Raw genomic sequence first — 40,802 nt, forward strand, 5'->3', positions numbered from 1 at the left:
GGGCCAACCGTCCTGCATACGGCCGTCGTCGGCCGGGTTGTCCGCGAACTCCCCCGGAATTGTCCTTGATCGGTAACGGACGCATCCTCGGGCCGCCTTCGCTCGTCCTGCCAGGTGGTCGCAAGGTGACCAGGGAGTCGGCGAGGAACTGCGTGAAGGCGGGACGGACATGGCACGGCACGGCGGACGGGGCTGGAACAGCAAGGTGCTCGGGGCGGCGCTCGGGGTGACGCTGCTGGCTGCCGGTGCCTCGGTATGGACCGCGCAGGCCGGAGCGTTGGGCGGCCCATCGCCGAAGACGACCACGTCGGCCACACGGGGAAGTGCCGTCAAGCCGGTCGCGGCGGACATCGCGCACGCCTCGGACCAGGGGGCGCGGGGCGTCAACATCACCATCGACGACGGGCCCGACCCCGTGTGGACCCCCCAAGTACTCGATGTGCTGCGCCAGTACGGGGTCAAGGCCACGTTCTGCATGGTGGGCACGCAGGCACAGGCCCATCCGGACCTGGTCAAGCAGGTGGTCGCGGCCGGGCACCGGCTGTGCGACCACTCGGTGTCCCACGACACCACCATGGACAAGAAGTCCCAGGCCTACCAGGCGCAGGAGATACTGGACGCCGAACGCATGATCACCCAGGCGTCCGGGGGCATCCGGCCGATGTACTACCGGGCCCCCGGCGGCGCCTTCACCCCCTACAGCCGCCACCTCGCCGCCTCCCGGGGCATGCGCCCGCTCGGCTGGAACGTGGACTCCAAGGACTTCGAACGGCCGGGCACGGCCGCCATCGTCGCCACCGTGGAGCAGGAACTGCCGGGTGGCCCGACGATCCTCTTCCACGACGCGGGCGGCGACCGCTCCCAGACCGTCGAGGCCCTGCGCCAGATCCTGCCGCGGCTCAAGGAACAGGGTTACTCCTACGGCTTTCCCGTGCGCTGAGCCCACCGGCCCCGGCACAGGCAACACGCGAAGGTCACCGGTGCCACTTTTCACGCGCTCGACCGGCGCCGAACTCACACACTGGGGCAGGTCCTTGGTCTCCACAGGGTTGCGCACGGAGGCCCAGCTGTAGCCCAACCGGTCGTGCCGGCCCACGTCGTGCACGGTGAAGCCCACCCGCTTGCCCTTCGCTCCCGGCAGGTCGCTGCTGGTGATGACACCGGTAGCGACCGCGACCTTCCCGCCGGTCACCAGACAGTCGATCCGCCCCTTGGCCCAGGCGCCCTCGCCGTCGAGGTAGTGGCTGAAGCGGAAGGTCCCGGTGGCCTTCGCCGGATCCATCCGGTGCCGGGCGGCGAGACGCCCGTCGAAGGTGAAGGTGATGTCGTCCCCGAGCGTCCGGGAGAGCTTGGCGGACCCGGTGAGGGCCGCGGCTTCCCGGGCCTCGCCGGGGGCGTCGGACCCCGGCGAACGGCCAGAGGCCGCGGCGGAGGCGGTGCAGGCGACGGCGGCGGCACCTGTGGTGACCCGGATACGGGCGGAAGCTGACGATGTGCGGCTCATTGCCGCACCTTCCTCGTGGCTGACGCCCGTGTCCTGCGGGCACCGTTCCAGAGTCCCCGGGCTGACGGGGCATCACATCTCCTGCCGAGCTGACGTATTACTCCCTCACGGGGCTTGCCGTCGGCAGGACACTCGTCCGGTCTGAGCCCGCGTAGAGAACACCGTCGGCGACAGACGCGGCGTGCAGGAGACCCATGGGAGGCCGTGGGCGCTGCCCGGGCGGAAACGGACTTCATGCCGATCACCGTAGGACAGAGCCCCGGCAGTGGGATCGGCCGAACGGCCGAGGGTCTTCCCGTGATCCCGACCGTTCGGCCGAGGCGCGCGCCCAGGCCCGCGGGCGAGGGTGGATCCGCATCCTCACCACGGACATCAGGAGTACGCGATGCAGCGCAGCAAGGTTCTTGTCGGCGTCGTCGGAGGCGTGACCGCGCTGGTTGCCCTGGGCGGCCTCAGTACGCATCTGCTGGCCGGCACCGAGTCGACCAGTCGCCTGGACGAGTACGGCACGGCGTCGGTGGACGGCCACAAGGCGCTCGCGGCGAACATCGTCGCCGGGCGAACCGAGAGCAGGTTCCACCCGCTGCCCTGGGTCGGCGACAAGGTCTCCGGTGTCAGCTGCCCGACCGGGCTCAAGGCCGTGGCCGGAGCCACCCTCACCTGCACCGGCGAGAAAAGCGGCGGCGGGAGCGTCTCGATACCCGTCCGGGTGACCAAGGCCGACGCCAAGAGCGTCACCTGGAAGTTCGAGCGCTGAGAAGGAGAGACGAGACACCGTGAGCACCGTCCTGGCCGGGTACGGCCTGGTCAAGAAGTACGGCTCCACGACCGCCCTGGCCGGGGTGGACGTGGAGGTCCACGAGCGCGACTCGCTGGCCATCATGGGCCCGTCCGGGTCCGGCAAGTCCACATTGCTGCACACTCTCGCCGGGATCGTCCGACCCGACGACGGTCAGGTGCTGCTGCGCGGCGAGCGAAGCGAGATGGGGGTCCCCCCGGCCGAAGGCTGGGGGCGTATCGACAACCTGGGCGAGAACAAGCTGAGCGCCCTGCGCCGCAAGCGGTTCGGGTTCGTGTTCCAGTCGGGTCAGCTGCTGCCGGAGCTGCCCGCCGAGGAGAACGTGGCGCTGCCACTGATGCTGGAGGGCATACCGCGTGGCGAGGCCGTCGCCCGTGCCCGCCGCTGGTTCACGCCGTTGGGCCTGGACGGGTTGGAGCTCCGTCGTCCCGGCCAGCTCTCCGGCGGCCAGGCACAGCGCGTCGCCATCGCCCGCGCCCTGGCCACCGAGCCTGACGTGGTCTTCGCAGACGAGCCCACCGGCGCCCTGGACCAGCGCACCAGCACGGAGGTCGTCCAACTGCTGACCTCCGCCACCCGGGAGACGGGCGCCGCCCTGGTCATGGTCACCCACGACGCCGAGGTGGCCGCGCACTGCGACCGGATCGTCCAGGTCCGCGACGGCCGCATCGGCGGCCACACCCAGTACACCGTCGCCTGATCTCCCCCGGAGGTAGCTGCCATGCGTTCCCCCGTCCTGCCCCTGACCTGGCACCTCGCCCGGTCCTCCGGCCGTCGCGGCCTCCAGTCCCAGCTGCTCGCGGCCGGTGCCGCCGCCGTCGGTTCCTTTCTCCTGCTGCTGATGACTGCCGCGGCCCTCGGCGCGGGCGCTCGCGCCGACCACACCACGTGGCGCACCCCCGACGCCGTATCGGCCAGAGAAGCGACGGCGGTCCAGGCCACGACCACGACATACGTACGCCAGGAACCCGTGACCGTCGTGAACCTGGCCCGACTGCCCGGCCGTGGACAGACCTCCGCGCCACCCGGCCTGAGCCACTTCCCGCAACAGGGTCAGGTGTACGTCTCTCCCGCCCTGGCCGAACTGCTGCACAAGCTCCCCGCCGCCCAACTCGCCGACCGCTTCCCGAAGGTGAGCTCCTACGACACGATCGGCGCCGCCGGTCTCGCCTCGCCCGACGAGCTGGTCGCGGTGATCGGACGGGCGCCCGGCGACGCGGCCGTCTCCAAGGCGGCCGGGGAGCAAAACTACTACGACGACGGGCTGACGAAGCGCGCACTGGTCTCCGGGTTCTCCGGCACCAAGGCCAGCGTGTTCACCGGCACCGACCAGGGGACCGTGCTGCTGGGCGTGGTGCTGCTCGTCATGCCGGTCGTCGTGCTGGCCTCGGCGGCCGGGCGGCTCGGCGCGGCCCGGCGTGAACAGCGGCTGGCCGCGCTGAGGCTGGCCGGGGCGACACCGCGGCAGATCCTCGCCATGACCGCCGTCGAGGCCGCGGGAGTCGGCGCAGCCGGGGCAGTGGCCGGCGCGGTCGCCTACACGGCACTGCTGCCTGCGCTCGCCGACATCCCGTACGGCGTCGGCGCCTGGTACACCGGCCGGCTGTGGGTGGGGCTGCCCTGGCTGGCGGCCGTGGTGCTGGCCGTCACCGCGCTGATCACCGTCAGCGCGGTGACCATGCTGCGCCAGGTGGCCACCTCGCCCCTGGGCGTCGCCCAGCAGGCCGACCCGCGCCGCACCCGCGTGATACGTCTGCTGCTGTTCGTCGCGGTCCTGGGCTACATCTGGGCGACCACGGGCGACAGCGGACAGCTCAAGCCCCGGCAATTGCTCGCCCTGCTGGCGCTCTTCTACGGCGCGTTCTGGCTGTTCGGCCCCTGGGTCGTGGACCGGTTGGGCCGGATCGTGGGCCGCCGCGCCAAGCGCCCGGCCACACTGCTGGCCGCACGGCGGCTCAGCGACGACCCGCGCGCGGTCTGGCGCACCGTCAGCGGCTTGGTCCTCGCCGGGTTCGTGGCCGGGTTCTTCTCCGTCAGTACGCTGAGCTTCGACGGTCCCCGCCACCACGACGAGGTCGGGGTGATCACCGCCAACGCCGCCGACGCCCGGCACACCGCCACCCAGGCCCGAACGCTCCTGCGGCAGGCCGGCGTCACCGCGGCCGTCACCGTCACGAGCGAGGACGACTACGACAGCCTGCTCGGCGGTGTCGACGGCGTCATCGCCCACGTCTCCGGCGGCCAGGACCGCATCGACACCGGCGTCACCGCGCTCACCCGCCTCGGATCGGGCCGCTACCCGTTCACACAGGAGTACGTGTCCGCGTCGGACGACATAGTCATCGCCCGCGTCGCCACCGTCAGCACCGCCACCCTGGTGCTCAGCTTCCTCGTCGCAGCCGCCTCCGCCGGCCTCACGGCCGCCGCGAACGTCCTCGACCGACGCCGGATGTACGGCCTGCTGCGGCTGGCCGGCACCCCGCTTCAAGTGCTGGACGGGGCCCGGATCCGCGAGACCGTCATCCCGCTTGCCGTCCTGGCAGGCGGCACCACCGCCATGGGAGCCTTCGGCGCCATGCAGCTCAACAAGGCGGCCGGCACCACGATCAACACCTCCGGTGTCGTGCAACTGGTGATCTGCCTTGCCGTCGGCACGCTTGCCATGCTCGCCGCGATCACCGGCAGCAGGCCACTGCTGCGGAAGGTCACGGAGGGTCCGGCACAGACGGCGGACTGACACCGTACCGACGGTCGGACTTCCCGCGACGCCGGGGCCTTGACCAGCTTCGGCGGGCCTCGGCATCCTGCCTGGCCGCTGTGCTTCTTTACCCGCGTTCCTGGGCGAAGGCCGCGCTGAGTTCACCTGTCACTTCGTCCATGGCGAAGGGCTCGCCGCACCCTTCGCACACGGTGCGGCTTGATGGTCGAGCACCGTGCCGGCAGGGCGAGCAGTACCGAGACGAACCCGTTGTGACGGCCGGCCTCGGCGAACGATGGCTTCGGCCCATCCGGTACGGCGCGGTGGCCCGGAGCCTCGTTCTGCAAGTGCAGACGGCAGCGCAGACAGGCGGCTGTCACCGGTGTCGACCGCGATGGTCAGCGGCTCGCCCTTGGCCGCGGTGGGCGTTCAGCTGCCGTCCTGCCCTGTCCGGGCGGGACAAGGCTGTTCTGACTATCGGCCCGTTGCAGGCCGGCGCTCCGGCGCCGAGCCTGGACAGCAGCACAGCCACCGAGTATCTCCCTCTTCGTATGGTGCATGCCCTTGGCTGCTGCGCGGTGTGTGCCTTCAGCTGTTGGTGTCTTCGGGCTGTTCCTCGGCCGGCGGCGTGGTCTCCGTTTCCGGTGCGGTGTAGAAGACGGAGGAACCCTGCTTGGTGCGCTGGGCCTGACTCCTGGCCACAAGTCCCTCGAGGGTGACGCGTACGACCTTGGTCTTGATGTCGCGCTCGGGATGGGCCTGGCCGAGCGCGGTGGAGATTTCCGCGGCGGAGCGCGGTTCGTCCTGCTCACGGAGGTGGCTGCGGATGAGCCCCACCAAAGTGGGCTGGGCCGCGTTTGTCTCGGACTTGGCGGTGGACTTCTTGGCCGTCGTGCGTTGCTGCGGAGCGGTGGTCTTCCGTGCGGTTTGCTTGCTGCGCGGTGCGGACTTGGCCTTCTTCCGGGGAGATGGCACCGTGGCGGTCTCGGTCGAGGGCGTGGGCTCCTTGGTCGAGTGTGTGACGCCGAGCGCCTGCTGGATGTTCACCAGCACGCTGTGATCATGCTGCAGGGCGGCCAACTGCTGCTGCAGAGCAGCGATGTCCCCACTGATGCGTTCCTGCTCCTTGAGGTTGGTCTCGAGATCGGCGGCTACTTGGGTGCTGTACTGGTGTGTCAGTCCCGTGGTGTCGGTCGTGCTCTCGGACATGATGCTGGCCTTTCCTCGGTGTGCGGCCGTGACGCAGAGGCGGAGCGCGACGCTGAACCGGGGCAGCGTGGGCTGCACTAGCAGCGTGGATGCCGTAACTGCCGCAGAATGCCTTGGCATAGAGATACTACGGACAAGCGGAGCCAACTGTTCCCTGCGAACAGCCACTGCTGTCCGGTGCCGAGGTCATGGCTGCCATGTCCGTCGACGTGAACGTGAAGCGGGCCATGGGCCGCTCGCCGAGGAGGCCGACCACCTCGACGAGCCCGTGACGGAAGCGGCGCTCGCGGCTGGACGCCCGTGGCCCGGGAGGCCTGCGTCCCCGTTCGCGAGGACGCCGCCCGGATTCAGGCTGTGTTGAGGTCCGGGCGAGCCATGGGCAACGCGAGCACCAGAAGCGCCAAAAAGCCGGCAAAGGGGTCTGGGGCCATGGCCGAGTGCCATGCCATCGTGCCTGCCATGACGACTGATCACCTCACTCACAACCGGCCCGCGGGCCACCTGCGTCACGCGGCGAGCAAGGTGCCGGAGGTGACCGTCTACTTCTGGATCATCAAGGTGCTGACCACCGGGATGGGTGAGACGGCGTCCGACTTCCTGGCCCACCGGCTCGGCCCGATCCCCGCCGTCGGCGTCGGCGGCATCGCCCTGGTGGCCGCCCTGGCGGTGCAGTTCACGGTTCGCCGGTACGTGGCCTGGATCTACTGGACGGCGATCGTCATGGTCAGCGTGTTCGGCACCATGGCCGCGGACACCCTGCATGTCGGCCTGGGCGTGCCGTACATGATCTCGACCCCCTTGTTCATGGTCGCTCTGGCCGCCGTCTTCGCCCTCTGGTACCGCAGCGAACGCACCCTGTCCATCCACAGCGTCCACACCCGCCGCCGCGAGACCTTCTACTGGGCCGCCGTGCTGGCCACGTTTGCGCTGGGCACCGCCGCGGGCGACCTCACGGCGACGATCGGACTCGGCTACCTGGGCTCCGCCGTCCTGTACGCCGCCGCGATCGCCGTCCCGGCCGTCGCTCACCGCTGGGGCGGCTTGAACGCGGTGACGGCCTTCTGGTCGGCTTACGTCATCACCCGTCCCCTCGGCGCCTCGATCGCCGACTGGATGGCCGTCGGCCACAGCCGGGGCGGACTTGATCTCGGCCTCGGACCGGTCACCCTGTCCTGGACCGTGGCCATCCTCGGGTTCGTCGGCTACCTGTCCGCCACCCGGACGGACGCTCACACCACACCCAATCCCTGATGCCGCAGTGACGCTGAGGAATGCTGCCGAGCCTGTCAAAGTCCAAGCGTGTCCCCTTGGGGACGGCCCTGTATCCAGTCGGGCCACGCAACCCGCCGCACGCTGCCCCGCTGCGTGGGCCGTTCCGGGCGGTGCTTCGCACAGCAGTTCCGCGCTCGGGTCGGCATGCGCGCACTGCTGACCGGGATCGCCGTCGCCGTCGCCGAAGGCGTGGCTTCGTCGACCGGAATGATCCCGCCTGGTGCGTCTGAGCCATAGTGCCAGGCCGATTCCGTACGGCCGTGAAACCGCGCACTCCGCCGGTTAGGATCCCGGCATGGCCCTGACCTACAGCGACGTGGATCGGTTCGAGGCGGCCAGGCCGCGTCTCGAGGCCATCGCCTACCGCATGCTCGGCTCGGCGAGCGAGGCGGAGGACGCCGTACAGGAGACGTATCTGCGGTGGCAGGCCGCCGATCTCGGGCGTATCGAGGTGCCAGAGGCGTGGCTGACCAAGGTGCTCACCAATCTCTGCCTCAATCAGCTCACGTCGGCCCGTGCGCGTCGCGAGACCTATGTCGGTCAGTGGCTGCCCGAACCGTTGCTCGAAGGGGACCCGATGCTGGGCCCGGCGGAGACGGTCGAACAGCGCGAGTCGGTGTCGTACGCCGTGATGGTTCTTCTGGAGCGGCTCTCGCCCAACGAGCGGGCGGTGTACGTGCTGCGCGAGGCATTCGCGTACTCCCACCGGGAGATTGCCGAGATCCTGGACCTGAGTGAGGCGGCCAGCCAGCAGATCTTCCATCGCGCGAAGAAGCATGTGGCGCAGGGCGGGGCGCGGGCCGAGACCGACGAGGCGGCCGTGCGCCGGATCGTCGAGGAGTTCCTCGCTGCGGCGACCAGTGGTGAGACCCAGCCGTTGATCAAGCTGCTCACCTCGGACGCCATCGCGGTGGGCGACGGCGGCGGCAAGGTGCCGGCCCGGGCCAGTGCCTTCGAGGGCGCACGCGCGGTGGCGAAGTTCATGCGCGGGCTGTTCAAGCCGGCCCCGGCCAAGAGGAACCTGGTCGGCGGTTCCCCCGACCTCTACGCCGCCACGGTCAACGGCGGCCCTGCGGTCGTCGCGGTGGTCGACGGGCGTGTCATCGGCATCATGTGCCTGGAGCGGACACAGGAAGGCATCGTTGCGGTGCGCAGCCAGGTCAACCCGGACAAGCTGGAGCGGGCGACGCAGCGTTGGGCGGCGGGCGATTTCGGTCCTCCGGTCCTGACCGAAGCCCTCTGACTCCTTGTGTGACGCAGGTCACTCTTGTCTCCTGTCAGGAATCGGCGGGCTGTCCGGTTCAAGGGGCGTGACCGGGCCAGAAGGCACCGGACCCGCGCAGACAGGAGCAGGAAAATGCAGCACCGGATCATCGTCCTCGGCGCCGGCTACTCCGGAGCGATCGCGGCAGGCCGACTCGCCAAGCGGCTGCGTCGTGAGGACGTCGCCATCACCCTCGTCAACGCAGAGCCCGACTTCGTCGAGCGGGTCCGGATGCACCAGCTGGCCGTGGGCCAGGAGCTGAAGCCGCGCCCGTTGCGCGAGATGTTCGCGGGCACGGGAGTCGAGGTGAAGCTCGCGAAGGTCACGTCGATCGACGTGGACCGCAAGACGGTCGCGGTGCAGAGCGCCGAGGGGGCGGCGGAACTGCCGTACGACACCCTCGTCTACGCCCTCGGCAGCGGCGGCAACGACAACGGCGTTCCCGGCGTCGCCGAGCACGCCCACCAGATCGCGAGCCGCCCGGGCGCGCTCCGGCTGCGCGAGCGTCTGAGCCGGCTCGCCGAGGGCGAGACGGTCCTCGTCGTGGGCGGCGGCCTGACCGGCCTGGAGTTCTCGACGGAGGTGGCCGAGGCCCGCCCGGACCTCGACATCACGCTCGTCACGCGCGCCGGACTGGGCGACTGGCTCTCCTCGAAGGGCCGCGCGCACCTGCGCAACGTCATCGACAGGCTCGGCATCACGGTGTACGAGAACGCCGCGGTGACCGCGGTCGAGGCGGACCAGGTCACGACCGCGGACGGCCGGACCCTCCCGGCCGCCGTCACCGTCTGGACCACGGGCTTCACGGTGCACCCGCTGGCCGCGGCCACCAGCCTCGAACTCGCGGACACCGGCCGCATCGTGGTCGACGCGACGATGCGCTCGGTCTCGCACCCGGATGTGTACGCGATCGGCGACGCCGGCCACGCCCTGGGCGCCGGCGGCAAGCCGCTGCGCATGTCCTGCGCCTCCGGCACCCCCATGGCCTGGCAGGCCGCCGACTCCATCGCCGCTCGCCTGACCGGCGGCAAGCTGCCGAACGCCCCGCTGCGCTACTTCAACCAGTGCATTTCTCTCGGCCGCAAGGAGGGCCTGATCCAGTTCGTCACCGCGGACGACCGCTCCGTGGACCACGCCCTGACCGGCCGCTTCGCGGCCCGCTACAAGGAGTTGGTCTGCAAGGGCGCGGCCTGGAGCGTCGCCAACCCGACGATGGGCATTCCGGTACGGCGGCGACGGGTGACGGTCGGCCAGGCGGCGCCCGAAGGGGTGGCACGGGTGTCGGCGTGAGGCACGCCCTTGTGTGTGACACGGAGGCCGCGGGTGCCGGTCTTCCGCGGCGATGGTGACGGACCTTGCAGCGGTCTTCCACGTGGCTGACAGTCCCAGCCCGCCGTCGTCACACCGCACTCCCCGTGATGTGGCCGGGCTGCGGAGCGTTGACGCATGCCGATACAGGCATATGATGACGTCATGGCACGAGCGGCGACGACCTCGGACGCGTTCAACGCGATCGCCGAACCGCAGCGGCGAGAGATCCTGCTGCTGCTGCGGAGCGGCGAGCGCCCGGTGACCGACCTGGCGCGGGATCTGGGGATGACCCAGCCGCAGGCGTCCAAGCACCTGCGGGTCCTCCGGGAGGTCGGGCTCGTGCGGGTCCGCGGCGCGGGCAAGCAGCGGCTGTACGGCCTGGACGCCCGCGGGCTGCGGCCGGTGCACGAGTGGGTGGGCGGCTTCGAGCGGTTCTGGAGCGAGAGCTTCGACCGGCTGGACGAGTACGTCCGAGGTCTCAAACAGGCACGGCAGGAGGAACCGACGGATGACGACGACCAGTAGCGGCGCTGGGCCCGACCACACGACCGCGGACCGCGAGATCGTGATCTCCCGGGCCATCAGTGCCCCACGGGAGCTGGTGTTCGAGGCGTTCACGCAGGTCCGACACCTGACGAGATGGTGGGGACCGGACGGGTTCACCACCACGACGAGGTCCTTCGAGTTCCGCGTCGGCGGGGCCTGGGACTTCGTGATGCACGGCCCGGACGGGACCGACTACCAGGAGTGGATCACCTGGCGGGAGATCGTCCCGCCGGAGCGGATCGCGCTGCTGCACGGCGAGTCCCGCGACGATCCCAACGCCTTCGAGTCGGTCCTGGCCTTCGAACCGGCCGGCGACGACACCCGGATCGTGATGCGCACGGTGTTCCCCACCAAGGAACTCCGCGACGAGGCGGTGGAGAAGTACCACGCGGTCGAGGGCGGCGAGCAGACGCTGAGCAACCTGGCGGCCTATGTCGCCGAACTCACCCGGAACGACACCGGCCGCAACGAGACCGTCCCGAAGGGAACGGATACCTGATGGCCGGGAAGGTGTTCTTCAGCGTGACGATGTCGCTCGACGGCTTCATGGCACCCGAGGCCGTGCCCGTCGAGGACGTCTTCTCGCCCGGGAAGCAGGACGACCCGAGCGTCAGGCGCTGGATGTCGAAGTGGGCGGAACTGCAGGCGTGGGCGTTCCCGCAGCGGTGGTTCCGGGAGAACCTCAAGCTCGGCGAGGGTGGCGAGGAAGGGCTCGACAACGACATCGCACGGGCGACGTACGAACGCACCGGCGCGAGCGTCATGGGGAAGCACATGTTCGACGCCGGCGAACTGGCATGGCCGGAGGAGGCGCCGTTCCACACCCCGGTGTTCGTCGTCACCCACACCAGGCGCGACCCGTGGGAGCGGCCGGGCGGCACCACCTTCCACTTCGTCAACGACGGCATCGAGAGCGCCCTCGAACAGGCCCGCGAGGCAGCCGGCGACCGCGACGTGCGCATCGCCGGCGGCGCCGAGACGATTCAGGAGTACCTGGCCAGCGGACTGATCGACGAGTTCTCGGTCACGCTCGCGCCCGTGCTGTTCGGCACCGGCATCCGCCTGTTCGACCGTGTGGACCCCGACCGCCTGGCCCTCGACCAGACTCGGACCGACGCATCGCCCCGGGTGACCCACCTGACCTACGCCGTCGGCAAACGCTAGCGTCGTCGGTCGGGTCCGGCGCGGAGCGCCAGCCGCGGATAGGAGGTGAAGACTGATCGGTCCGCGGCGACTTCTGGATGCCGACAACGGGGCAAGGCTGGCGCAATGCCAAGTTCGTACGCCAGTAGGCCGTGACCAGCAGGGCTCGGTTGCCCAGCGGCAGGCTCCACGGTCGGCCCGGTCGGCCCGGTCGGCTCCGTCGGAGCCCTCGCGACGCGAGCGCACCGCGCCTGCACGCTGTCCGGAGCTTCAACAGCGGTCCACGGTGGGAAGAGCAGTCTCGTGACGAACCCGGCAGACCTGGAACTTGCCCACCGCCTTGCCGACCAGGCGGATGCCATTGCGCGAAGCTACTTCTCGACTGCCACCATCGGAGCCCGGACAAAGAGCGACGGGAGCCCGGTAACTGACGCTGACCGGGAGATCGAAATCGTCCTTCGCTCCTTGATCCGCCATGAGTACCCCGACGACGCGTTCCTCGGCGAGGAGTTCGGCGCCCAAGGTCACGGCGGACGGCGCTGGATCATCGACGCCATCGACGGCACCGCGAGCTTCCTCGCCGGCGAACCGGAGTGGAGCACACTGATCGCTGTCGAGGAGGACGGCCGCGTCACCCTGGGCATGGTCTCCGCCCCTGCTCTGGGCCGCCGGTGGTGGGCCAGGCCGGACTCGGGCTCCTGGACAGGGCCATGCCCCACCGAGCCGGCCCAATCGGCGCACCGGCTGGTCCTCACCGAAGGCGGAAGTGCCCAGAACGCAGCCGTCGGTATCTGGCCGCCCCCGTCCAGACTGAACCAGCAGGAACGCATCGTGGCCGCGAAACTGGCAAGAGGTGTCTTGCGGGTCCGACCGCGGCTCGACTGGACTGCAGCGGATCCCACCGCGCCGGCACCCCGCAAACCGTCCGCCGGATCCGGCACCTGTCACGGCGCCCTCCTGGTCGCAGCCGGTCAGCTGGATGCCTTCCTCCTCCTGGGCGCCGGTCCCTGGGACATCGCCCCTTTGATCCCCATCGTCCAAGAGGCCGGCGGTACTTTCAGCGACCTCACCGGCCAGTACCGGACCGACACCGGGGCCGCACTGTTCGCCCGCTCCGGACTCCACCAGCAGCTCTTGGACATCGCAGGCGCCGCCGACTGAGCGGCCTCTGCCCTCCAATGCGTTGCCTCGCGCGCCGTCGCCGCCTTCGGCTCGTCAGTCGCTGCCCGTCACTGCGACCCCGCGGCCACCAGCGTCGCGGTGATGGGTTCGAGCTCGGCGACCAGCTCGTCGAGTTCGGCGGGAGACAGAGCGTCGTACGGCGGGGCGGCGAGCTCGTCGGTAAGGGCTTCGATGCGCTGCTTGGTCTCGCGGCCGGCGTCGGTGAACCGGCCCTCGATGTCCACGAGCCCGCGCTCGCGCAGGCCGTCCATGACTGCGGCCAGCTGCTCCTTCGGCAGGTGATGGATGCGCCCGAACGACTCCGGCGGGTCGATGCCCTTCGCCAGCGCGTCGAGCACGTGGGCCTCCGTGCCGCCGATGCGTGCGCCGACGAGAGCGGCGATGTGCCCGTCACCGCGGTGCTCACGCAACATGGTCGCGGAATGCCACAGTCGGGCGACCGGGTCGCTCGGTAAGGGAAGGGTGCGCATCCCGGCGTACATCACCCGACCTTCAGTGGGCGCGTTCGTCGCGGCTTTGGTGGTGAGGTCGGCGGCGCGCACCAGGCCGGGGGAGTCGGCCAGTTCTTCGCCGAGGATCCGCCGTAGAGAGGCCGCGCTGCCCCGCTCCCGTGCGGCGACGGACGCCTCGAGCGGGATTGTCTCCCACGCGCTCGGGATGTGCCGCGCGGCTTCCCCGTCGGCGAAGTTGTAGAAGGCCGCGTGCACGACCTGCCCCGGCACTCGTCCCAGCGGCGCGGCGCGGCTGGCGAAGTAGCCGTCCCAGTAGGTGCGGTGGCCGAGCGCGGCCAGCTCGACGGCATCTTGATCGAACGTTTCGAACGCCAGACCCGCAGTGGGTTGCACGATGACGCCACCGTCCTCTCGGTCGTATGGCGCGCGCCGGCCACCCGCACAAAGGGTGTGCGGCGTCTATCGGTGCGCGCGAAGCCCGTCGAGGATGAGCGCGAGCATGCGGGGAGCGCGGTCCTCGGGGCCGGCCGCGGCCCGCCAGAGTGCGCCGGTGAGCTGGAGGAAGTCACCGGGGTCGGCGTCCTCGCGGATGCTTCCGTCCTTCTTGCCGGCGTCGAGGAGCTCGGTGATCGCGGCGATGACCGGACCGTAGCTCTGCTCGCTGATCGCCTGGTGCGCGCCCGGGCCAAGGGCGTCGCCGAGGCCGTGCTTTCTGCGCATGGCCTCGACCAGGTCGGTCGTCCAGTGGCGGAGCGCTTCCAGCGGCGGCATCCGCTCCAGCAGGTCGGGCACGGTGCCGGTGATGCGGGCCACCTCGTCCTGGTAGACGGCCAGGACCAGCGCCTCGCGGGTGGGGAAGTTGCGGTACAGGGTGCCCGCGCCCACTCCGGCCCGCTGGGCGATCTGGTTCATCGACGTGCTGCCGTCCGCTGCGAGCGCTTCGCGGGCGGCAGCGAGGATGCGCGCTCTGTTCTCACGGGCGTCTGAGCGGACCACGGGACCTCACCAAATGACCAGTACGGCGCCGGCCACCCCGGTCCAGGATGGCGCGGGCACGCCGCACCCCCCACCGCTCCAGGGCGGCCAGCAGTCCCCAGCCGGAAAGCGATGCGAGCAGTGCGACGACGCCCACGGGCACGCCGCCGATGTCGAGCGTCTGCTCGCCGTCGGCGTTCCGCAGCCGGTGCCCCAGCAGTGGGTCCGCGACCAGCCACACCAGAACGGGGGCCAGGACGGCCAGTGTCACAACCCCCAGGCGCCTTCTCCGCACGCTCACTTGGCGCCCGACGAGAGCGCCCCGTGCAGGAAGACGTCCACGAGCTCCTGCGGGGTCAGGTCGGGCTCGTCATCCGTACGCGGCTGGGTGAAGAGCAGCCCGAAGAAGAGGGCCGCGACCTGCTCCGGCGGCCGACGCAGGGCCGGCCTGTCGGGCTCCAGCAGCTCCGCGAGGGCCGCGCGAATACGGGTCGTCGACTCGGTGCGGCCCGCGCCGCGCACCGTACCGGGGTGCTTGCCGCCCCCGTGCCCCAGCGAGCCGGCGACAGCGCCCATCCTGGCCAGGTGCGCCGCCAGTGCCTCGGCCGCCTCCGTGAGCCGGTCGGACAGCGGCTGGGACACGTCGATCGCGTCGAGTTCGCGGACCGCGTGCTCGGGGGAGAGCGCCTCGGCCATGCAGGCGTGCAGGAGCTCGTCCTTGTCGGCGAAGACCCGGAAGATCGTTCCCTCGCCGATGCCTGCAGCGCGGGCGATCTTCGCGGTCGTCACCGCGGCGCCGTACTCGGCGATCAACGGGATCGCGGTCTGGATGATCATTGCGCGCCGCTGCTCCGGCGACATGGCGGGGGCCCGGCGGCGGCTGGTCTGGTTCTCCTTGGCTGCTGTCATGACGATGAGACTACGGAGTGAGTCCTCACTCCGTCAATGAGTGAGGACTCACTCCGCTCGACTTCCCCTTGCCTGGCCCGGACCTCGTCTCGTGTGCGCCCACCCTTGACATTAGGCAGGGAAATGCCTGCATAATGTTGAGTGTGAGCCTCGAAGCAATAGCGATGGACTCGGTGTTCAAGGCGCTGGCCGATCCCACTCGGCGGCTCCTGCTCGACCGGCTGCGCGAGCACAACGGGCAGACCCTGCGGGAACTCTGCGAGCGCCTTGGCATGGCGCGCCAGTCGGCGACGCAGCACCTGGACATCCTCGTGCGGGCCAACCTTGTCACCGTCGTGCGGCGCGGCCGGGAACGGCTGCACTACCTCAACCCCGCCCCGATCCACGAGATCGAGGAGCGCTGGATCTCCGGCTTCGACAAACCCCGCCTGCAAGCGATCAGCGCCATCAAGCACCAGGCAGAGGAGTACGCCATGACCAACGCACCCACACCGGTGCCGGACTACGTATACGTCACCTACATCCGCGCCAGTGCGGAGCAGGTGTGGCACGCCCTGACCGACGCCGACCTGACGGCGCGCTACTGGGGACACGCCAACGTCTCCGACTGGCAGCCGGGCTCGGCCTGGGAACACCGGCGAGCCGACGGGTCAGGCAAGATCGACGTGGTGGGCCGCGTCCTGGAGACCGAGCCGCCGACCCGGCTGGTCATCACCTTTGACGACGCCCCCGATGCCGAATCGCCGGGAGAGCCGTCGGTCGTCACCTTTCTCGTCGAACCGCATCAGGACATCGTCCGCCTCACCGTGACCCACGAGAACCTCCCCAACCAGGAGATGCTGGGCGGCATCTCGGCCGGCTGGCCGGCCGTTCTGGCGAACCTCAAGTCGATGCTGGAGACCGGCGAGGTCCTGCCGCAGGCGCCCTGGGAGATGTCCCGCGCCCACACCTGAGCCGCGACTCTCCGCCTCCTCTCCATGACGCATACGCCCGCACAGAGAGGTGCAAGACATGCTGGACACTGCCTCACTCCAGGACGCTTACCGCGCACTGCTCGAAGCAGCCGCTACCGTGGCCGACGCCGACGACCCCAACCCCGCCCCGCCAGAGGGTGAGTGGAACGTCGAGCAGATCCTTGCGCACGTCTCTCTCATCAGCGCCACCACCATCGCCACCGTCGCAGGTATCGCAGCGGGGGCCAACACGACGTACGACAACAGGATCGCCCTCGACGCCTGGACCATCGAGCAAACCATCGCGCACGCCGGCGGCAGCGCGGGGCTCCGGGACCGCATCAGCGGCCAGGCAGCCGCCCTGTGCGCACTCGCCGGTGGTGCGGCACTCAGCGACGCCGAGCTCAGTCACTCCGTGCCCGCACGGCTCCTGTCCCACGACACCCTCCTGGTCGATCAGCCCATGCCGCTGCGCGACATCGTCACCGGCCTGGCGGAGGCAGAACTTCCCGGCCACACGAAACAGCTCCTCGCCCTGCTCCCCGAACGGGCCGACGCCGAGGCCACGCGGTGACCAGGTCATAGCGAGCCTGCCGCACGTGCGCGCCCAGAAGCGCGGGGCGCATCATCAACCCGTCGGTGCAGGGGTTCATCCCCGCGCCCTACACGGCCGTCTACGGCGCGTCCAAGCACGCGATCGAGGGCTACTCCGAGTCCCTGGACCAGGAGGTCCGGGAGTACGGCGTCCGGTCGCTTCTCGTCGAACCCGCCTACACCAACACCCGGTCAACGCCAACGGCGCGAAGCCGAACAAGCCCCTGCAGACCTACGCCGATCAGCGGCACGTCTTCGCCCGCCTGATGGCGGAGGCGATCAAGGCCGGCGACGACCCCGCCGTGGTCGCCAAGGCGATCGTCGCCCAACGACGTGCGCTTCGACCTGGGGCGCGGCGTCGAGGGCATGGCCTTCATCACCGACTTGGGCGGCGCCAACGGCATCATCGTGGTCGACCTCGCCACCGGCCGCTCCTGGCGGCGACTGACCGGGGACCCCTCGGCGCTCCCGGACGAGCGGTTCCTTCCCCGGTCATCGAGGGCGAGCCCTTCATTGTCCGCCCCGCGGGCGGTGAGCCCACGTACTACGAGACCGGCTCCGACGGCATCGCTCTCGGTGCCGACGGTCGAGGACCTGGGTTCAAGCCGATGGCCGACGGCTTGGAGGGCTACGGCAAGGGGCGGCTGTTCCTGGTCCGTCTGCCGATCGACGCCGGGCCGGTCAGGCTCGTGCGAACGACCGTCAGCAGACGTCCGCGCCTGTGGGCAGCGCCTCGGTTTGAATTTCGGAAACCGATCGGTTTACCATGACCCGAAACCGAGCGGCTTCATCAGTCGCAGTCCCGGAGGGCGCTGAATCCGCACCTCCGGTTCCGCGGCGCGGCCGTGGGTGCCGAGATCGAACGTTCCGAGGGTCGCCGCTCCGCAATGAAGCTGTCCGGCCGTCTCCGGATGCGAGTGTGTTGACCGAGACCGGAGTGACAAATCATGAGTGGGATTCCTCCCTTCCGCGTACTGCGCGCCAAACCCCTGTGGATCGCCAACGGCGTGATCACGGGCGTCCTCGCGCTGCTGTTCACCGTGTTCTACGTCGGCGCCAACATCGATCCCGTCGACCACATGAAGAATCTGCCCGTCGGCCTGGTCAACGCCGACAAGGGGGCCGCTGTTGGTGGCAAGCAGGTCAACCTGGGGGCTCAGATCTCCAAGTCGATCGAGAAGTCCGACGCGAGCGCAGGCAAGATCGACTGGAAGGTGATGGGCGAGAAGGAGATGAAGGAGGAACTCGGCCAGGGCAAGCTGTACGGCGCGCTCGTCATCCCCGCCGACTTCACCTCCTCCACCGTCGCGCTGACCGGCGCCGCGACCGCCGGGACCCCGGCCCGCCCGACGCTGACGGTGCTGACCAACCAGTCCGCCGGCAGCGTGGGCTCCGGCCTGGCCCGTACGGCAACAACACAGGCGGCCGAGAACGCCTCGCTCCAGGTGGGCAAGGAACTCCACGCGCAGGGCGGGGCCCGACAGACGAAGTTGCCCGCCGCGGCACGCGTCCTGCTCGCCGACCCGGCCGCCGTCACGGTCAAGGACGGCCATCCGCTGGACTCGCACAGCGGCCTGGGCCTGACGGCGTTCTACTACGCGCTCGTCCTGGTGGTCTGCGGCATGCTCTCCGCCAACGTCATCAGCGGCCAGGTGGACCACGCCCTGGGATACACCCACAACGACATGGGCCCGCTGCGCCTGCACCGCCCCCTGATCCGGGCGACGCGGGTGCAGACCCTCGCCGTCGCCGCAACTCTCATGGCCGGTCTGTCCCTGCTGATGGGCACGCTGGTCATGGCGGGCGCGGTCGGCCTCATGGGCATGGACGCCTCCCATCTGCCGCTGCTGTGGCTGTACTCGGTGTGCGCCATCGCCGTCACCGGGATCGGTGCCCTCACTCTGCTCGCCGTGTTCGGCACGCCGGGCATGCTGGTGGTCACCCTGGTCTTCATCGGGATGGCGGTGCCGACGGCCAACGCCACCACGCCGCTTCAGGCGCTGCCCGGCTTCTACCGTTTCCTGGCGGAGTTCGAGCCGCTGCGGCAGATCACCGGCGGCATCCGCTCGATCCTCTACTACGACGCCCAGGCCGACGCCGGCCTGACCCGGGGCTGGCTGATGATGGCCGTCGGCCTCGTGGCGGCCGCCCTGTTCGGCTTCGGCGTGCTGGGCTGGTACGACCGCAAGGGGCTGCACCGCATCCCCGCCGAAGCGGAGCCCGAGGAGATGGCGGCCCCGGCGTAGCGGAACCGACGCAGCTCACCCTGGACGGGGCCATTTGCCTCAGCGCGCCACGGCTCGGCACGGCCTCTTCCCCGGGACCGTGCCGAGCCTCCGAGGGGTCTTCAGGTGTCCGCACGGCGCCTGACGCCTCCCTGCCACCCCTGGGAAACCGATCGGTTTCTATTTCGTCCGATTCGAGTTAACCTCGCGGTATGACCACCAAAGTGAAGCCAAGTCCCAGAGAGCGGCTGCTGGAGGCAGCGGCCACGCTCACCTACCGAGACGGCATCGGCATCGGCGTCGAGGCGCTGTGCAAGGCGGCTGGGGTATCCAAGCGCTCCATGTACCAGCTGTTCGAGAGCAAGGACGAACTGCTGGCCGCGAGCCTGGAGGAACGCGCCGCTGACTTCGTGGCCGCGCTCCTGCCGCCGGCGGACGACGGCCGTTCACCCCGCGAGCGGATCATGCACGTGTTCAAGCGGGTGGAGTCGCAGGCGAGTCTCCCCGAGTTCCGGGGCTGCCGGTATCTGGCGGTGCAGATCGAGCTCAAGAATCAGACTCACCCCGCGAGCCGGGTGGCCCATCGGATCAAGGCGAATCTGACCGGGTTTTTCCGTTCCGAGGCCGAGCAGGGCGGTGCGAGTGATCCCGACCTGCTGGCCCGCCAGCTCATCCTGGTCTTCGACGGCGCCAGCGCCCGCGCGGGAATCCAGGCCGACAACCTGACCGGGCTGATCGCACCCACGGTGACGACCCTGCTCGACACGGCGGGCGTGCGCTGACGCGCCCGGTCCTCGAGCAGGACCGGCCCGTCTGGTCATCGCCTTCTGCCGACTGGGTGCGAACACCCCGCCGACGGTGAGGCGGACGCCGGTCCCGCGCGGGGCGGCCACCGCCACGGCCGGACTCCACGTAAAGGTGCGCCGGCAGGGCACGAAACGTCCGCTGCCACCCGAGACGGACCAATCGCCATTCCGGATCATCCAGGAGTCATTGACCAGCGTGGTCCGCCACGCAAACACCCGCCACTGCCAGGTGAACGTCGACTACCGCACCGCCAAGGTGTGGCCATCGAGGTCGTCGACGACGGCACCGGCGCGCCGCCCGATGCTACGACCGACAGCACCGGCTACGGAATCACTGGCGGCGAGTTCAGCGCCGGGTCGCGCCCCGAGGGCGGCTTCCGGGTGACAGCCAGGCTGTCGGGATGACCGTCCGCATCGTCCTCGCCGACGACCAGCCCCTGTCCGGAACCGGCACGGAGGCAGTGCGGACAGTCCCGGAACTTCGGCCCGACGTTGTCGGGCTGGACATCCGGATGCCCGGCATGGACGGCAGGGAGGCCACCCGGGTGATCACCGCCAACGCGCCGGCGCCGGGCGTACTCATGCTCACCACCTTCGACGACGACAGCAACGTCCACGCCGCGCTCCGGGCGGGGGCTAGCGGATTCCTGGTCAAGGACATGGCGCTGGACGACGTCCTCAGCGCGACCCGCATCGTGGCCGGCGACGCCCTCATCGCGCCGAGCGTCACCCGCCGCCTGATCGATGGCCGAGCCGGCCCAGGACCTCATCGCAATCGTGTCCGGCCGGGCGGGCGGCTGGTCTTCCACGTCTTCGCCGCCCTCGCGGAGTTCACCCGCCTCGGACGACCGCCGGCCATGACGCCCGAGCAGGTAAGACATGCCGCGACCTGCTCACCCACCCGGAGAACACCGTGACCGCGATCGCGAAGCTGCTCGGGCGTCGCTCGTTCGCGCTGGGACGGCCATGTGGGTCGGTGATGGTCCTGTCGGCCAGCAGTCCCGTCGGATCAGCCCAGGAACCGTGCCGTTTGCCGGTCCGGCAAGTTTGTGTGCGCATCGGCGCGGGGCCGAGCACCATCGACAACGCGCCCTGCACGCCGGTGGGGGATGGGTGATCAGCGGGGCTACGCGGCACAGCATCACGAGCAACAGGAGGCATCCGGTGTCAGGTCACCACGAGCACGGCCGAAGCGGCGAGCCCGACGAGCAGGCGGCCGCCGCGATGTTCGAGCCGGCGGGTTGGGACGAGCGGTACGCGGGGCAGGAGCGGTTCTGGAGCGGCGAGCCCAATCCACAGCTCGTCGCCACTGCCGGCGACCTCACCCCTGGCACGGCGCTGGACGCCGGATGCGGTGAAGGAGGGGACGTCGTCTGGCTGGCCGGTCAGGGCTGGCGCGTGACCGGCGCCGACTTCTCGGCCGAGGGCCTGGCCCGCGCCTCCCGCCACGCCGTGCAGGCCGGCGTGGCCGACCGTGTCGACTGGTGGCAGGTGGACGCCCGGACCTTCGATGCCGGCGACCGCTCGTACGACCTGGTCACCAGCCACTATCTGCACGCCCCCGACGGCGGCATGGTCGAGGTGACCCGCCGGCTCGCCGCGGCCGTCGCCCCGGGCGGGTTGCTCCTGGTGGTCGGGCACGCGCCGTCCCACGAGTTCACGCAACTCTCCGAGAGCCACCGCAAGGCGATGTTCCTGGCCGCGGAACTCCTCCCCGGGCTGCCGGACGACTTCGAGCCCGTCGTCGTGGAGCAGCGCACCCGGACGCTCAAGCGGGACAGTGGGCCGGTCGAGGCCGAGGACTCGGTCCTGCTGGCCCGCCGAGGTATGTGGCAGGGCTGAGCTGTTCGCCGGTGCCGGAGTCCCGGGAAGGTCGCCGAGGACCCCGGCAGTTCGGCTCAGCGGACCCGGATGAAGACCACGTCGTAACCGCTGTTCGTGGAGCGGGACTTGACGTAGACGCCGTCGTTGCCCCCGTTGGGGTTGCTCGTGTTGCCCTCGACGGTGGTGAAGGACGACCCTGTGGGCGCCGTCCGCACGATGCCTATGTGCTCGTGGCCACCGGTGAAGTCGCTTCCGCCGTCCCAGTCGAAGGCCACGATGTCACCCGGCTGCGGGTTGGTGGTCACCGACAGGTGGTAGTTGCCGGCCCGGGCCTGCTTGACCCAGCCCGAGACGTAGGTGTTGCGGTAGGAGCTGGCTCCGGTCTGCTTGGCCACCCAGCTCACGAAGGTCGCGCACCAGGCGTAGTTGTTGGTGGACAGCGAAAGCCCCACAGCCGAGCCGTAGCTGTTCGCGCGGGCGCTGCCCTCGACCGTGCCCGCCTCGGCCGCCGCCACGTCGAGGATCTTGGCGTACCCGCCGCCGGGCGGGGGCGACGACGGCGGGGTGACCGCACCGTACAGGGCGGCCTTCGTGTTCGGCCCCACCTGGCCGTCGACCGAGAGACCCTTCTCGGCCTGGAAGTCCCTGACGGCACTGTCGGTGAGCGGACCGAAGTCGCCGTCGACGGCGAGATCGGCACCGTGGTGGTTGAGCAGGCTCTGCAACTCGGTGACACAGCCGCTGCGCTGGCCCTGCACGACCTCGTTCGGGCAGGAGGCGGAGTTCAGGTTGATCGGCGCGGGCGCGCCGTTGCCGCCGCCACCGCCGATGTTCGAGTACAGGGCGGCCTTGGTGTTCGGGCCGACCTGGCCGTCGACACCGAGGCCGCTCGCGGACTGGAACGCCTTCACGGCCGCCAGGGTCTGCGGGCCGAAGCTGCCGTCGACGGCGAGGCTCTGCCCCTTGCCGTTCAGCAGGGACTGGAGCGTGGCGACGCAACCGCCGCTCTGCCCCTCCACGATGTTCGCCGGGCAGGACGCCGACCTCAGGTCCAGGCCCGTCGAGGGTGACTCGTCGGTGTCGTACAGCGCTCGCTTGGTGTTCGTGCCGACTTGGCCGTCGACCGTGAGACCGTGGGCGGACTGGAAGCTGCGGACGGCGCTCGCGGTCCCGGCGCCGAAGTCGCCGTCCACGTCGAGCGTGTAGCCGTGATGGATGAGCAGCCGCTGGAGCTCGGTGACGCATCCGCCCTTGGCGCCCTGCACGATGTTCGCGGGGCAGGAGGAAGAGTTGAGGTTGACGGGGGCGGGCGCCGAGCCGCCGGTCGCGTACAGCTTGCTCTTGGTCGCGGGGCCCACCCGTCCGTCCACGGCGATGGCGGTGGCGGCCTGGTACTCACGGACCGCGTAGAGCGTGGCCGACCCGAACTGGCCGTCCACCACCAGACCGGCGCCGTGCGCGTTGAGCAGGTTCTGCAGCTCGGTGACACAGCCGCTGGCCTGGCCCTGCACGATCTCGTTGGGGCAGGACGTGGACGTCAGCCTGACGGGGGCCGGCGCCGCGGACGCCGGTCCGGCCCCGAGCACGATGCCGGCCGAGACCATCGCCGCGGTGGCGGCGAGTGTCCCTACGCGGATCCGCCAGCCTGGCCGGGTGCGGTGCGCGGCCCGATGCGGTGGGTTTTGGTCTTCGGCGCGAACGACGAATGCGGGTCTTCCCATGGCGGCGAGGTTCTCCTTCTCGAGACGAGCGTGGGGTGGGGGTGGGGGAGCGGGGACACACACCCGCGGCCCGTCCTTGCGGGGCAAGGACGGGCCGCGGCCGGTCACTCGGCGATCAGCCCGGACGGGCAGGTCGTTGCCGTCGGGCGGGTCGTACCGGTCAGGCGGCGAAGCGCTTGAACGCCGCCCGCGTGCCCGAACCGGCGATGCCGTCGATGGCGCCCGTGTAGCCGTAGGAGTCCTTCAGCAGACGCTGCAGCGCCTTGATGGTGTTGGGGCCCGGGTCCCCGTCGATGTCACCCGTGTAGCCCCAGTACGTGGCGAGGCAGCGCTGGAAGGCCTTCCAGCTGTTGGTGCCCAGCTGACCGTCGATGGCGCCGGTGTAGCCCCAGTAGTCGGCGAGGAAGTCCTGGACGTTCTTGGCCTCGGCCGTGGTCAGACCGAAGTTCTGCGTCGCGGCCACGGCGGCGGGCTGGGCGACCGCTGCCGTCCCCGCGGTGCTCGTGGTCCCCGCGAAGCTGGTGCCCGCGGTCGCCACGCTGCCGGCGGCGAGGCCGACAACGGCGATGACGCCGGCGATGGTCCTGGCCAGAGCGTTCGGTCGCATGTGTTCCTCTTTCGTTTGTGGGGTCGGCACCTGTCACGCCGAGCGGTCCAGGTGGCGAGACCAAGGTGCATGGAGCCCGGGCACGGGGGCCACGGTTGCGGCCCAGGTGGCGGTCTTATGGGACGACCACCCTGCTGACCTGCGACGACAGCAGCCCGTGGGACGTTGATGTGGGACACCTGTGACAGATGTGGCGTGCTCATGCAGAATGCGCAGGAGCGGAGGGGACCGCTTTCACGCACACGACCATGCTGATGACCGCTTTAGGGGAAACATGCCGCGCTCCAGGACGCTGCCCGCGGAACTCGACCCCAGCGCCCGGCAGTTGGCGATGCGCTTACGCCGGCTGAAGGAGCACAGCGAACTGACGATGCGACAGCTCGCGGTCAAGACCGGCTACAGCGCCAAGTCGTGGGAGCGCTACCTGGGAGGCACGTCGCTGCCACCGCGGGAGGCGGTGGAGGCACTGGCCCGGATCACCGGCACCGACCCCGTCCCCCTGCTCGCGCTGCACGAGATCGCCGTCGACTGCCGGGACGACCGCCGGGCAAGGCCCGCCGCAGGGCAGCAGGACGAGCAGCGCGAGCGGAAACAGGAGCAGCCGGCCGGTCCGACGACCCCGCATCCCGGGCCACCAGCCGCAGCGACCGCACACACGCCACCCCGTGCCACCGAACCGGCCCCCGGCCGCTTCCCGCACCTCGCTCTCACAGCAGGCATCGCCGCCCTGGCCGTAGCCCTCTCGGCGGCGCTGCTGCTCATGCTGCGCCTTGACGACGAAGTCGGCCGGGCGGCCGTCACCGCTTCGCCGCGCACCACCGAGGCCTCCCCACCGCCCTCCTACACATGCCGCGTCGCACGGGTCGACGGCCTCTGGTCGGCGGGCATCAACCAGGGACGCAACACCGAGATCGACTACGGCGCCACCGGTCCCGACGTCGCCGAGGCGCAGTGTCTGCTGCGCCGGGCAGGAATCTCGCCCGGCGGCATCGACGGCATGTTCGGCCCGCTGACGCTGCGGGCGGTCAAGACGTTCCAGGGTCGCGCGGGCCTGACCGTCGACGGCATGCTGGGGCCGCACTCATGGAAGGCGTTGCGCGGATGACTGCCGACGCACCCTCACCGCCCGGCGCCCGCCTGGCCGCCGTGCTCCAGCAGGTGCGGCAGCGCACCGGACTGAGCCTCGCGCAGCTCGCGCACGCGACCACCTACAGCAAGTCGTCCTGGGAGCGCTACCTCAACGGCAAGAGCCTGCCACCGCGCAGCGCGGTCAAGGAGCTGTGCCGTCTCGCCGACGAACCCGCCGACCATCCGCTGGCACTCCTGGACATCGCCCGCACGGACCGGGCGGGAGACGCCGGGCCGGCACGGGGGACAGCGGTTCGACAGCGCACGGCCATCGGAACGGACACACCGATGCCGGGTTTCGCCACTGTTCCACCACCCGACACCGCCACCGGAGAGACAGCTCCGAGCGGCACCGACCACCTGCGCACCGGCCCGACCGGCCACCGGCGCGCGAACATCGTCACCGCGCTGGTGTCGACCTGTGCCGTCGTTCTCGGGGCGCTCGTTCTCACCCACCTTCCCCCCACGCACCGCGAGGAGGCGGCACCGTCGCCCACGCCTGCCGCGGCCACCGGGGCGCTCTGCAGGCACACGGCCTGTGAGAACAAGGACCCGATCGCGACGCGATGCGCTGCTGAGCCGCTGACCCTGGCCGAGCACGAGACCGCCACCGGTGCCTTTGTCCAGATCCGCTACAGCCAGGAGTGCGGGACGATTTGGGCCCGGATGTGGGGCGCCGTCGTGAAGGACCGCGTCGAGATGCGGGTGGGAGGCCGGCACGGTTTCCTTCACAGCGCCCGGGTCACCACCCGCAAGGAGGCGGACGCCTACGTCCACACCCTCATGAGCGTGGTCGGCCCCGCAACGCCCGTGCAGGCCTGCTTCAGCCCTGCGGCCGGCGGCGAGCAGGAATGCTTCAAGGTCCTGGGCCGGGGAGGGCCACCGTCTGCGGACGTCCCGGGCCGAGCCGCGCGCGGGGCACGACGAACTCCCTTCGGTGGGTGAGGAGTTCAGCAACCGCTGGAGGTGGCCGGGGCGCCGATGCCGATCTGAAGGGTGGCGGGGGCCGCGCAGCAGCCGCCGGATTCGGCGTCCTGCGCGGCCTCGGGGTCGTCGAAGAGGCCCGCCCCGCCGCAGACTCCGGTCTCCGGGAGGGTCAGCTCGACGCGTTCGGCGGCCGCGTGGTCTCCGGCGATGGCGGCGGCGATGGAGCGGACCTGCTCGTAGCCGGTCATCGCGAGGAACGTGGGGGCGCGGCCGTAGGACTTCATGCCCACCAGGTAGACGTCCTTCTCCGGGTGGGAGAGCTCGTTCACGCCGTGCGGGTAGACCGTGCCGCACGAATGCTGGTTGGGGTCGATGAGCGGGGCCAGCGCGGTCGGGGCCTGGAGGCGCTCATCGAGGCCGAGGCGCACCTCGGAGAGGAAGGAGAGGTCAGGGCGGAAGCCGGTGAGGACGATGACCTCGTCGACCGGATCCAGGCGGCGACCGTCCTCGCCGACGAGCACCGGGCGGCCCTCGGCGTCGCGCTCGATGGCGTCGGTGCGGAAGCCGGTGACCGCGTCGGCGTGGCCGTCGTCGACGGCGGCTTTGGCGGCGAGGCCGAGGGTGCCGCGGGCGGGCAGCTGGTCGGCGGTGCCGCCGCCGAAGGTGGAGCCGGAGATGCCACGGCGCAGGATCCACACGGACTTGGTGTCGATGCCGTCGTCGGACGTGGCGAGGTCGGCGAGGTACGCGAGGGCGGTGAAGGCGGAGGCGCCGGAGCCGATGACCGCGGTGCGCTTGCCCGCGTACCGAGCGCGGACAGCCGGGTCCCTGAGGTCCGGCACGCGGTAGCTGATCCGGTCGGACGCGGCCTTCTCACCGAGGGCCGGAAGACCGCTGGCGCCCGCCGGGCCGGGGGTGGTCCAGGTGCCGGAGGCGTCGACCACCGCGCGGGCGAACAGCCGCTCCTCACGGCCGTCCGCGTGGGCGACGTGAACGACGAACGGCTGGGCATCGCGGTCGGCGTCCACGATCCGGTCCCGGCCCGCGCGGGAGACGCCGGTGACGGTGACGCCGAAGCGCACCTGCTCGCCGAGGGCGTCGGCGAGCGGCTGCAGGTACTTCTCGGCCCAGTCCCCGCCCGAGGGGTAGGTGGCAGCATCCGGCTTTACCCAGCCGGTGGGCGCCAGCAGCTTTTCGGCAGCCGGGTCGGTGACCTCGCCCCAGGTGGAGAACAGCCGCACGTGCGCCCACTCGCGCACCGCCGCTGCGGCGACCGGGCCGGCCTCCAGGACCAGCGGGGTGAGGCCGCGGTCGACCAGGTGGGCGGCGGCAGCGAGCCCGGTGGGACCGGCGCCGATCACGACGACGGGCAGCTCGGTGGTGGCAGGCGCGTTCACGGTCGGCTCCTCGGTGTTTCGACATCTGTCGATGGCTTGCGCGGCCAGCATCGCACCTGATTCGATAAGCGTCAACATAGACATTCATCGAATCTGTGAGCCACTGTTCTCGCCCCCGACACAGCTCGCCGCCCGGGAGATCACTCCCCGGCACCTTGCTCACCGGCGAGGCCGGCGATGCTGGGCCCAGCCCGGTTGGTTCGATGTGTGTCAACATAGACGTATGTCGAATGCCAAGGTGCTGCCGCTGACAGAGCCCGCCGACAGCCAGGCCGTGGCGCCGTGCTGCCCGCCGCTGACTGAACGACCGTTCAGCGCGGAGGAGGCCGAGGTGGCCGCGCGGATGTTCAAGGCGCTCGGCGACCCTGTGCGGCTGCGGCTGTTCTCCGCGGTCGCCTCCCACGCGGGCGGCGAGGCGTGCGTCTGCGACATCTCCGATGTCGGCGTCTCCCAGCCGACCGTCTCCCACCACCTGAAGAAGCTCAGGGAGGCCGGGCTGCTCACCTCCGAGCGGCGCGGGACCTGGGTCTACTACCGCGTCGAGCCGTCCGTGCTGGCCGCGATGGGACAGCTGCTGAGCAACGCGTCGGCTGTGGCCTGACTGAAGTACTGTGCCCCGTCGGTGTCGGGGCCAAGGTGCCAGTCGGTCGCGAGCCCCGACTCGCCGCCGCCGATCACCACCACCTGCGTCCGGTTGGTCACTCGACCGGTCGTCCGCGCATGAAGATGAGGGCCACCAGCGCCAGCCCGACCACACCACCCACTACTTGCATGCCGATGAAGCCCAGGAGCGAACCCGGCGCGATGCCCGCGAAGGTGTCGGTGAACGCGCGGCCGATGGACACCGCCGGGTTGGCGAACGACGTCGACGAGGTGAACCAGTAGGCCGCGCCGATGTACGAGGCGACGGCCACGGGTGCGAAGCGCAGCTGGTCGGTGCGGGCCAGGCCGAAGATCAGCAGGATCAGGCCGGCCGTGGCGACGACCTCGCCCAGTAGCAGGTGCCCCGCCGAGCGGTCGTGCGTGGACCACTCCACCAGCGGCCTGCCGAACATCGCGTCCGCCAGGATGGCGCCCGCGATCGCGCCGACGATCTGCGCGGGCACGTACACCGCGGCCTCCCGCAGGGTCACCCCGGCGCCTCCGCGTCGCGCCGTCCACCACTCGGCCAGGGTGACGACCGGGTTGAAGTGCGCGCCGGAGACCGGGCCGAGCAGAAGGATCAGGATGCCGAGGCCGAAGACGGTGGCCGTGGAGTTGGCCAGCAGTTGCAGGCCGACGTCCTTGGTCAGTTCGGTGGCCTGGATGCCGGAGCCGACCACGACCGCCACCAGCAGCGCCGTGCCGACGAGTTCGGCGGCGGCGCGGGCGACCAGTGGGTTACGCGGCGGGGTGGCGCCCGGCGCGGGCCGCGGCTCGGCGCCGGGAGCTGTGGCGGACTCCCCGGCTCTGTCGTGCTCGGCGACCTCGGTGGCGGTCAACAGGACTCCTCGGTGCAGTTCGCCGCAGGGGCGGGGATCAGGGGCAGGACCGCTTGATGTTGTTCTCGGCCGTGGCGCGCGCGGTCTCCGCGAGGTCGGCGAACCGACCGGCGAGCGCGGCGATGACGTCGGGCCTGAGCCGGTAGTAGGTGAACCGGCCGCAGGGCTCCGTCTCCACGACCCCGGCCTCGCGCAGCACCTTCAGATGGTTGGAGAGGTTGGTCTGTCTGGCCCCCGTCTCCTCGATCAGGTGCGTGCTGCAGAGCGTCTCCTTGGCGAGCAGGGTGACGATCCGGAGGCGGAGCGGGTCCGCCAGGACCCGCATCAGATCAGTGTCGACTGACGTCAGCATGCGCTGATACTGTCACATCAGTGGTGACTGACACCATCGGGTGCTGATGTGTGCGTGCCCTCCGCTGCCGCCTGACGGATGTCGCCTGACAGGCGCGAGATCAAGAGAGACCTCCTGATGTCCGACAAGCCGTCCGTGCTGTTCGTCTGTGTCCACAACGCCGGCCGTTCCCAGATGGCCGCCGCGTGGCTGACCCACCTGGCCGGGGACCGTGTCGAGGTCCGTTCCGCGGGCTCCAACCCGGGCGCAGGCGTCAACCCGGCCGCCGTCGAGGCCATGGCCGAGGTCGGCATCGACATCTCCGCCGAGGTCCCGAAGATGCTCACCGTGGACGCGGTGAAGAAGTCGGACGTCTGCATCACGATGGGCTGCGGTGACACCTGCCCGGTCTTTCCCGGCAAGCGGTACCTGGACTGGCAGCTGGAGGATCCGGCCGGCCAGGGCGTCGAGGCCGTCCGCCCGATCCGGGACGAGATCAAGGTGCTGGTCGAGGGCCTGATCAAGGAGATCGCGCCGCAGCCCCGGGCGTGAGCACCGCCACGGACACGTGAGCACCGCCACGGACACACGCAACGTCATCGTCATCGGCTCCGACCCCGCGGGCTGCACCGCCGCCCGCCCTGCACACGGCCCGCGCCTCGCTGAAGCCGCAGGTCTTCGAGGGCGCGGTGACGGCCGGTGGCGCGCAGGTGCAGACGACCAGGTGGAGAACTTCCCCGGCTTTCGCGGCGGCATCATGGGCCCGGGCCTGAGCGACAACATGCGGGCCCGGGCCGAGCGCTTGGGCGGCCGAGCTCGTCCCCGACGACATGTCGAGGCCGACCTCGTGGCGACCGGCTCACAGCACTGCAAGCTGGGCCTGCCCGGCGAGGACGTGCTCTCAAAGTCGAGACGTCATCGACCTGAGCGCCGCGCATGTCTGGGATACAGCACCTCAATCGTGCTGTGCGTGCAGCCAACGCTCCAGATAAGCCCGGAGCCCTTCGAGGTCTGCACCGTGCGCGACGTAGCCGAGATAGCCGTCAGGCCGTACGAGCCCCTGGACCGCGTCCGGCCACGGGCTCTCACCACCAAGCCGGTGCACGGTGATCAGATCCGCCCGTCCGCGCAGGACCGAGGCCAGGCGTTCGGCGGGCCACAGTGCGGGCGGTCCGGACAGCAGCAGGTGCCAGCCCGGCCCCGCGCTCCGCGTCTGTAGCCCGCGCGGCAGGTCGGGCAGCCGGTCGCCCGCTCGCGGCCCCTTCCTCGGTGGCCGGGAGCCCGCGGTGGAGGCGGGGCTTCGTCGGTAGTGGATGCCCAGTTCGGAGACCGTACGGAAGACCCGCCCGCGCGGTCCTGTCGCGCGCAGCGCCAACGGGGCCAGACGCGGGGCCAGTCGGGCGCGGGCGAAGCGGATGAGCGGGTGGCGGCTGGTGCCGATCGTGAAGGCGCGGTCGGTGAAGCGCAGCACACTGCGGCCGACCGGGGCGCGCTCGGTCTCGTATGTGTCCAGAAGCTCCGCCGGCGCCCTGCCCTGGCAGACGAGGGCGAGTTTCCAGCCCAGGTTGAGGGCGTCCTGGATGCCGGTGTTCATGCCCTGGGCGCCGGCCGGACTGTGGATGTGGGCCGCGTCGCCGGCGAGGAAGAAGGGGCCCGAACGGATGGGGGTGCCCCCGGTCGAGCGAAGTCGAGACTGGGGGAGGTCGGCCCCGCGGTTGTGGAGCCGGAAGTCGGTCATCCAGACCGGGTCCCGCAGGACCAGCCCGTCGGGGGCGTACACATCGGTGATCCTCTGCAGGAATCCGAGCTTCACCTCGGTGTCCGGGGCACCCGGCGGACGCATCGCGAGCATCCGCCAGGTCGCCGGCGAGCCGAGCGGGAAGAAGAACAGCATCCCGGGTCCGGTCATGTACGTGTGCACGGCCCCCGGGTCCAGGCCGTCGACCTCCAGGTCGGCGAGCAGGAACGTCTGCGGATAGGCGTGCCCCTCGAAGCCGATGCCCGCCTGGGTGCGGACGGTGCTGTGCGCCCCGTCGCAGCCCACGACGTACCGTGCGTCCACGGTCTCCTCACCGCCGTCGCCGCGCCCAAGCCGGCAGGTGACGGCCGGCCCCTCGCGCTTCAGCCGGCCAGCTCCGTGCCCCGCTCGACGTCCACGCCCTCCCTGGCGAGATGCTCAGCGAGGATGCTCTCCGTCTCCGCCTGTGAGAGGAACAGCAGGAAGGGATACGCCGTGTCGGTCAGCCCGATGTCGAACAACGGCAGCCGCACCACTCGTCGCGGCAGATGCATGCTCAGGTGCATCGCGGGGTTGCCGCGTGTGACCAGCTCATCCGTCACCCCGAACTCGGCGAGCGCTTCCAGGGTGCGCGGCTGGACACCCAGTGCGCGCGACTCGTGGACCCGGTCGAGAGACCGGTCGACGATCCGGAACGACGCGCCGTACGTACGCAGCTGTGCGGCGAGCGCGAGCCCGGTGGGCCCCGCACCGACCATCAGCACGTCCAGGGGCGCCGTCATGGATCCACGGTAGTGCTCGAACGGCTCGAAAAAACGGGCGGGCCTGCGGGCTCGTCCTCGCCGAGCGCCGCCGCCCGAGCCTCGTCTTCCGCCGTGGAGCGCGCAGATCACACGTCAGGGTCGACGGCCGGGCGGCATTCGGCCCGGACAGGAGGCGCCGTGCCCTGCGCGGTGGTCAGGGTTTGCGGGCGAGAGCGGCGGCGATGAGGTGTTCCCAGACCGTGAGTTGCCGCTCCCCGCTGTTGTTCCAGGGGGTTTCGGTCTGGTCGGGGCGCCACAGGGGTGCGGGGACGATTCCGGGGTCGAGGATTTCCAGGCCGTCGAGGAGGGCGGCGATCTCCGCGTCGGTGCGCCACCGGCCGCGGCCGAACGTCTGCTGGAGCACCTTCTCGGCTTCCCGTGTCTCCGAGTTGTTGCCGGAGCGGAAGTGGCTGATGAAGAAGTGGCTTCCGGAGGGCACATGGTCGCGCCAGTAGCGGACGATGGCGGCCGGGTCCTCGTCGTCGTTGACGTGGTGGAGGATCGCGCTGAAGATGACGGCGACGGGGCGAGTGAAGTCGATCAGGTCGAGGGTGTCGGGGTGGGTGCGGATGCCTTCGGGATTGCGGACGTCGACCGCGACGACCCGGGTCCGCTCGTCCTTCTCCAGCAGCGCCCGGCCGTGGACGAGGACTTGAGGGTCGATGTCGACGTAGACGACGCGGGCCTCGGGTGCGTGGCGTTGTGCGACCTGGTGGACGTTGTCGGCGGTCGGCAGGCCGCTGCCGAGATCGATGAACTGCCGGATCCCGGTGGTTTTCACGATCTCCCCGACCGCGCGCGTCAGGGCTGTGCGGTTGGCGAAGGCGATGGCCACCGAGCCGGGCAGGTCACGTTTGAACACGTCGCCGATTTCCCGGTCCACGGCGTAGTTGTCCTTGCCGCCCAGCAGGTAGTCGTACACGCGGGCGATGCTGGGCTTGGACGGGTCGATGGGGGAGCCTTCGTACGTCATGACGGCCATTTTCCCCGCAACGCCGCCCGGTGACCATGGTTTTGGGACGCCCGGCCCGTTCAGGACGCGAACCGCTGATGGAATGCGGGTGGGAGGATCCCTTCGGCTCGGTCAGGAGTTCCAGTTCACCTTGAAGACCCAGACGTGCTGTCCCGCTTTGCGGGCCGCCGCAGGGACGTCGATCACCAGCGCTCCCTTGCTGAGTGTCCAGGTCAGTGGGCGGTCGTGGCCCAGCATCGTCACCGTGTCACCAGGGCGGATCGGGACCGGCGCCTCGATGGTGAGCCGTGAGCCCGGCTGTGCCAGGGAGTGGATGTAGAAGGCCCGGTTCGGGCGGACGGTGAAGCGGATGTCGTCACCCAGTTCCGCCATCTTCGACCAGTACGTCGTGTCGTAGACGGCCTCGCCGTTCGTCCGCAGCCACCGACCCGTCTCACGCAGTCGCGTCTGCATGATCTCGGGGATGGTGCCGTCGGCGCGTGGGCCGATGTCGAGCAGGAAGTTGCCGTTCTTGGAGACGATGTCCACCAGGCTCTGCACGACCTGTTCCGTCGTCATGTAGGAAGCGTCGGGGGTGGCCTGGTTGTAGCCGTAGCTGAAGGGGTCCAGGCCGCGGCTGGACTCCCACTTGGCGATCACGGTGTTGTCGTACGTCGTGTACTCGGGCGTCGTGAAGTCGTGGAAGGAGATGCCCGAGCGGTTGTTGACGGTGACGTCGATGGGACGGGCCCTGTTCTTGGCGTGGTTGAAGTACTCGGCGAGCACGTGCACGCTGTCGTTGGCGCCGCCGATGTCGCACCAGATGAGCTCGGGGTCGTAACCGTGGATCAGCTCCAGCATCTGCGGGGCCTGATAGCCCTTCACGAAGTCCTTGCCCGCGGTGTATCCGGTGTAGGGGACGGGGTCGAGGGTGTACGGGTTGCGCGGGGCGTGGCCCATCCAGGGGTTGTCCGGGTTGAACCACTCGGGCATCGAGAAGTAGAGGCCGCGGTGGAGCTCGGGCGTGTAGCGCCGGGACGCCTCGAACAGCTCCTTGACCAGGTCCCGCTTCGGGCCCATCTTCACGGCGTTGCGGTCGGAGACCTTGGTGTCCCAGAGGGCGAATCCCTCGTGGTGCTTGGAGGTCAGCACGTGGTACTGGGCACCGGCGTCCCGGAACAGTTCGACCCAGGAGCGCGGGTCGAACCTCTCCGCCGTGAAGCGCGGGATGAAGTCGTCGTAGGCGAAGTCCTCGCCGTAGGTGTCCCGGTGGTGGGCGTACGTGGGGTTGTTCGGGTCCTGCATCTGGTCCCAGTACCACTCGGCGTACTGCGTGCCGACCGGCGCCCAGGCGGGCACCGAGTAGACGCCCCAGTGGATGAAGATGCCGAACTTGGCGCTGTGGAACCAGTACGGGGCCTGGTGACCGGAGAGTGAGGTCTCGGTCGGCTGGTAGTCGGCGACGCCGAGGGACAGTCGGCTGCGCTGGGTGGCGGCCGTGGCGCCGCGGCCGGTGACCGTCACCACGCCGTCCTGGGTGGTGCCGGGAGCCGTCCCCGTGCGGTTGCGGATACCGACGCGGACGCGAGCCTGCTCGCCGGGGTCGAGGCGGCGGACGGTGGCGGGCTCCACGGTCCGGGCGCCCGGCACCGTGACGTTCACCGACACGTCGTCGGCGGCCAGGACGGCGGCGGTGCCCGCGTTGACGACGGTGGCCTCGACACTCTGGGCGCCGGTGGATGTCAGGAGTGAGTTCGTGGAGTGGGCGTCGCGCAGGATCAGTGCGCGTCCCTGGGCGACCGGCTGGAGGGACAGCGCGAACACGTGCAGCGAGGTCTGGTTCGGCTCGGGTGCGTGGGTGACCGGCAGGGTGATGGCGATCGCCTCGCGCTGCGGATCGACCCACACCTCCGATGTGCCGATGCCGACGCTGTGTTCGTCCTTCGCGCCGTCCGGACCGTAGCGGTACGGCGCCGACAGTGAACCGCCCGCCGCGTACCAGTCCGCTCCGGTGAGACCGGCCGTCGTGGCCGAACCGTCCGCGTAGTGCACCGTTGCCTTGCCCGAGGCGTTGCCGTAACTCCCCGAGGTGAGGAAGTAGGCCGCCATGTAGCGGCCCTTGGGCAGGTCGATGCGCTGACCGAGCGCGACGACGTTGTTCTTGGCGCCTGAGGCAGAGGACGGGAAGACGAAGGGAACGCCGTCCACCTCCACCTGGCCGGCCGGGAGTTCCTCGCCCGGGAACGTGTAGCCGGATCCGTCGAAGTCGCCGCCTCGCGCTGAGGCGGTGTCGATGGCGTCGTTGTTGTAGAGGCTGTCGAGGGGGACAGGAACCGGAGCGGGCACGGGCGCCCATGTCCGGCTCTGCTCTGCGACCGCCTGAGCAGCGTGGGCGTCGGTCGTGGAGGCGAGGGAAAGCGCCGCTGAGGCAGCGACACCCGCCGTGACGCCGAGGACATGACGTCTTGGATACGTACTCATGGCGGCTCCCAATCATCGGATGTCTTGATGATTGGGGAGCCGTAAGGGAGTGTCAATGGGGAGTGCGCGGAAGAAAGTTGAAGTAGAGGTCGGATGGGTAGGTGGTTATGGAAGAGTCAGACAGTGGGAGACTCGAGGCGGCGGAGTTCATCGATCGACGCGTCCTGGTTCAGCGCGGTGGCGGGCCGCCACCCCAGCTCCGGCGCGATCAAGTGCCGTACGTCGTGCAGGATCTGCTCGTAGTCGCCCCGGTGGAATTCGTACGGCAGCTCAAGGCGCAGCTCCGACACGGCGGCGACCACGGGATCCGCGGCCAGTTGCTCCAGGATCTGTTCCGCGGTCCCGATCACGTCCGGGGCGAACAGGATCCGCTTCGGGCCCTGCGGCGCGAGGGTGCGCGCGTGCCGACTGGCCGCGTAGTCCCGGTAGCGTGCGCGCGTGGTCGGGTCCGCGCTGTCGAAGGGCACGATCACCCGGCCGAGCGCCACCCGTTTCGGGCGGTCCTCGGCGAGGGCGCGTCGGTACTCGGAGAGCAGGGCGAGTTGGGCGGTGGTGAAGTCGTCGGTGCTCTCGCCGCTGACGATGTTGCCGCTGAGCAGGTTCAGGCCGTGCTCGGCAGCCCACCGGATCGAGCGCAGACTGCCGCCGCCGTACCAGACCCGGTCCACCAGGCCGGGGTTGTGCGGCTGCAGGCGGGGCCGCTGGGTGTTGCCGGGCGACTGGATCACCGTGTCCGGGCCACCGAGGTAGTCGCCGCGCATGTTGTCGAGGACGCGGGCGATCCTGCCGTACGACAGATCGAAGCCACGCCAGTCCCCGTCGTACACCAGGTCGCCGAGGAGTTCGGCGTGCGGCATGCCGGTGCTGAAGCCGACCTGCAGCCGGCCGCGGGACAGCACGTCGGCCAGCGCAAGGTCCTCGGCGAGCCGGAACGGGCTCTCGTACCCGATCGGGATGACCGCGGCCCCCAGCTCGACCCGCTCGGTGCGCTGGCCCGCCGCCGCGAGGAAGACCGCTGCCGAGCCGACACCGTGCTCGAGATGACGTTGCCGGATCCAGGCGCCGTCGAAGCCCAGCCGTTCGCCGTACTCGAACAGCTGAAGCGTCTCCTCCAGGCCGGTGTACGGGTCGTCGTCGGCGAAGTTGCCCGGGGTGAGAAAGGCCAGCGAGTTGATCGCGGGGGTGCTCATGCGGTGTCCGCCCCTCTTGGTCGTGGTCGTCTCGGTGGCGCCAGGTGCTCAGGACCCGCCCCGCTCGCGGGGGATCCTCTCCCCGGCCTCGATCGCCACGGGCAGCCGGTTCTCGGCCGGCGGCAGCGGGCAGGTGGCCAGATCGGTGTAGGCGCACGGCAGGTTCGCCGCCCTGTTGAAGTCCAGGACGACCGTGCCGTCGGCGGCGGGCGGGTCGAGGGCGAGGGCCCGGTTGGCCGCGTAGGTGGTGACCCCGGAGGTCGCGTCGGTGAACAGCACCAGCAGACTGCCCGGAGCGTGTCCGGAGAACGCGGTCAGGGCCAACTCCCGTCCGTCCAGCTCGAATTCGATCCGCCCCGGCGCGTCGTACACGTGCTCAAGGCCCTCGACCGCGGCGCCCACGGTAGTGGGCCGCGGCTCGTCGAAGGCCGTGTACCGGCCGGTCACGGACCAGCGCGGGTGCGGGGCGTAGGCGGGGGTGCCGGTGAAGGCGGCGCGCAGGGGTGCCTCCGGGTGCCGGGGACGGACGATGTCGTGTCCGCCGCGCTTGGCCACCTCGATCACCGCGTCGCCCCAGGCCACGTTCACTCCGCCGCGCTCCGGCAGCACCCCGAAGCGGTGCTCGCCGCGCACGGGGGTGCCGTCGACGACCAGTTCCTCGCCGTCGTCGAGGACCACGACGACCCCGTCGGCGCCGGTCGACCAGGAGCCCGGAGCGTCGGGGAAGCGCTGCGGCTCGTCGACGAGCCAGTGCAGGCCGGTGATCGCGAGGAATCCGTGCGGGTCGGCCAGGCGTGCCTCCTGCCTGGTGTGCCACTCCTGCCAGTCGTGGGCGAAGGCGGACAGGTCTGCGGGGGTGTCCTGAACGGTCATGCGTGCTCCTTCTACGGATGCGGGCATGGAGATGAGGGGATGGTGTCGCTCACGAAAGGAGCGGCACGGTGTGAGAGCGCCGAGAGGGAACAGGCTCAGGAGTTGCCGCGGGTGTCAAAACCGGCGGTGAGCGGCTTCAGACGTACCAGCGGTGAGCGGCTTCAGGCGCACCAGCGGTGAACGTCTTCAGACGGTCGACGGGACCCAGTCAGCCATGACACAGGCAGCTGGTGATGCGCTGCAGGTCGATGTGACGTCGACGGGAGAAGCGGGGGAGAGTCGCCGTAGCCGGAATGGAGGAACTCGAGACGCTGCTGTACCGCACGCTCACTCCTCCTTGTCCGGCCCCTGCGACGGAGCCACGCGCTTGCCGGGTCGGCGACCCGGCCGGGCTTTCACCTGGAGCACCCCACCGCGTCGGAGGGTTGCCGGTCAGCAAGCCAGGGCTTGATGCTGACACTCAATGCCATGTGAAACGTTATCTACCTCCGTCGTAATCAGTCAACGGGGCCCGGGTGTCCTGGTCCGGGTAGCTGAGGACGGGTTGACGGGCCGTGAGGCGGGGGCGCAGCAGTGACAGGACGGCGGCCGCGGTGAGCAGAGCGGCACAGAGGAGAGTCGCGTGGGCGAATGCCGTACGGGGGCCGCCGGTTGATCCCGACGTGCCGTGCAGATAGCTCCCGGAGATGGCGCTCAGGGCGACGGCCGCGGCGATCCGCTGGGCCATCTGGAGAATGCCACCGGCGACTCCCGCGGCCTCGGCCGGGGCATGCTGAAGAACCAGGGCCTGGTTGGGGGAGACGGTCAGCCCGGCGGCGGCACCGGACAGGAGCTGAACGGCGGCGAGCAGCAGAGGGAGCGCGGTGCGCGGCGCGGCGAGGGCGACGGCCGCGCCGCCGGGTTCCGGACGACGACTTGTCCTGGACCGGGGACGGGGACCGGCTTCTGCGTGACCGCGAAGTCCTCGGGCCGTGGCAGCCCGTCGGGGATGTCGGCCAGCAGAATCTCACGGGTCGTGGAGGGCAGGACATCGGCCATGTCGGGGCTCCTGGACGGGTTGGAGGGTGAGCGCGGTCTGTGCAGCCGGACCGGTCCGGCTGGAGGCGCGCAGACGCTAACCCCTGACGTGCGCGTCAAAGGCAAGGCGGTTGCGGTCACCGGCACGAGAGCAACTTGTCTACGTGCAGGGCAAGTCGCCCGCCCCATACGGTGCTGACGCGAATGAGCGGCTGCCGCCCGTCGCGCGCCACGGGAGCAGACGGATCGGGGAGGTGCGACTCCTGCTGTCTGGCGCACAAGATGGCGCAGTGCCCTCGTGCCGACTGTGTCCGGCCACCGCCGGCCGGTGGATCAGCGGGGCTCGCGGACCACGGCGACGCCTCCCGGTGGGACGGTGACGGTTCCGGTGACCGGTGTGCCGGTGAGGAGTTCGACGCCTTCGGAAGGTGCTTCGGCGCCCTTTCCGGTGTGGTCGATGAGGAACAGGTAGTCGGCCTCCGCGCCGCGGCGCCGGACGACCTCGATCCCGGCGGGTGCGTCGTGCTCCGGTGTGACGCCGGCCTCCTGACGGATGCGGTCGAGCAGGGCGGCGAGCGTGTCCTGGTCGGGGTGGGTGCCCAGATACCAGGCGGTGCCGCTGCCGTGCCGGTGGCGGGTGATGGCGGGATGGCCGGCCAGTGGGCCGTCGGCATGGGAGGCGACGGCCTGTGCGCCGGTAAGTCGGATGCGTTCCGACCACAGGTCGGCCGTGGCGCCCGACACCACGTCGCCGGTCAGGCCGGTCTTCTCTCCGGGCAACAGGGGGAAGAGCTCGTCGGTGACCACGCCGAGGACGTCGCGGAACGCGCCGGGGTAACCACCGAGGTACACATGGGCGTTCTCGTCGACCATGCCGCTGTGGAAGCCGACGGCCAGCGTGCCCCCGCGCTCGGTGAATCCGGCGAGATTCGCCGCGGCTGCCTCCGCGACCAGGTACAGCGAGGGTGCCAGGACGAGTTTGTAGCGGTCGAGTTCGCGGTCGTCGGGGCGTACGAAGTCGACGGCGACCCCTGCCCGCCACAGGGGGGTGTACCAGTCCCGTACCAGGTCCTGGTAGCGCAGTTCGCTGCTGGGCTGGGAGGGCAGTTCCACTGCCCAGCGGGCGTCCCAGTCCCACACGATCGCCACCTGTGCCGTGCTGGTGGAGTCCCGTACCTCGGCCAACGCCCCCAGGTCTGCGCCCAGTTGGACGACGTCGCGCCAGATCTGGCTGTCGGTTCCGGCGTGCGGCAGCATCGCCGAGTGCCACTGCTCGGCGCCCGCCTTCGCCGCCCGCCACTGGAAGAACGCGATGCCGTCGGCACCGTGGGCCACGTGCGCGAGCGCGTTGCGGCGCATCTCTCCGGGCCGCTTGGCGCGGTTGACGGGCTGCCAGTTGACGGCGCCGGTCGAGTGCTCCATGAGGAACCACGGCCCGCCCGCGAGCGAACGCATCAGGTCGCCGTGAAGCGCGATGTCGACCTCGGCCTCCGGGTCGTCGGACAACAGGTAGTGGTCGTTGGAGAGGATGTCCAGCTCCGGTGCCCAGCGCCAGTAGTCGAGGGCGTCGATGGTGCGCAGGACCAGGAAGTTGGTGGTCGCGGGGATATCCGGAGCGGCCCGGCGCAGTACGTCGCGCTCGGCGGTGCACAGGGAGAGCAGTTCATCCGAGCAGAAGCGGCGCCAGTCGAGCTGCTGGGTGGGGTTCGGGGGAGCCGCAGTGGTGCGGGGCGGCAGGATCTGATCCCACGAGGAGTACCACTGGCTCCAGAACGTGGTGCCCCAGGCGTGGTTGAGGGCGTCCAGGTCGTCGCCGTAGCGGGCACGCAGCCAGCTGCGGAAGGCGGCGGCGCTGGTCTCGCAGTAGCAGGCGTCGTTATGGCAGCCGTACTCGTTGTGCACGTGCCACATGGCGACGGCCGGGTGGTCGGCGTAGCGCTCGGCAAGCGCCCCGGCGATACGCAGCGCCGCCCGACGGTAGGCGGGACTGCTCGGGCAGAACGTCTGGCGACTGCCGTACGACAGCGTGCGGCCATCCCGGTCGACCGGCAGCGCTTCCGGGTGCTGGCGGAAGAACCAGGCCGGCGGGGCCGCCGTCGGTGTCGCCAGGTCGGCGGCGATGCCGTTCTCCTGGAGCAGGTCGAGGATCTTGTCCATGCGGGCGAAGTCGTAGACGCCCTCGGCCGGTTCGAGCAGCGCCCAGGAGAAGATGCCGACGCTGACCATGGTCACCCCGGCCTCGCGCATCAGGCGCATGTCCTCGGCCCAGACCTCCTCGGGCCACTGCTCGGGGTTGTAGTCACCGCCGTAGGCGATACCAGGGATGCGAAGACGGCGTGCGGTACTCACTGGTGGTGCTCCGGGAGTGGTGTAGGGAACGGGCAAGTGGAGGTGTGTCAGCCCTTGTTGGCGCCGAGGGTCAGTCCGCTGACGAACTGGCGCTGGAGCACGAAGTACACGATCAGGGTGGGGATCGCGGTGAGCAGGGCG

Annotated in this window: 44 protein-coding genes, 4 pseudogenes and 1 riboswitch; of the genes and pseudogenes, 24 read left to right on the top strand and 24 right to left on the bottom strand. The window is 70.3% G+C overall.

All coding sequences use genetic code 11. The features are described 5' to 3' along the window. Window positions 1–169: 169 nt before the first annotated feature. Window positions 170–940, top strand: coding sequence for a polysaccharide deacetylase family protein (locus ACIBJB_RS41025; protein WP_398938924.1), 771 nt, complete (start codon window positions 170–172; stop codon window positions 938–940). A gap of 18 nt (window positions 941–958) precedes the next feature. Here ACIBJB_RS41025 and ACIBJB_RS41030 read toward each other — a convergent pair. Continuing rightward, window positions 959–1,504, bottom strand: a pseudogene (locus ACIBJB_RS41030) (hypothetical protein); the annotation flags it as partial. A 385-nt stretch (window positions 1,505–1,889) separates the two neighbouring features. On the opposite strand from ACIBJB_RS41030, the gene ACIBJB_RS41035 reads away from it, so the two are divergent. The 3 genes from ACIBJB_RS41035 to ACIBJB_RS41045 are packed head-to-tail and all read left to right on the top strand — an operon-like array spanning window position 1,890 to window position 5,040. After that, window positions 1,890–2,261 (top strand): DUF4333 domain-containing protein, encoded by a 372-nt coding sequence (locus tag ACIBJB_RS41035; RefSeq protein ID WP_398938926.1) that lies wholly within the window; start codon window positions 1,890–1,892, stop codon window positions 2,259–2,261. A 19-nt stretch (window positions 2,262–2,280) separates the two neighbouring features. Further along, entirely contained in the window at window positions 2,281–3,003 is a 723-nt protein-coding gene (locus ACIBJB_RS41040) for an ABC transporter ATP-binding protein (protein ID WP_398938928.1), read from the top strand. 21 nt (window positions 3,004–3,024) lie between these two features. Beyond that, window positions 3,025–5,040 carry an FtsX-like permease family protein gene (locus ACIBJB_RS41045; RefSeq protein WP_398938930.1) on the top strand — a complete coding sequence of 672 codons (2,016 nt, stop codon included), beginning with the start codon at window positions 3,025–3,027 and terminating at the stop codon, window positions 5,038–5,040. Window positions 5,041–5,589: 549 nt separating this feature from the next. On the opposite strand, the gene ACIBJB_RS41050 is transcribed toward ACIBJB_RS41045, so the two are convergent. Continuing rightward, window positions 5,590–6,210 carry a hypothetical protein gene (locus ACIBJB_RS41050; protein WP_398938932.1) on the bottom strand — a complete coding sequence of 207 codons (621 nt, stop codon included), beginning with the start codon at window positions 6,208–6,210 and terminating at the stop codon, window positions 5,590–5,592. Between the two features lie 459 nt (window positions 6,211–6,669). On the opposite strand from ACIBJB_RS41050, the gene ACIBJB_RS41055 reads away from it, so the two are divergent. The 6 genes from ACIBJB_RS41055 to ACIBJB_RS41080 all read left to right on the top strand — a co-directional run bounded on the left by ACIBJB_RS41055 (window position 6,670) and on the right by ACIBJB_RS41080 (window position 11,767). Beyond that, on the top strand, window positions 6,670–7,461 hold the full coding sequence (locus ACIBJB_RS41055; protein ID WP_398938934.1) for a hypothetical protein: 792 nt from the start codon (window positions 6,670–6,672) through the stop codon (window positions 7,459–7,461). A gap of 316 nt (window positions 7,462–7,777) precedes the next feature. Next, window positions 7,778–8,725: an RNA polymerase sigma-70 factor gene (locus tag ACIBJB_RS41060; protein WP_398938936.1), complete on the top strand. Its 948-nt coding sequence runs from the start codon at window positions 7,778–7,780 to the stop codon at window positions 8,723–8,725. 114 nt (window positions 8,726–8,839) lie between these two features. Further along, complete coding sequence (locus tag ACIBJB_RS41065; protein WP_398938938.1) at window positions 8,840–10,036, top strand: NAD(P)/FAD-dependent oxidoreductase; 1,197 nt, start codon at window positions 8,840–8,842, stop codon at window positions 10,034–10,036. A gap of 183 nt (window positions 10,037–10,219) precedes the next feature. Further along, window positions 10,220–10,582, top strand: a complete 363-nt coding sequence (locus ACIBJB_RS41070; RefSeq protein WP_398938940.1) for an ArsR/SmtB family transcription factor — start codon at window positions 10,220–10,222, stop codon at window positions 10,580–10,582. After that, entirely contained in the window at window positions 10,566–11,102 is a 537-nt protein-coding gene (locus tag ACIBJB_RS41075) for an SRPBCC family protein (protein ID WP_398938942.1), read from the top strand. The genes ACIBJB_RS41070 and ACIBJB_RS41075 overlap by 17 nt, the downstream gene beginning before the upstream one ends. Further along, entirely contained in the window at window positions 11,102–11,767 is a 666-nt protein-coding gene (locus ACIBJB_RS41080) for a dihydrofolate reductase family protein (RefSeq protein ID WP_398938944.1), read from the top strand. Before ACIBJB_RS41075 ends, ACIBJB_RS41080 begins: the two co-directional genes overlap by 1 nt. 67 nt (window positions 11,768–11,834) lie before the next feature. Here the strand turns inward: ACIBJB_RS41080 and ACIBJB_RS41085 are convergent. Continuing rightward, window positions 11,835–11,951: pseudogene (locus ACIBJB_RS41085) on the bottom strand (IS5/IS1182 family transposase); the annotation flags it as partial. 98 nt (window positions 11,952–12,049) lie between these two features. On the opposite strand from ACIBJB_RS41085, the gene ACIBJB_RS41090 reads away from it, so the two are divergent. Then, window positions 12,050–12,907 (top strand): inositol monophosphatase family protein, encoded by an 858-nt coding sequence (locus ACIBJB_RS41090; protein WP_398938946.1) that lies wholly within the window; start codon window positions 12,050–12,052, stop codon window positions 12,905–12,907. A gap of 68 nt (window positions 12,908–12,975) precedes the next feature. Here the strand turns inward: ACIBJB_RS41090 and ACIBJB_RS41095 are convergent, their stop codons facing one another. The 4 genes from ACIBJB_RS41095 to ACIBJB_RS41110 form a co-directional block, all read right to left on the bottom strand. Next, on the bottom strand, window positions 12,976–13,773 hold the full coding sequence (locus ACIBJB_RS41095; protein ID WP_398938948.1) for a MarR family transcriptional regulator: 798 nt from the start codon (window positions 13,771–13,773) through the stop codon (window positions 12,976–12,978). 66 nt (window positions 13,774–13,839) lie between these two features. Beyond that, the gene (locus ACIBJB_RS41100; protein ID WP_398938950.1) at window positions 13,840–14,376 is read right to left on the bottom strand and encodes a TetR/AcrR family transcriptional regulator; all 537 of its coding nucleotides are present in this window, start codon (window positions 14,374–14,376) and stop codon (window positions 13,840–13,842) included. After that, complete coding sequence (locus ACIBJB_RS41105) at window positions 14,354–14,626, bottom strand: DUF6069 family protein (protein WP_398938952.1); 273 nt, start codon at window positions 14,624–14,626, stop codon at window positions 14,354–14,356. The genes ACIBJB_RS41100 and ACIBJB_RS41105 overlap by 23 nt, the downstream gene beginning before the upstream one ends. A gap of 26 nt (window positions 14,627–14,652) precedes the next feature. Further along, a complete protein-coding gene (locus tag ACIBJB_RS41110) occupies window positions 14,653–15,264 on the bottom strand; it encodes a TetR/AcrR family transcriptional regulator (protein ID WP_398938954.1) in 612 nt (203 codons plus the stop codon). A gap of 164 nt (window positions 15,265–15,428) precedes the next feature. Here ACIBJB_RS41110 and ACIBJB_RS41115 point away from each other — a divergent pair, with 164 nt between their 5' ends. The 3 genes from ACIBJB_RS41115 to ACIBJB_RS41125 all read left to right on the top strand — a co-directional run bounded on the left by ACIBJB_RS41115 (window position 15,429) and on the right by ACIBJB_RS41125 (window position 17,078). Further along, the gene (locus ACIBJB_RS41115; RefSeq protein WP_398939010.1) at window positions 15,429–16,217 is read left to right on the top strand and encodes an ArsR/SmtB family transcription factor; all 789 of its coding nucleotides are present in this window, start codon (window positions 15,429–15,431) and stop codon (window positions 16,215–16,217) included. 58 nt (window positions 16,218–16,275) lie between these two features. Then, window positions 16,276–16,791: a hypothetical protein gene (locus tag ACIBJB_RS41120; RefSeq protein ID WP_398938956.1), complete on the top strand. Its 516-nt coding sequence runs from the start codon at window positions 16,276–16,278 to the stop codon at window positions 16,789–16,791. A gap of 65 nt (window positions 16,792–16,856) precedes the next feature. Next, the gene (locus tag ACIBJB_RS41125) at window positions 16,857–17,078 is read left to right on the top strand and encodes an SDR family NAD(P)-dependent oxidoreductase (protein WP_398938958.1); all 222 of its coding nucleotides are present in this window, start codon (window positions 16,857–16,859) and stop codon (window positions 17,076–17,078) included. Here the strand turns inward: ACIBJB_RS41125 and ACIBJB_RS41130 are convergent. Next, entirely contained in the window at window positions 16,988–17,236 is a 249-nt protein-coding gene (locus tag ACIBJB_RS41130) for a hypothetical protein (protein WP_398939011.1), read from the bottom strand. The two genes, ACIBJB_RS41125 and ACIBJB_RS41130, sit on opposite strands and share 91 nt — an antisense overlap. 522 nt (window positions 17,237–17,758) lie before the next feature. Between ACIBJB_RS41130 and ACIBJB_RS41135 the strand changes: the two genes are divergently transcribed. The 5 genes from ACIBJB_RS41135 to ACIBJB_RS41155 all read left to right on the top strand — a co-directional run bounded on the left by ACIBJB_RS41135 (window position 17,759) and on the right by ACIBJB_RS41155 (window position 21,684). Continuing rightward, window positions 17,759–19,057, top strand: coding sequence for an SNG1 family protein (locus tag ACIBJB_RS41135; RefSeq protein WP_398938960.1), 1,299 nt, complete (start codon window positions 17,759–17,761; stop codon window positions 19,055–19,057). A 191-nt stretch (window positions 19,058–19,248) separates the two neighbouring features. Further along, on the top strand, window positions 19,249–19,818 hold the full coding sequence (locus ACIBJB_RS41140) for a TetR/AcrR family transcriptional regulator (protein ID WP_398938963.1): 570 nt from the start codon (window positions 19,249–19,251) through the stop codon (window positions 19,816–19,818). Window positions 19,819–20,100: 282 nt separating this feature from the next. Then, complete coding sequence (locus ACIBJB_RS41145; protein WP_398938965.1) at window positions 20,101–20,247, top strand: hypothetical protein; 147 nt, start codon at window positions 20,101–20,103, stop codon at window positions 20,245–20,247. Further along, window positions 20,244–20,759 carry a response regulator transcription factor gene (locus ACIBJB_RS41150; RefSeq protein ID WP_398938967.1) on the top strand — a complete coding sequence of 172 codons (516 nt, stop codon included), beginning with the start codon at window positions 20,244–20,246 and terminating at the stop codon, window positions 20,757–20,759. The genes ACIBJB_RS41145 and ACIBJB_RS41150 overlap by 4 nt, the downstream gene beginning before the upstream one ends. 247 nt (window positions 20,760–21,006) lie before the next feature. After that, window positions 21,007–21,684, top strand: coding sequence for a class I SAM-dependent methyltransferase (locus tag ACIBJB_RS41155; protein WP_398938969.1), 678 nt, complete (start codon window positions 21,007–21,009; stop codon window positions 21,682–21,684). A 56-nt stretch (window positions 21,685–21,740) separates the two neighbouring features. Here ACIBJB_RS41155 and ACIBJB_RS41160 read toward each other — a convergent pair whose 3' ends face one another. Next, window positions 21,741–23,387, bottom strand: a complete 1,647-nt coding sequence (locus ACIBJB_RS41160; protein WP_398938971.1) for a peptidoglycan-binding protein — start codon at window positions 23,385–23,387, stop codon at window positions 21,741–21,743. Between the two features lie 160 nt (window positions 23,388–23,547). After that, window positions 23,548–23,994 carry a peptidoglycan-binding protein gene (locus tag ACIBJB_RS41165; protein ID WP_398938973.1) on the bottom strand — a complete coding sequence of 149 codons (447 nt, stop codon included), beginning with the start codon at window positions 23,992–23,994 and terminating at the stop codon, window positions 23,548–23,550. Window positions 23,995–24,268: 274 nt separating this feature from the next. Here ACIBJB_RS41165 and ACIBJB_RS41170 point away from each other — a divergent pair, with 274 nt between their 5' ends. Both ACIBJB_RS41170 and ACIBJB_RS41175 read left to right on the top strand, forming a co-directional pair. Next, complete coding sequence (locus ACIBJB_RS41170; RefSeq protein WP_398938975.1) at window positions 24,269–25,099, top strand: peptidoglycan-binding protein; 831 nt, start codon at window positions 24,269–24,271, stop codon at window positions 25,097–25,099. Beyond that, window positions 25,096–26,067, top strand: a complete 972-nt coding sequence (locus tag ACIBJB_RS41175) for a helix-turn-helix domain-containing protein (RefSeq protein WP_398938977.1) — start codon at window positions 25,096–25,098, stop codon at window positions 26,065–26,067. The genes ACIBJB_RS41170 and ACIBJB_RS41175 overlap by 4 nt, the downstream gene beginning before the upstream one ends. 5 nt (window positions 26,068–26,072) lie before the next feature. Here ACIBJB_RS41175 and ACIBJB_RS41180 read toward each other — a convergent pair whose 3' ends face one another. Further along, complete coding sequence (locus ACIBJB_RS41180; RefSeq protein WP_398938979.1) at window positions 26,073–27,446, bottom strand: NAD(P)-binding domain-containing protein; 1,374 nt, start codon at window positions 27,444–27,446, stop codon at window positions 26,073–26,075. A 223-nt stretch (window positions 27,447–27,669) separates the two neighbouring features. Here ACIBJB_RS41180 and ACIBJB_RS41185 point away from each other — a divergent pair, with 223 nt between their 5' ends. Then, complete coding sequence (locus ACIBJB_RS41185; protein WP_398938981.1) at window positions 27,670–28,047, top strand: ArsR/SmtB family transcription factor; 378 nt, start codon at window positions 27,670–27,672, stop codon at window positions 28,045–28,047. 97 nt (window positions 28,048–28,144) lie between these two features. On the opposite strand, the gene ACIBJB_RS41190 is transcribed toward ACIBJB_RS41185, so the two are convergent. Continuing rightward, window positions 28,145–28,927, bottom strand: a complete 783-nt coding sequence (locus ACIBJB_RS41190; RefSeq protein ID WP_398938983.1) for an aquaporin — start codon at window positions 28,925–28,927, stop codon at window positions 28,145–28,147. 37 nt (window positions 28,928–28,964) lie between these two features. After that, window positions 28,965–29,279 carry an ArsR/SmtB family transcription factor gene (locus tag ACIBJB_RS41195; RefSeq protein WP_398938985.1) on the bottom strand — a complete coding sequence of 105 codons (315 nt, stop codon included), beginning with the start codon at window positions 29,277–29,279 and terminating at the stop codon, window positions 28,965–28,967. Window positions 29,280–29,396: 117 nt separating this feature from the next. Between ACIBJB_RS41195 and ACIBJB_RS41200 the strand changes: the two genes are divergently transcribed. Beyond that, window positions 29,397–29,810 (top strand): arsenate reductase ArsC, encoded by a 414-nt coding sequence (locus ACIBJB_RS41200; protein ID WP_398938987.1) that lies wholly within the window; start codon window positions 29,397–29,399, stop codon window positions 29,808–29,810. A gap of 16 nt (window positions 29,811–29,826) precedes the next feature. Further along, a pseudogene (locus ACIBJB_RS41205) lies at window positions 29,827–30,162 on the top strand (thioredoxin-disulfide reductase); the annotation flags it as partial. Between the two features lie 51 nt (window positions 30,163–30,213). Here the strand turns inward: ACIBJB_RS41205 and ACIBJB_RS41210 are convergent. From ACIBJB_RS41210 to ACIBJB_RS41260, 11 genes and pseudogenes are all read right to left on the bottom strand, one after another. Next, window positions 30,214–31,320: an FAD-dependent monooxygenase gene (locus tag ACIBJB_RS41210; RefSeq protein ID WP_398938989.1), complete on the bottom strand. Its 1,107-nt coding sequence runs from the start codon at window positions 31,318–31,320 to the stop codon at window positions 30,214–30,216. A 59-nt stretch (window positions 31,321–31,379) separates the two neighbouring features. Then, window positions 31,380–31,778, bottom strand: coding sequence for an FAD-dependent monooxygenase (locus tag ACIBJB_RS41215; RefSeq protein WP_398938991.1), 399 nt, complete (start codon window positions 31,776–31,778; stop codon window positions 31,380–31,382). Between the two features lie 175 nt (window positions 31,779–31,953). Then, the gene (locus ACIBJB_RS41220) at window positions 31,954–32,772 is read right to left on the bottom strand and encodes an SAM-dependent methyltransferase (protein WP_398938993.1); all 819 of its coding nucleotides are present in this window, start codon (window positions 32,770–32,772) and stop codon (window positions 31,954–31,956) included. A gap of 111 nt (window positions 32,773–32,883) precedes the next feature. Beyond that, window positions 32,884–35,232, bottom strand: a complete 2,349-nt coding sequence (locus ACIBJB_RS41225) for an alpha-L-fucosidase (protein ID WP_398938996.1) — start codon at window positions 35,230–35,232, stop codon at window positions 32,884–32,886. Window positions 35,233–35,348: 116 nt separating this feature from the next. Further along, a complete protein-coding gene (locus ACIBJB_RS41230; RefSeq protein WP_398938998.1) occupies window positions 35,349–36,422 on the bottom strand; it encodes an LLM class flavin-dependent oxidoreductase in 1,074 nt (357 codons plus the stop codon). 48 nt (window positions 36,423–36,470) lie between these two features. Further along, window positions 36,471–37,295 carry a DUF1684 domain-containing protein gene (locus ACIBJB_RS41235; RefSeq protein ID WP_398939000.1) on the bottom strand — a complete coding sequence of 275 codons (825 nt, stop codon included), beginning with the start codon at window positions 37,293–37,295 and terminating at the stop codon, window positions 36,471–36,473. 208 nt (window positions 37,296–37,503) lie between these two features. Then, window positions 37,504–37,626 (bottom strand): putative leader peptide, encoded by a 123-nt coding sequence (locus ACIBJB_RS41240; protein WP_398939001.1) that lies wholly within the window; start codon window positions 37,624–37,626, stop codon window positions 37,504–37,506. A 27-nt stretch (window positions 37,627–37,653) separates the two neighbouring features. Further along, window positions 37,654–37,763: riboswitch (SAM riboswitch) on the bottom strand. Window positions 37,764–37,773: 10 nt separating this feature from the next. Then, the gene (locus ACIBJB_RS41245; protein ID WP_398939002.1) at window positions 37,774–38,022 is read right to left on the bottom strand and encodes a hypothetical protein; all 249 of its coding nucleotides are present in this window, start codon (window positions 38,020–38,022) and stop codon (window positions 37,774–37,776) included. A gap of 77 nt (window positions 38,023–38,099) precedes the next feature. Continuing rightward, window positions 38,100–38,333, bottom strand: a complete 234-nt coding sequence (locus tag ACIBJB_RS41250; RefSeq protein WP_398939003.1) for a hypothetical protein — start codon at window positions 38,331–38,333, stop codon at window positions 38,100–38,102. A gap of 312 nt (window positions 38,334–38,645) precedes the next feature. Then, complete coding sequence (locus ACIBJB_RS41255) at window positions 38,646–40,661, bottom strand: beta-galactosidase (protein ID WP_398939004.1); 2,016 nt, start codon at window positions 40,659–40,661, stop codon at window positions 38,646–38,648. Between the two features lie 47 nt (window positions 40,662–40,708). Then, window positions 40,709–40,802 (bottom strand): annotated as a pseudogene (locus ACIBJB_RS41260) (carbohydrate ABC transporter permease); the annotation flags it as partial.

Source organism: Streptomyces sp. NPDC050759 (assembly GCF_044456945.1).
In the GTDB taxonomy this organism is placed as follows: Bacteria; Actinomycetota; Actinomycetes; order Streptomycetales; family Streptomycetaceae; genus Streptomyces.

Coding starts and splice junctions, on each gene's coding strand:
- ACIBJB_RS41025 (WP_398938924.1), top strand. CDS start 170: ATGGCACGGCACGGCGGACGGGGCTGGAACAGCAAGGTGCTCGGGGCG.
- ACIBJB_RS41035 (WP_398938926.1), top strand. CDS start 1,890: ATGCAGCGCAGCAAGGTTCTTGTCGGCGTCGTCGGAGGCGTGACCGCG.
- ACIBJB_RS41045 (WP_398938930.1), top strand. CDS start 3,025: ATGCGTTCCCCCGTCCTGCCCCTGACCTGGCACCTCGCCCGGTCCTCC.
- ACIBJB_RS41050 (WP_398938932.1), bottom strand. CDS start 6,210: ATGTCCGAGAGCACGACCGACACCACGGGACTGACACACCAGTACAGC.
- ACIBJB_RS41055 (WP_398938934.1), top strand. CDS start 6,670: ATGACGACTGATCACCTCACTCACAACCGGCCCGCGGGCCACCTGCGT.
- ACIBJB_RS41060 (WP_398938936.1), top strand. CDS start 7,778: ATGGCCCTGACCTACAGCGACGTGGATCGGTTCGAGGCGGCCAGGCCG.
- ACIBJB_RS41065 (WP_398938938.1), top strand. CDS start 8,840: ATGCAGCACCGGATCATCGTCCTCGGCGCCGGCTACTCCGGAGCGATC.
- ACIBJB_RS41070 (WP_398938940.1), top strand. CDS start 10,220: ATGGCACGAGCGGCGACGACCTCGGACGCGTTCAACGCGATCGCCGAA.
- ACIBJB_RS41075 (WP_398938942.1), top strand. CDS start 10,566: ATGACGACGACCAGTAGCGGCGCTGGGCCCGACCACACGACCGCGGAC.
- ACIBJB_RS41080 (WP_398938944.1), top strand. CDS start 11,102: ATGGCCGGGAAGGTGTTCTTCAGCGTGACGATGTCGCTCGACGGCTTC.
- ACIBJB_RS41110 (WP_398938954.1), bottom strand. CDS start 15,264: ATGACAGCAGCCAAGGAGAACCAGACCAGCCGCCGCCGGGCCCCCGCC.
- ACIBJB_RS41115 (WP_398939010.1), top strand. CDS start 15,429: ATGGACTCGGTGTTCAAGGCGCTGGCCGATCCCACTCGGCGGCTCCTG.
- ACIBJB_RS41120 (WP_398938956.1), top strand. CDS start 16,276: ATGCTGGACACTGCCTCACTCCAGGACGCTTACCGCGCACTGCTCGAA.
- ACIBJB_RS41135 (WP_398938960.1), top strand. CDS start 17,759: ATGAGTGGGATTCCTCCCTTCCGCGTACTGCGCGCCAAACCCCTGTGG.
- ACIBJB_RS41140 (WP_398938963.1), top strand. CDS start 19,249: ATGACCACCAAAGTGAAGCCAAGTCCCAGAGAGCGGCTGCTGGAGGCA.
- ACIBJB_RS41150 (WP_398938967.1), top strand. CDS start 20,244: ATGACCGTCCGCATCGTCCTCGCCGACGACCAGCCCCTGTCCGGAACC.
- ACIBJB_RS41160 (WP_398938971.1), bottom strand. CDS start 23,387: ATGGGAAGACCCGCATTCGTCGTTCGCGCCGAAGACCAAAACCCACCG.
- ACIBJB_RS41165 (WP_398938973.1), bottom strand. CDS start 23,994: ATGCGACCGAACGCTCTGGCCAGGACCATCGCCGGCGTCATCGCCGTT.
- ACIBJB_RS41170 (WP_398938975.1), top strand. CDS start 24,269: ATGCCGCGCTCCAGGACGCTGCCCGCGGAACTCGACCCCAGCGCCCGG.
- ACIBJB_RS41175 (WP_398938977.1), top strand. CDS start 25,096: ATGACTGCCGACGCACCCTCACCGCCCGGCGCCCGCCTGGCCGCCGTG.
- ACIBJB_RS41185 (WP_398938981.1), top strand. CDS start 27,670: ATGTCGAATGCCAAGGTGCTGCCGCTGACAGAGCCCGCCGACAGCCAG.
- ACIBJB_RS41195 (WP_398938985.1), bottom strand. CDS start 29,279: ATGCTGACGTCAGTCGACACTGATCTGATGCGGGTCCTGGCGGACCCG.
- ACIBJB_RS41200 (WP_398938987.1), top strand. CDS start 29,397: ATGTCCGACAAGCCGTCCGTGCTGTTCGTCTGTGTCCACAACGCCGGC.
- ACIBJB_RS41215 (WP_398938991.1), bottom strand. CDS start 31,778: ATGACGGCGCCCCTGGACGTGCTGATGGTCGGTGCGGGGCCCACCGGG.
- ACIBJB_RS41220 (WP_398938993.1), bottom strand. CDS start 32,772: ATGACGTACGAAGGCTCCCCCATCGACCCGTCCAAGCCCAGCATCGCC.
- ACIBJB_RS41225 (WP_398938996.1), bottom strand. CDS start 35,232: ATGAGTACGTATCCAAGACGTCATGTCCTCGGCGTCACGGCGGGTGTC.
- ACIBJB_RS41230 (WP_398938998.1), bottom strand. CDS start 36,422: ATGAGCACCCCCGCGATCAACTCGCTGGCCTTTCTCACCCCGGGCAAC.
- ACIBJB_RS41235 (WP_398939000.1), bottom strand. CDS start 37,295: ATGACCGTTCAGGACACCCCCGCAGACCTGTCCGCCTTCGCCCACGAC.
- ACIBJB_RS41245 (WP_398939002.1), bottom strand. CDS start 38,022: ATGGCCCAGCGGATCGCCGCGGCCGTCGCCCTGAGCGCCATCTCCGGG.
- ACIBJB_RS41250 (WP_398939003.1), bottom strand. CDS start 38,333: ATGGCCGATGTCCTGCCCTCCACGACCCGTGAGATTCTGCTGGCCGAC.